Below are 57,671 nucleotides of genomic sequence, written 5' to 3' on the forward strand. Positions count from 1 at the left end.
CCCAGGTAAGTATTTCAACGTTGTCGTCTTCATCAGCGCCTTCTGGTACTGATTCGTCTGGCAAGTTTGGAATTGCTAATGCAATGTCGTTAATGGCGTTTAATACTTCGTCTTGCGCTTTTTTAGTGGCGTCTAATTCGCTGCCTAAATTTGCCACTGCGTCTAGTAGTGGTTGTGCGTCTTCGCCTTTTGCTTTTGCTTGGCCAATGGCTTTAGCACTGGCGTTACGTTGACTTTGAAGCTCTTGCGTTTTTACTTGTAATGTTTTGCGTTGCTCTTCAAGTTCTGTCACTTTTGCAACATCAAGCTCGTAGCCACGAGCCGCTAAGCGTGCTGCAGTTTGCTCAACGTCTTGTCGTAAATATTTAGAATCTAACATGTTAGTTTTTTAACCTTTTTGCATTACCAGCTGAAGGCCCAGCCAAGCCATAAAAATACAGATCATCACATTTAAGATGATATTGAGGGCCATTTTAATAAAGTGACCTTGTTGTAACAACAACAACGAGTCCATTGAGAATGTTGAAAAGGTGGTTAACGCACCTAAAAAGCCAATACCAATAAGGGTTTTAGCGGGGCTTGCGGTGATAATTTCTTTATCTATCAAACCGTACAAAATGCCCATTAACAATGAACCCAGAATATTAACCGTCAACGTGCCAAAAGGGAATCCCCTACCGAGGAGTTTTAGCATGGTTTCGCTAATAAAAAACCGTAAACAGGCTCCTGAGGCGCCGCCAAGGGCAATCATCACATAAAGTTTAATCATTTTCGTACCGTTTAAGTGAGCTTTGCGCATCGCGCTCTTTTAGGTAATCGAGTTTTTGTTTAATTTTTTGCTCAAGGCCGCGATCGCTCGGTAAGTAATATTCCTTAGTGTCCATTTCTGGCGGTAAGTACTTTTCACCTGCAGCAAATGCGCCTTCTTCGTTATGCGCATAGCGGTACTCGGCGCCATAACCTAAGTCTTTCATTAAGTTGGTTGGTGCATTGCGTAAATGCTCTGGCACGGGGTAACTTGGCTCGTTTTTGGCATCAGCCTTTGCTTGGTTAAATGCCATATAAACCGCATTACTTTTGGGTGCGCTGGCTAAATATAAAGTGGCCTGTGCAATGGCGCGTTCGCCCTCGCTTGGGCCTACACGCTGAAAAATATCCCATGCGTTTAAGGCCACTTCCATCGCACGCGGATCGGCATTACCTATGTCTTCTGTGGCAATGGCAAGTAAGCGCCTTGCTACATAAAGTGGGTCGCCACCGCCGGCTAAAATACGGCAATACCAATAAAGCGCACCATCGGGTGAGCTGCCTCGTACTGACTTATGAAAAGCCGATATTAAATCGTAAAATTCATCGCCGCCTTTATCGTATTTAGCTAAATGGGTGGGAAGTACTTGGCTTAATACGTGCTCGTCTACGTTGTATGTGCCATTTTGCTCGGTGGTTAAATCAACCGCTTGTTCAAGCAGGTTTAACACTTTTCGTGCATCACCACCGCTTGCTTGGCACAGTGCCTGTTTGGCGTTATTAGCAATAACTATATTTTTTTGGTTTAGTTGCTCATCTTGCAAAAGTGCGCGCTCTATAACTGTGTATAAGTCGCTCTCTTGTAATGACTTTAAAACATAAACGCGTGCGCGCGATAAAATAGCGTTATTAAGTGCAAACGAGGGGTTCTCGGTTGTTGCGCCTACAAATATAAAGGTGCCATCTTCTATGTGAGGTAAAAATGCATCTTGCTGCGATTTGTTAAATCGGTGTACTTCATCCACAAACATTAAAGTGCGTTGCCCACGGCTTTGCAAGTTATCTTGGGCTTGCGTTACGCTGTCGCGAATATCTTTTACGCCTGCGGTAACAGCCGACATTTGAATAAGCTCGGCATCGGCATGATTTGCAATAATTTGCGCAAGGGTTGTTTTACCCACCCCTGGCGGGCCCCACAAAATTAAGCTGTGGCAACGCCCAGCAACAATGGCTTGATGCAGGGGTTTATCGTCACTTAATAAATGTTGCTGACCTATATATTCGTCAAGCGTTGTTGGGCGCATTCGCGCAGCAAGCGGGCGTACATCGGGCCCAAAGTTAAAGCCTAAACTATTCACCGTTACTCTGATCGTCTATTTCAACACCCTCTGGCGGGGTAAATTCAAAGGTACTTGTATCAAGCTCGGTATTTACTTGTGCATCACTAAAACTAAATGATGAAAGCTGACCAGAGTTATCCGTCACGATTAATTTAGCAAGGCCTTGCTCGTTACCTGCAAAGGTAATATCAAGCTGCTCGACTTGGCTCTCTACGCCTTTATTTGGCGTAACACTAAAGCCAGAGCTAGTAGCTTGTACGCTGTACTTTTCCCATTGAGCGGGATCTTTTGAAGTAAGCAATACAAACGGTGTTGAGTCTATCAGGCTGTGGGTATCCATTATGGTTACTTGCTCAGCAAAGCTGTCGAAGTAATAGGTTTTATCGCCATTTGATACAAATAAAGTATCGTCTGGGTTTGTTTGTTGCCAGCGGATCATCATAGGTTGTTTAAGGGCAATTGTGCCCTCGCCTTGCATAACAGCTTGGCCTTGCGAATCGGTTACGTTTTGTGAAAACTGCGCTTTAAAGCTTCTAAGTGTGGCGAGTTTGTCTTGCAGTGCTTGGCTGTCATCAGCAAAGCTAGGCGTGGCAACTAAGCTGCCAAGCACTAATAATAAACTGTTTAATTTTTTCATCAATTTGCTCCATTAGGTACTAATACATCGCGAGCACCATTATGACCTGGTGAACTTACGATACCTGATGTTTCCATTTGTTCTACTAGTCGTGCTGCGCGGTTATAGCCAACACGCAATTTACGCTGTACTGACGATACCGATACTTTACCGGTTTCTATTACAAATGCGACTGCTTCGTCGTATAAAGGGTCTGACTCTTCGTCGGCGTTTTCGCTGGCTTCACCGGGTAATAAAATATCTTCTGTTGCATCACCATTTAAAATTTCATCTACGTAGTTTGGTTTACCACGTGCTTTCCAATCATTTACAACGGCGTGCACTTCATGGTCGTCTACAAACGCGCCATGCACACGCTCTGGTACACTTGTGCCTGGCGGTAAATAAAGCATGTCACCCATGCCTAATAGGTTTTCGGCGCCTTGCTGGTCAAGTATGGTACGCGAGTCTATTTTACTTGATACCTGAAACGCCATTCGTGTAGGTATATTGGCTTTAATTAAGCCAGTAATTACATCTACCGATGGGCGCTGTGTTGCAAGTACTAAGTGTATGCCTGCTGCACGTGCTTTTTGCGCAATACGGGCTATTAGCTCTTCAACTTTTTTACCTACAATCATCATCATGTCGGCAAATTCGTCAATAACTACCACTATACTTGGTAGTTTATCTAGCTCATCGGGACCTTCTTTCATGCCGTCGGTGTCTTTAAATAATGGGTCAAGAATTGGGTAACCCGCCTCTTTGGCCTCAAGTACTTTTTGGTTATAACCTTTTAGGTTACGCACACCTAGCGCCGACATTAACTTATAGCGGCGCTCCATTTCACCTACACACCAACGCAGCGCATTAGCCGCTTCTTTCATATCGGTAACTACTTCACACAATAAATGCGGTATACCTTCGTAAACTGAAAGCTCTAGCATTTTAGGATCAATCATGATCATACGTACATCGTCAGGGCCCGATTTATACAGCAAGCTTACTATCATGACATTAACGCCCACTGATTTACCCGAACCAGTTGTACCAGCAACGAGTAAGTGTGGCATTTTACCTAAATCAGCACACACAGGTTGCCCTGCAATATCTTTACCTAACACCATGGTCAATGGCGATGGGTTTTGCTCAAATTTAGGCGCGTTTATTACTTCTGACAAACGGACTATTTCGCGGTGTTTATTAGGCAGCTCAATACCGATATATGTTTTACCCGGTATAACTTCAACTACGCGTACGCTAATAGCTGAAAGCGAACGGGCTAAATCTTTAGATAAGCCAGTAATTTTAGACACTTTTATACCTGGTGCTAAATCAAGCTCAAAACGCGTTACTACGGGCCCTGGGTAAACCCCTACTACAGTGGCTTGCACGTTAAAGTCGAGTAGTTTTGTTTCAACAAGACGCGATACACTATCGAGCTCTTCTTGCGAAATTGGGTTTTTAGCTTTGTCTGGTCTATCGAGTAAATCGAGTGAAGGTAAAGGCCCCGGCGGTGGCTCTTTATCAAGTAACTCTTCAAATTTTTCTTTTGCTGTTGGCGGTGGCTGATACGCAGGTTTTGGCTTAGGCATGGGTCTAGCTGGCGATACAACCGTAGTAACTGGTTTTTCACTCTCAACGACTTGGCTTTGATCAAGCGCGTTAAGTGCAGCCTCTGTATCCATTGGCTCGTCATCTATGGCACTAAAGCCAATTTCTTGATCGAGTATATCGTCAAGCTCATCAAATGGGCTGTAGTCATCACTAATTTGTGGTTCACTAAACGTTGGTTGCTCTTTAGTAATGGCTTTTTGTTTGTCTTGTTTTTTATTGTTAGTCGGTGCTTGTTCAAATTCGGGGGAATCGTTTAGCTCATTGTTTGTATCAAACGCGATTTCATCAAAACTTTCATCGTTAAACTGAGCATCAGCTTGTACTGCACTACCCGCAATACGTTCTCGATGCATCCAACCTTGTGCATAGTCTTTAGCATAACGATAAAACCTAACAACTAAATCGCCCAACCAGTCTACAAACTCAACCCATGACACACCTGTTAATAGGGTTAAGCCGGCAAAAAAGAAGCACAATAATAAAATAGTGGTACCGGTAAAATTAAACGCAGGCATCATTGCTGATGCAATAACATCGCCCACTACCCCACCAGACGAAAAGTTATAAATATCGTCAAAATTAATACTGCTAATTGCGGTAGCTGACGTTATAAATAACGAAAAGCCAATAACACGAAGTGCAAGCGTTGTGTAATCAAGCTGTAAAATTCGGTGAGGTTGCTTAAACAATAAATAGCCAACCAACTGAATTGCCGCAGGTACAAAGTACGCGAGCCAACCAAAGGTAAGTAATAATATATCAGCAATCCACGCACCAGCAGCGCCTGTAATATTACTTACTTCGCTAAAGCTTGTTTGTGACCAAGCAGCATCTGCTGGATCAAAGCTGATCAAGGCACATAAAATGAAAATTGCCGCAAAGGTACTGATTATCAGCCCTGTTTCTAATAGTCTTTGCACACCGTTTAGGCGCATAGCTTCCTATCCCTCTTTATTATTCTATTTGCACTTGCTTAGCAGTCAAATACCTTAGCAGGAAATGCAATTTGATGCACTTTATCTTAGTTTGTATGGCCTGATTATGAACAAGTTTTTATTATTTAAGCGTAAAAATAAATATACCAACGCGCAAGTAAAGCTCTTAAGCAATATAAGGGCGAATAATTACACCTTGCTCACCTTTTACCTCTTCCATTACTACATAAGTTCGGCTTTCGCTTACGTTAGGAAGTTTCAAAAGTATATCGCCTAAAACACCTCGGTATTCCGACATATCGTTAACTCGCGTTTTTAATAAAAAATCGAAATTACCCGACACTAAATGGCATTCTATTATTTCTTCGTGCTTTTTAACGGCTGCACTAAATTCGTCAAATACATCAGGAGATGTTTTAGTAATTGTCACTTCTACATAAACAGATAACCCCTGCCCAAGCTTGGCAGGATCGACCACAGCTTTGTAACCTAATATATAGCCTTCTCGTTCTAGCTTTTTTACTCGTTCTAGACAGGGCGTAGCGCTCAGGCCAACTCGTCGGGCCAGTTCTACATTAGAAAGTCGCCCATCGTGTTGTAATTCCATTAAAATTTTACGGTCAATTCTATCTAATAACTGATGCATACACCCAACTAGTTTTTTATTCTGTTTATTCTTATTATTTAGATAATAACACTAGTCTGACATTTAAAAAAGGTGAGACACACTGCCTCATCATGAATATAATAGTGGAAAATATAAATCCGTTCTTAATAAGGCAAATTTTATGATTATTGGTGTACCTAAAGAAATTAAAAACCATGAATACCGTGTAGGTATGGTTCCTGCGAGTGTTCGTGAATTAGTAAATCACGGCCACCAAGTGATTGTTGAAACAGATGCAGGTATGGGCATTGGTTTTACAAACGAAGACTACACTCAAGCTGGCGCTGAAATTTTAGCAACTGCTGCTGATGTTTTTGCTAAAGCAGATATGATCGTAAAAGTAAAAGAGCCACAAGCTGTTGAGCGTGCAATGCTACGTGAAGACCAAATTTTATTTACTTATCTTCACCTTGCACCAGATCTTCCACAAACTGAAGACCTTGTTAAAAGCAAAGCGATTTGTATCGCATACGAAACAGTAACAGATGCGCGTGGCGGTTTACCGCTTCTTGCACCTATGAGTGAAGTTGCTGGTCGTATGTCTATTCAAGCTGGTGCACAAGCACTTGAAAAATCTAACCACGGTCGTGGCATGCTACTTGGTGGCGTACCAGGTGTCGAAGCTGCTAAGGTTGTTGTAATTGGCGGCGGCATGGTTGGTCGCAGCGCAGCGCAAATGGCTGTTGGCATGGGCGCAGACGTTGTTGTTCTTGATCGTAACATTGATGTACTTCGTGCATTAGACGCGCAATTTGGTAATAAAGTAAAAGCTATTTACTCTACTGCTGACGCTCTTGAAAAACATGTACTAGAAGCAGACCTAGTAATTGGTGGCGTACTAATTCCTGGTGCAGCGGCACCTAAGCTAGTAACAGCTGATCACATCAAAGCAATGAAGCCTGGCTCTGCAATTGTTGATGTTGCCATTGACCAAGGTGGCTGTATTGCTACTTCTAAAGCAACTACACATGCTGATCCTACTTTCATCGTTGATGAAGTTGTTCACTACTGTGTTGCTAACATGCCTGGCGCTGTTCCACGTACATCTACTTTTGCACTTAACAATGCAACATTGCCTTTCATTATTAACCTTGCAAACAAAGGTTACAAAAAGGCACTACTTGATGACGCTCACTTCTTAAAAGGCTTAAACGTAATTAAAGGCCAAGTTACATACAAAGAAGTGGCAGAAGCGTTCAACATGGAATATGTTGACCCACGCACTGCAGTAGAAAACGCATAAGTATGTGTTTTATAGTTAGGTGTTATTGAATAAAATAATTTCCTAACTACAAGCAATAAAAAAGCAGCTAATTAGCTGCTTTTTTTTTGTCTAAATTTTATGGGTTAATTTATATAAAACGCTTAATTATAAAATCTACTTTTACACGTTTAGCCTGGCCGAGTAATTTTTTAACCGGTTGCGGGTAATCGTCCATTGTCTCTAAGTCATCGGGCCCAGTTAAACGGCGGCAATGTTTTATTATTTCCTGCTTTTCGGTTTCTATTGCTGGCATGATTGTTTGCTCAGCATCATCAATTAAAATACCGTTTTCTATATCCAGCCCCCACGCACGTGGGTTTAAGTTATGCCCGCTTAATAAATGCTTAGTGCGGTCAGAGCAAATGCCCTTTAAATGAAAAGAGTTGCTTTCATCTTTCCACAAGTACACATTTAAATTACCGTTATCAATATGACGTTTTTGCGATTTTACAAATTTGTGCAAAATAGTTTCGTATAAATACGGCAGTGCACCAATTTTACTAAATGGCTCACTTGGCGGTAAATAAAAGTCATTTGCTGTTTTATCGCCTACAACAATAGTAACTTGCTTACCTTGTTTTAATAACCGGCGCAGAGAGCGCATTAGCGGTGCCGGAAAGTTAAAATACGGAGTATAAAGAACAAGCTCTTGTTCTGTAGTATCAAACAAAGCTTTTATAATACGGTTTAGCTCATTATTACGTCGCCCTAGCCCTAAAAACAAACGTACACCTAACGGCTGTGTATTTTTTTGCTCGGCCGATTTATAACTTGCTGATTTTAGATCGCGCATTAATTGCTTTTGTTCAAGCTTAAAGTCGATTAAACGCTTAAGTGGACGAGAATCAATTCTTGGAACAGCAATAGAGCTAAGCAGTTGAGACTCTATAAAGTCGACTACAGAATCACACAGCTCGTTTTGCGTCACTAAAAAGTAGCGGTCGAGCCTGTAGCGCTCGTTATATTGCAAATACACATTATTTAAGCTTGCACCGCTGTAAAGTAAGGTATCGTCAATTACAAAACCTTTTAAGTGTAATACGCCAAAGAGCTCTTTAGCTTTTACGGGTACACCGTAAACCTGAACGTTAGATTTAAATTTTTCTAAAAAGTCACAATATAAACTTGCGTTACCGTCTGATTTTTCGGCGCCGATAAGGCCGCGTTGCGCGCGATGAAAATCCACCAGCACTTTTACTTCAAGTGCAGGGTTTGCTAATGACACGCGATGAAGCGCTTCTAAAATTTCGCGCCCTGCTTCGTCGTCTTGTAAATACAACGCTGTAATGTAAATTCGCTTTTTTGCGTTAGCAATTAAACGTAGTAATTGCGTGCGGTAATCTTGCGCATTGGTTAAGACGTTAACGTCTTTTGAAGTCAACCCAAATGCGGGTTTTTCCTGCCAAAATAACATAGTTGCCTATTCGCTTAGGTCACATAATCTATCAGTGACAAATAAAATTAGGTAAAACATAACAAAAAAATTCAAGGTGGTCATGAATTAACGTTGTTTTGTTGCCTGTTAGTCTATTTATTGAGCTACTTTAACGTATTAACTGTAAAAGCACATAGTACTAGTACACAATACTGCACAGCTTTTCGATTTGCTGAAAAAAATAATCACGGAATTTGTTTACTTGTGCCTTGTTTTTCTTAGAATCGAAGCCATTAAGTTCAGAATTAAACGTTTAGGAAAAGATCATGACTGAAGCAAAACATTGTAAGTTACTTATTTTAGGCTCAGGCCCCGCTGGTTACACAGCCGCAGTATACGCAGCCCGTGCAAATTTAAACCCTGTTTTAATTACAGGTATTCAACAAGGTGGTCAATTAACAACGACTACCGAAGTTGAAAACTGGCCTGGCGATGCACACGGCTTAACAGGTCCTGCGTTAATGGACCGTATGAAAGAGCACGCTGAACGCTTTGAAACTGAAATTGTTTTTGATCACATTAATAAAGTTGATGTATCTAAACGCCCTTTCACATTAACTGGCGATCAAGGCACTTACACATGTGACGCATTAATTATTGCAACAGGCGCATCTGCTAAGTACTTAGGTTTAGAGTCTGAAACTAATTTTCAAGGTCGTGGTGTTTCAGCTTGTGCTACGTGTGATGGCTTCTTCTATAAAGGTCAAAAAGTTGCTGTAGTAGGCGGTGGTAATACAGCGGTTGAAGAAGCGCTTTACTTATCTAACATTGCTGATGAAGTACATGTTATTCACCGTCGTGATAGTTTCCGCAGTGAAAAAATTCTTGCTGATCGTTTAGCTGAAAAAGCACAAAATGGTAATGTAGTACTACACTACAATCGTACTTTAGATGAAGTACTTGGCGATCAAATGGGCGTAACTGGTGTGCGTATTAAAGACGCAAACTCTGATGCTACTGAAGAGCTTGATTTAGCGGGTGTATTTATTGCTATTGGCCATAAACCAAATACAGATATGTTTGAAGGCCAACTAGAAATGAAAGACGGCTATTTAGTTGTTGAGTCAGGCCTTAACGGTAACGCCACTCAAACAAGCGTAGCTGGCGTTTTTGCTGCAGGTGATGTATCTGATCATATTTATCGTCAAGCAATCACATCAGCGGGTACAGGTTGTATGGCAGCCCTTGATGCAGAACGTTTCCTAGATAATCTGTAATCACGCTAAATAATTTAGAAAGGGCTGATAATTCAGCCTTTTTTTATGCCTAAAATATAGTTACACTTTTAAGATAATTAATAAATTAAGCAATGTATGAGAAACCAGCTATACCAATTAAGTGAAAACGATATAGCATTTCCACACCCTGAATATGCACTCACCTCTCCTGATGGGTTACTGGCAATAGGCGGTGATTTATCAGTTGCTCGTTTAAGTAATGCTTACAAAAATGGTATTTTTCCGTGGTTTAGTGAAGACGAGCCCATTATGTGGTGGTCGCCAAGCGAGCGTGGCATTGTAGAGCTTAATGAGTTTCATATAAGTAAGAGTCTGCGAAAGCATTTAAAAAAGCACCCCGTAAAAGTCACGCTTAATAATGCATTTGCTGAAGTGATTGAAGCGTGCTGTGAGCAACGCATTGATACCGAGGGCACTTGGATCACTCAAGATATGATTGACGCTTACAAAGATGCACACGAGGTTGGTATTGCACACAGTGTTGAAGTTTGGCGTGATGGTGAACTAGCAGGTGGCCTTTATGGCATTATGCAAAATGGTGTATTTTGTGGCGAATCGATGTTTCATCATCAAACCAACTGCTCGAAGCTTGCAATGTGGGCGTTGGTTAATTGGCTAAAACGTAATAATGCACATTTTATAGATTGCCAACTAGAAAACCCTTATTTAACTTCTTTAGGTGCAAAAGTAATCCCCCGCTCAGAATTTTTGACTAGACTCAAAAAAGCACACAGTTATTGTGTTGACCAAACAATGTGGGAACCGCAGGAGCTAAACGCAATTTATGAATGAACATCTTCCGGCACGCGTTGGCTTAAGCCAAGAGTTTGCTTGTAGCTATCTACCCGATCGACAAGAACAGCTTTTGGTGATTTTAGATCCAAGCTGTTATACAACTGATAAATTTGAACAACTATTAGCGTTAGGCTTTCGTCGCAGCGGTAACCAAATTTATCGCCCGCACTGCCCTATTTGTAGCGAGTGCAACTCAGTACGTGTATTAGCGCAACAATTTATTCCATCAAAATCGCAAAAACGTAAACAAAACAAAGCAAAATCAGCATTTGAGGTTAAATATTCAAGTGTTGAGCGTGAGCAATACTATCCGCTCTACAGTAAATATATAAGCTTACGCCATAGCGATGGCTCTATGTACCCTCCTGATAAAACGCAGTTCCAGAGCTTTTTATTATGCAGCTGGCTAGAGATAACATTTATAGAGTTATGGCATCAAGATACGTTAGTGGCGGTTGCGGTAACTGATTGTATGAACAACGCTATATCGGCTATTTATACGTTTTTTGACCCCGACTTTGAGCACTATAGCTTAGGCTCGGTAATGATTTTACAGCAGCTTAAATTTGCTAAAGAACAAAATAAGGAATTTGTGTATTTGGGCTACCAAATAGACGAATGCGACAAAATGAAGTACAAAACTCAGTTTTTGCCCGCACAAAAACAGGTTAATGATGAGTGGTTGGCTATTTAATTTGCAAAAATGCCCCCTGCGCCTTTACTTATTGGCGTATTTTGGGCAAAATCTGCAGCGTTTAACTATTAAAGAGGTGTTACGCTAAACATGGCGAAAGAAGACGTAATCGAAATGCAAGGGACAGTCCTTGATACTTTACCAAATACAATGTTCCGAGTTGAGCTAGAAAATGGTCACGTAGTTGTGGCTCATATTTCAGGTAAAATGCGCAAAAACTATATCCGTATTTTAACCGGCGATAAAGTAACGGTAGAAATGACTCCTTACGATTTATCGAAAGGTCGTATCGTATTCCGTGCTCGCTAAGTAAGTGCGTAAACGAGATTTAGTTTTTGGCTAGTGCATAACTAGCTTTAAGCGTTTATTAAATGTAATTGATGGTACTTACTAGCAATTACATTTAATAAACAAAAAACCCAGCTTTTGCTGGGTTTTTTGTTGCCTGTAAAAAGCAAAAAAATAGCTCGCTATAAGCGAGCTATAAGCGAGCTATAAGCGAGCTATAAGCGAGCTATAAGCGAGCTATTTTATTTTTACAAAGCTAGTTACGCTGGTGTTAAATTACTTTCATAATCAAAGCGTATTTTTTTATCTTTAACAGACACTTTAACAGTGCCGCCATCAATAAGTTGACCAAATAAAATTTCGTTGGCCAGTGGTTTCTTAAGCTCTTCTTGAAGAACACGCGCCATAGGACGCGCTCCCATTGCTTTATCGTAGCCTTTGTCTGCAAGCCATTCGCGCGCCTTAGATGTAAGTTCTAAATTAACAGACTTCTTATCTAATTGCGTTTGCAGCTCAACAACAAATTTATCAACAACTTGTAAAATAACGTCTTTTTCAAGGTGGTTAAACCAAATAATGTTATCTAAGCGGTTTCTAAATTCTGGCGAGAATACTTTATTAATTTCGCCCATTGCATCGTGCGTATGGTCTTGCTCACTAAAGCCAATAGATTTGCGCGTTGTTTCTTGCACACCTGCATTGGTAGTCATTACTACAACCACATTTCTAAAGTCGGCTTTGCGGCCGTTGTTGTCGGTTAACGTACCGTGATCCATTACTTGCAGCAAAATATTGTAAATATCTGGATGTGCTTTTTCAATTTCATCCAAAAGTACAACCGCATGTGGATTTTTAATTACAGCTTCGGTTAATAATCCGCCTTGCTCAAACCCTACGTAGCCTGGTGGCGCACCAATTAAACGACTCACCGCATGACGCTCAACGTACTCAGACATATCAAAACGAATAAACTCAACACCCATACATTTAGCTAGCTGTTTAGTGACTTCTGTTTTACCTACACCCGTTGGGCCTGCAAATAAGAAAGAACCCACTGGTTTATCTTCGTTCGCAAGTCCTGAACGAGATAATCTAATAGCTGATGTAAGAGCGTCAATAGATTGGTCTTGCCCAAATACCAACATTTTAAGATTACGATCAAGGTTTTTAAGCGTTTCTTTATCTGTTGATGACACATTTTGCGGTGGAATACGTGCCATTTTAGATATGATCAACTCAATATCTGATACACCAATGGTTTTTTTACGCTTAGAGCTAGGTTGCAAGCGCTGGTTTGCACCGGCTTCGTCTATTACATCAATGGCTTTGTCAGGTAAGTGACGCTCATTAATGTACTTAGCGCTTAGCTCAGCGGCTGCTTTAAGGGCTTTTTGGGTATAACGAATACCATGATGCTCTTCGTAACGCTCTTTTAAGCCATTTAATATTTTAGTGGTATCGGCAACACTTGGTTCAAGTACATCAATTTTTTGAAAGCGGCGAACCAATGCGCGGTCTTTCTCAAAGATATTTTTATATTCATTGTATGTAGTTGAGCCCATACAACGTAATTGCCCACTAGAAAGTAGTGGTTTTAATAAGTTTGATGCATCCATTACGCCGCCCGAAGCTGCACCTGCACCAATAATTGTGTGTATTTCATCAATAAATAAAATCGAGCCTGGTTTTGCTTGCAGCTCTTTTAATAAACTTTTAAAGCGTTTTTCAAAATCCCCACGGTATTTAGTGCCCGCCAGCAATGCGCCCATATCAAGAGAGTAAACAACTGCATCAGCAATTACCTCAGGTACTTGCTCGTTAACAATTCGATACGCAAGGCCTTCTGCAATGGCTGTTTTACCAACCCCTGCTTCACCTACAAGTAACGGGTTATTCTTTTTACGGCGACACAATACTTGTACTGTGCGCTCTACTTCGCTATCCCGACCAATTAATGGGTCAATATGACCATCACGAGCTTGAACGTTTAAATTAGTAGTAAAGCTATCTAGTTTGCTTGCTTCTTCGTTTTGTACTTCTTGCACTTCTTCATGAATGTCGTCGGTGTCGTCACCTAACTCATCATCTGCCTTTGAAATACCATGAGAAATAAAGTTAACAATATCTAAGCGAGAAATATCGCTCTTTTTAAGTAAATATACGGCTTGGCTTTCTTGCTCTGAAAAAATAGCAACCAAAACGTTTACGCCTGTTACTTCATTTTTTCCTGATGATTGAACATGAAAAACTGCACGCTGAAGGACTCGTTGAAAGCCAAGTGTAGGCTGAGTTTCGCGCTCTTCTTCTAAATCTGGAATTACCGGCGTGGTTTCGTCGATAAACTCTAATAGTTCAGTTTTTAGGCCTGAAATATCAACACCGCACGCGTTTAATGCTTCCCCCGATGACGGGTTATCTAAAAGCGCAAGTAAAAGGTGCTCTACGGTCATAAACTCATGACGGCGAGTGCGCGCTTCACGAAACGCGGCATTTAAGGTTAGTTCTAAGTCTTTGTTTAGCATTGGCAACCCCTTACTGAGATAATAATTTATACCACATCAATTGGATGTTTGATCACCCTAATTGGTATTTATACCAATTGCATTAAATTAGTGGCTATTATAGCGATGAGTAAATAGCTTAGTTACAAGGCAAAAATTACAAATATAGTTGTTCTATATGAATAATTTTTAACGAAGTTAATAAGTTATTTAATCCGCTTAAATGATCACTTTTTAATAAAATTGGTATTTATTCCTGCTCACAACTACAAAGCAGTGGATGCTCGTTATCCCGCGAGTAGCGGTTAACTTGTTCAGCTTTGGTATGGGCTACGTCGAGGCTGTAAACCCCGCATATACCTTTACCTTTTTCATGAATTTGAAGCATCACGTCGGTTGCTCTATCGCTATCCATATTAAAAAACGTCATCAGAACTTCTATTACAAAGTCCATTGGCGTGTAGTCGTCGTTATTTAAAACAACTTTGTATTTCCGCGGTGGCTGTAGCTTTTGCTTTTCACTATCGCGAACTGTGTCTATAACACCTGAATCTTTCATACCACTCATAATTAAATATAGTCTTGTCTTTGGAACTCAAGCAAACTTGAATAAAAAATAAATAAAATGTTAAAAAATAACTTAAAACACTTGACTGGTTGGCTAAATAAACTACAGTCAAATATAGATTGATTAAACCTTAGTCAGTCTAGCAAATTATACGGTTTAGAATAACTAAATTAGTCAACTTATAGAAGGATGTAGAAGTATGGCTTGTGGTAAAGTCAAATGGTTCAACAACGCCAAAGGTTTTGGTTTCATCGTAGAAGACGGCTGCGAGAATGATATTTTCGCTCATTACTCAACGATTGTAATGGACGGTTATAAGACACTTAAAGCTGGTCAAGATGTAACATTCGAATTAGAACAAGATCCTAAAGGCCTTCATGCTAAAAACATTGCCCCTAACGGTGACATTTTAGAGTGATTGCAACTTTGTTCCACTAAAAGCGAGTGACCTAATTTAGATCCTCGCTTAATCCTTCAAAACACACTTCTTTGCTTCTACTGTCATTTATTGCCTCATTTTACGTAATTTCAACCCTTTTCCTTGAATTTATTTTATATACCCCAATGTTCTAACACAGAGCTATTTATATACTTGTTGGCAAGTTCAAAACCTAGCCCTTTTTAGCCAAGCTTGTTACACTCTTGGTGCTAAAAACAACGTATTAACATCGCAATTACCTAAGTGTTTTTGTATTAGGAACTTCCTATGCTAAAGGCTAATACCACTAAAACCAATTTAGTGGTTAAGTGTAGCGTTTTATTCGTTGAATTATAAACAGGAACCCAGTTCGTCAGGTGTGGTTATTCTGCTTTATTAAAAGGCAATAATGAGTACCAACACCTAACAAACTATTCATTATTTGAGAGTTGATACGGCTTCTCAAGCTTAATGAGTTCCTTTGCATTGTTGAATAAGGCCTTTGGCCTACTATCTAGGAATGATGATGACATCAAAAATTATCTATACAAAAACGGACGAAGCTCCGGCACTAGCAACTTACTCGTTGTTACCAATTATCCAAGCCTATACTAATGCGGCAGGTGTTGAAGTTGAAACTCGCGATATCTCATTAGCAGGTCGTGTAATTGCAAACTTCCCTGATTACTTAACACCAGAGCAACGCATTAATGATGCACTTGCAGAGCTTGGCGAATTAGCAAAAACACCAGAAGCTAACATCATCAAACTACCAAATATCAGTGCATCTGTTCCACAGCTTCGCGCAGTAATTAAAGAGCTACAAACTAAAGGTTACGCGTTACCTGAATACCCTTCTGAGCCTAAAAACGATGAAGAAAAAGCAATCCAAGCGACTTACGATAAAATTAAAGGTAGTGCGGTAAACCCTGTATTACGTGAAGGTAACTCTGATCGTCGCGCGCCAGGTTCTGTTAAAGAATATGCACGTAACAATCCTCATTCAATGGGTGCATGGAGCAAAGATTCACAGTCATATGTTGCAAGCATGAACGAAGGCGATTTCTTTGGTTCTGAGCAATCAGTTACTGTAGATACTGCAACTGATGTTCGTATTGAACATGTAGCTACTAACGGCGACGTAACTGTACTTAAGCAAAGCACACCACTTTTAGCTGGTGAAGTTATTGATGCATCACGCATCAGCGCTTCTAAGCTTCAAGCGTTTTTAGCAGCAGAAATTGATGCAGCTAAAGAAAAAGGCGTTTTATTCTCGCTTCATATGAAAGCGACAATGATGAAAGTGTCTGATCCAATTATTTTTGGTCACGCTGTTAAAGTATTCTACAAAGATGTATTTGCTAAACACGGTGAGCTTTTTGAAGAGCTAGGTGTTGATGTAAATAATGGTTTAGGCGACGTATACTCTAAAATTCAAACATTAGACGACGCTAAGCGCGAAGAAATTGAAGCAGATATTCAAGCTGTTTACGCAAACCGTCCTGCAATTGCTATGGTTGATTCTGACCGTGGCATTACAAACTTACACGTGCCAAGTGATGTGATCATTGATGCGTCTATGCCTGCTGCAATCCGTTCAAGCGGTCAAATGTGGAATAACGATGGTAAATTACAAGACACAAGCTTTGTAATTCCAGATCGTTGTTACTCAGGTGTTTACCAAGCAACTATTGATTTTTGTAAAGAAAACGGCGCCTTTGATCCAACAACTATGGGTAGCGTTCCAAACGTTGGCCTTATGGCTCAAAAAGCTGAAGAGTATGGTTCGCACGATAAAACGTTTGAAGCAAAAGCTGACGGTTCTATCCGTGTTGTTGATGCAAATGGCGCTACTTTACTTGAGCACACTGTTGAGCAAGGCGATATTTGGAGAATGTGTCAGGTTAAAGATGCACCAATCCAAGACTGGGTTAAACTTGCAGTAAACCGTGCACGTGCAACTGGCGTTCCTGCAATTTTTTGGTTAGACGAAAACCGTGCTCACGATGCACAACTAATCAAAAAAGTGAACAAATACCTACCAGATCACGACACTGCTGGCCTAGATATTCAAATTTTAGCACCGCTTGAAGCAACACTTTTCTCTTTAACGCGTATTAAAGAAGGTAAAGACACTATTTCTGTAACAGGTAACGTACTACGTGATTACCTAACAGATTTATTCCCAATTTTAGAGTTGGGTACAAGTGCTAAAATGCTTTCAATTGTTCCACTTATGAATGGTGGTGGCTTATTTGAAACTGGCGCGGGTGGTTCTGCACCTAAGCACGTTCAGCAATTCGAAAAAGAAAATCACTTACGTTGGGATTCTCTAGGTGAATTTTTAGCACTTGCTGCATCACTTGAACACTTAAGTGTGACTGCTGGTAACAAAAAAGCACAAGTACTTGCTGATACACTAGATAAAGCAACAGGTACTTTCCTTGCACAAAACAAGTCGCCTTCACGTAAAGTAAAAGAAATTGATAACCGTGGTTCTCATTTCTTCTTATCTTTATTTTGGGCTCAAGAGCTTGCTAAGCAAGACGAAGACAGTGAGCTTAAAGCGCAGTTCACTCAAATTGCTAACGATTTAGAGACACAAAAAGATCAAATCGTAAGCGAGCTTAATGAAGCTCAAGGCCCTGCTGTAGACTTATCTGGTTACTTCCAACCAAATGATGATGCTGCATTTAAAGCAATGCGCCCAAGTGCTACATTTAACGAAATTTTATCTAAATTAGTATAATTTTAGATTAAATTAAAAAACCGCTTACTTTTAAAGTAAGCGGTTTTTTTGTGTCTTCATTTTATATAAAAAGGCCGCTACTTTAACTTTAAAGTAGCGGCCTTTAATAATTAACCTGAATTTTGGATAATTAAAGCTATATTAATTATTTTGTATAAGCACGCGGCATTGTTGAATCTGTAGTGTAACGCTCACGTAGTTTATCTTGGCGCGACTGTGTAGAAACCTCTTCACCGTTAATAATCATTTTACTTACATGGCTACTTAGCTCAAATGGGTCGTTACTCCATACAACCACATCGGCAGCTTTACCTACTTCAAGGCTACCTGCATTTATGCCAAATACGTCGGCTACATTGGATGTAACAGCATTAAGTGCACCTTGCTGGCTCATGCCATACGAAACTGCATTACCGGCATCAAAACGAAGCTGGTAAATATTATGGCTGGCATCCCCGCCTACCGTTAAAATAACCTTTACTCCGGCTTTTTCAAGCACGGCTGCGTTATCTAAACTTGCATGAAGTGAGTCAAAGCTTGAAGGTAAGCTGTCCATTGCACTAATAATTACTGGCACTTGTGCTTGAGCTAGCTTTTCTTTTACTACTACAGCATCTTGCGCACCATTTAGCACTAGATTAATACCAAACTGCTTTTTAACCTTAAGAAGCTCAATAATATCTGCCGCTCGCGATACACCTACTACAAGTGGCATATCGCCGCTAAGTACTTTAGCCATTACTTTATCTTCAGTACTTGGCTTGCTGTCGTCATCTTTTTTAGGCTTTTTAGCCGCTTTAGTTTGGTGCTCTTCAAGCTTATTAATAAGCGTTTGCAATGTAAATGCACGGGAACCTTTGCTGCGTTCTCCTAAATAAACAATTAAAGCGGCTTGTTTTTGAATGTCGCTATCAAAACTACCACTTAAATCAACAACACTCGCAAGGCCCGAAAAAATACTGTCGCCACCGTGAGGAGTTATTACATCGCGTGTAACCCCGCCCTTACGCGCATAAGGTATTAAGCTAGAATGGGCGTTATAAGCAAGGCTTACATCAAAATCAATACCCGCTTTTTCTTCGCCTGCATCGCGAGAGCCTGCAACTGCACTCACTTCAACAAGGCCAAGCTGATTAATACTTGCAATAAAGCCAGGTGTTACAATTTGACCTTTTACATCAATAACTTTATCTGCTTGCACTTGTGTTGGGTTAATGGCGGTAATTTTTCCGTTATCCATTACTATACTAGCGTTTTCTAAAACGCCTTGCTCTGATGAGGTATGAAGTGTTGCATTAACAATAGCAAGCGATTGGGCACTTGCCGCACCTGAGGCTAATAATCCAGCAGCAACCAAAGATAGCGAAAACGAACGTGATAAATTTTTCATTCTGGGCTCCTTATTGTTGGCCTAACATAAAATCACTTTGTGCTTGGAATGCGCTATCGTTTCTATCATAAACTTTTGCACCATCTACAAACACTTGCTCTGCTTTTGCGTAAACACTAAATGGGCTTTGATTCCAAATAACCACATCGCCTTGTTTACCTGCTTCAAGCGATCCTGTTTTATCTTCAATACCTAAAGATTTAGCTGCATTAGAGGTGATCCATTTAATGGCATGCTGCTCAGAAATATCAAAACCATTTTCGTTTGCGCGGAACATTACTTTACCGGCTTCTTGGTTTAAGCGTTGAATGGTTGTATCAGAATCTGAGTGCACAACCGCACATGAGTTTTTAACCGCATCTACAATAGCTACGTTTTCTTGAACCATGTCGTACGCTTCCATTTTAAAGCCCCACCAATCAGGCCAAAGTGCAGCACATGAACCGTTATCAGCGAGAAGATCGGCAATTTTGTAAGCCTCTACACCGTGATGAAATGTACCAGCGTGGTAGTTAAATTCTTTAGAAAGGTCAATCATCATGGCCATTTCTTCAGCTTTATAACAATGGTTGTGAATTAATACTTCACCTTCAAGTACCGCTCGAAGAGTGTCGTGCTTAATGTCGCGAACGGGTGCTTCTGGGTTTAAGCCTGCTTCGTAATCAGCGTCGTACTTGTCCCATGCGCGCTTATATTCTTGTGCTTCTGCCCATGCCATACGGTAACCTGCCATGTTACCCATACGGGTTGAAGGTAATGTACCTTGACGACCATAAACACGTTTAGGGTTTTCACCACACGCCATTTTTAAACCATTTGGCGCTTCAGGGAATTTCATTGCTTGCATGGTATGCGCTGGTACGTTTTTAAGCGTAACGCCTCGGCCGCCAAATAAGTTAGCTGAGCCTGGTAAAATTTGTAATGAGGTAATACCGCCTTCACGAGCGCGGTTAAAGCCAGGGTCTTGTGGCCACACAGAATGCTCTACCCATACCTCAGCAGTATTCGGGCTCGTCATTTCGTTACCATCTTGATGCGACTCAACCGATGGGCTTGGGTAGGCGCCTAGATGAGAGTGGACATCAATAATTCCTGGGGTTACCCATTTGCCCATTGCGTCAATTGTAGTATCTGCATTAGCAGATAAGTCTTTGCCTACTTGCTGTACTTTACCATCAACAAGTAAAACATCCGTTTCATCTAAACGCTCACCCGTACCGGTAAGTACAGTGGCGTTTGTAATTAATGTGCTACTAGTCGCTACTGGTTTGTAAGTACTTGGGTAAGGGTTTTTATTGATTGTTATTTTTGGATCTTGTGGGCCATTTTCTTGGCAACCAACAAGTGCAGCAGCTAAACCAACTGCTAACAATGAGGGAGCAAATTTTTGCATGTTGTTAGGTTCTCCTGTTTTTTTGCTACTTTAGCTAAAGCTAAGTAATAAAGCTAAAAAAACAGGTAAAAAAGCGATTAATTGAGTTAAATGACTGTAATTATTTTTTTATATAATTGTTATACAATTTTTCAAGCGCACCTTCAGTCGTAAGTGACGGATCTTTGCTCATAAAGTGTTTAACGGTACGTGTTACAAAATCTGAGTTTTGCTTATGCTGCTTGGAAAAATCTTTAATTAAAGTATTACCGTCTTTCGCTGCGGTTACTTTATCGTGACGATGACGATATTGGCTTAACGCTTTGTTAAAGTCGCCGTTGTAGTCTTCAACTAAAATTTTATAAAAGTCACTTTTTTGTACTTTAAGACTATTAATGCAGTAGTTTAACGCTTCTTTAAAGTCAGTAAAAATCACGCCTTCTACATCAAACTCTTTAGTTTTTTCGCGCACGGTTACACGCGCTTCTTCTGTGGCATAACTGAAGCCTGTAAAAGCTAAGCGCTCTGATGCTTCTTTTCCTAGCTTCATACCCGCTTGAATGCTGTGTGCAAATTCGTCGCTCATTTCGCCAAGTTCGCTTTCTTCCCACATATTATAAACGCGCAGCGCTTTTGCATATTTGCTTGAGAGCTTTTTTTTAAGCTTAGTGAAGCGCTCATCTATGCTCATGAGCCTTTCGTTATGTAATAGTGCATGGCACTCATAACATGCAGCAATTGATACAAAATCGGCTTCTTCGCCCAAATCTATAATGCTTTGTAGCATATGCAGCGGCGGGCAATGGTCTCGCTCTGTTGCTTCGCAGCCACAATAAAAACATTGATTAAAATGCTTGTGCTCACATGCATACGCTTGCTGATAATAGCTTGCTAACGTTTTGCTCACTGGTGCTCCTAATAAATACGCGCTAATTAATAAAACATCACAAATAATGGAGGCGATAATAACAGCCTGAAAAAATAAGTTATACCAATTACATTAAATTAGTGGCCTATTATTTCGTTAATAAAATAGCGCAATAACAAGGAAAAATTATGACGTGTAGTTATTCTACACGAAACATTTTTAACGCAGTGAATGCGCTATTTAATACTGTAGAATGATTATGTTATTTATAAAATTGGTCGCTATAAAATAATTTTACTTAAGTGTGTCAAAAAACACATTTTAAAAAGCATATATTCAAGCATCTACGTAAAGTGTGTATTTTTCACATACATGCTTACACCTTGTTGCGTTTGGTTAACAGCTTTTTAGATTAAATAGCTCAATAATAAAGCTGAACCACAAACAATGAGGAATAATTATGAATACATTAAAAGCTAGTTTATGTACAACGTTGGTAGTTGCCGCAACACTATTAGTAACTCCTGCTTCGGCAGTTCAATTTGAAGCTGCTGATTCATCAGCTGGTACACAAGCATGTATGGCTGTAGCGGCTAATAAAGCGCATGTACTTCGTAAAACATCACGTAATTTAAATATTAGTAAAGCGGTTATAAGCAAAAAGCTTGAATGCAATAACTTATCAATGGGTGACTTTGTCACATTATATAATTTAGATAAAAGCGCTAACTATTTAAATATTGATACCAGTACTCGTACGTCAATTAAAGATATAGCAAAAACATTTAACCCTGAAAAAGTAATTATTACAGGGCCAAAATAGTATGGCGTTAATGTAAAACTAAGCCTGTTTATAATCAGGCTTAGTTTTATTATATAACAGCTGCGATTAAACCAAATAAGCCACCAAATACACCGCCCCACACCACTAACCAACCTAAGTGCTCACGGATCATAGTTTGAATAATTTCTTTCACCATTTTAGGTGTTAACTCATCTAAACGCTCATCCACTAATTTAAGTACCGTAACGTGTAAGCTTTGTGCGCTATTACCTTGTGAGAGTGTTTGGTTTACTAATGCTTTAAAGTTGTCAGTTTGAGAAATCTCACTAAGCGACAATTGCATTTTTTCTATAAATTTTTCACGCATTGGCTCAATGGCGGCTGTGCCACCAAACATACCTAGCATGCTGCCAAACTGAGACTGCTCTATGACCTCTAATAAATTGTCAAATGCAGGATTTAAATCAACGTTACTAATAATGGGTGTAAAGTCGATATTTGGCTGTGCTTTATTGAGCAGATTATTGATTTTTTGCTCTGAAAAAAACTCAGTCAATATTAAATCACGAATTGCTACTTTAAAGCTCTCAAACTTTAGCGCTATAACACCAGAGCCGTATAAAAAAGGGACTTTTTCAAATAGCATATGAATAGCTAATAAATTTGTAAACGCACCAGAGAGGGCAAATAAGCCAACCGACAACACAATTGCTTGGTCAAAAAAGTAACCTGCCACTACACACGCGCCAGCTAGCAAATTAGTGATAAAACTCTTATTCATTAGTGCTCCATTAGTATTTTTTATATCGTTAATTTTACAACGATTAGTTTGTTAAATTAATACTTTTTTGCCATAGTTTAAATACCTGTTTAAAAGGCGAGCAACAGATATGTGGAAAACTGTAAACGAGCACATTAGCCAAGCCATTCATTATGACTTTAAACACACTTATAAACGCCAATTGCAAAGTACAAATACCGATAAACTCTTTCATTTAACCAATGGTACTCATAATTATTTAGTTAAAATAGCGCTTAAAAGCGAGCTTGAACGCCTTGAAAGCGAAGCTGTAGGCCTTAAGCTTCTTACACAAAACAGTATATTTATGGTACCTGATTGTATTGTAACAGGTGCTAACATTGAGTTTTCGTTTATTGTGCTCGAATGGCTCGTACTCGATAAGCAGCCACATACGCGCTGGGATGATATGGGAAAGCACCTTGCAATGCTGCATCAAAAGCACCCTCAAGCTATGTATGGCTTTGATGTAGATAACTATTTAGCCACCACTGTGCAACCAAATAGATGGCATAAAAAGTGGGATGTATTTTACGCAGAAGAGCGCATTGGCTGGCAATTACAACTCCTCGCTGAAAAAAACATAAACCTAGTTGAACCTGAGCGCATAATAAATTTAGTTAAAGAGCAGCTGCATAATCATCATATAGAGCCCTCTCTTTTACATGGTGATTTTTGGCGCGGGAATATGGGTTTTATTAAAAATATACCCACTTTATTTAATCCTGCTTGCTATTACGGTGACCGCGAGGTTGATATGGCAATGAGCGAATTATTTGCGCCATTACCTAACGACTTCTATAACGCCTATAACAAGCACTACCCGCTCTCTCCAAACTACGAAAAACGCAAACTCATATACCAGTTATACCCTATTTTAAATCACGCTAATATATTCGCAGGGCACTATCTTACTGAAGCAAAACAACATATCGATAGGCTGCTTAGTTAAGCATTTTAAAGCTGTAAAATAAGTGTCATAAGCTACATTTCAGCGCTATATTTAATGAGTAAGTAGAGGTTCATCTGTCAGCGATTAAGTTGGACCTAACTTTATTATTTATAGCGGGAGTGATTATGAAAGACTTTTTATCACAACGTATCACCTGCCCACATTGCGGCAACCATATACATTTAGATATAGACGCAAGTATGGGCGATCAAGACTACATTGAAGAGTGCAGCGCTTGCTGTAACCCTATCCATTTAAACATGCACATTGACCATGCGAATAAAAAGCTAGAGTTACATATAGACAGCGATAATGAACAAATATTCTAGCCTTGGTGGCGTAAGTAGTTTTCGACCGTATTAATTATGGTGTAGGTTTGCTGATCTACCTCAATGTTTAGCTTATCGCCTACTTGCGCTGCCCCTAAATTAGTAATGGCCAGTGTTTCGGGGATCAGGTGTAACCAAAAACCGTGTTCATCTACCTCGCCAACCGTAAGGCTTGCGCCATTAATGGCTACAAATCCTTTATAGATCACATATTTTTGCCATTTCTTAGGTAAGCTAAGCTGAATTTTACAGTTATTTTGCACTTTATTTATTTGGCTTATTTGTGCCGCACAGTGGATATGCCCCGACACTATATGCCCACCAAGCTCAGTACCAAACGTTACAGAACGCTCATAATTAACTAAGCTCCCTAACTCTAACTCGCCTAAGTTTGTAAGCGCCAGCGTTTCGTCAATCACATCAAAGTGAACTTGTGCCACTACATCGTGGTTACTTAGTTCAACTTTAACAACGGTTAAACAGCAGCCATTAATTGCAATACTCGCCCCTAAATCAAGGTGCTTAACATACTCATCACCTACCGAAACGACTAAGCGAATAACGCCTTCATTTAGCATTTTAGATACAACGGTCGCTTGTGTTTGCACAATTCCTGTAAACATAAAATCACTTTAAATTATTACAAAGTGATAGTTTAACGTATCAACTCGCAAAATCATTCACTACTGTGATTTTTATTTGAAACACAATAGATTACAATTGCCGCCTGTTTAATCTAATAGCTGTTTTTATGACCTTTTGTAATTGGGAAGCTAAGCGTTTACTTTCCCTTGCTTTACCTGTTTTTTTAGCGCAAGTCACACTTATTTTAATGTCGGTGGTCGACACTATTATGGCCGGACAAGTAAGCCCAACCGACTTGGCCGCGCTTTCTATTGCTACGGGTATTTGGAACCCTTTATTACTGGCTTTACAAGGGATTTTATTAGCCCTTACCGGTATTATTGCGCAGTTTTCAGGTGCGGATGACAGAAAAGGCATTAGCCACTATTTTCAACAAGCGCTGTATTTAACCGCTATTTTAAGTTTTACCGGCTTTGCGATAAGCTATTTAGCCGATACCATTATTTTTAAACTCGATACCAGCCCAGCGATTGCTAATTTAGCTTACGATTACATTCACTTTGTAAAATGGGGAGTATTTGGCTTTTTAATATTTACAGTATATAGAAACGTGACCGAAGGCATGGGTATGACCAAGCCCGCGTTTTATATCAGCCTACTGGGGCTTGCTGTAAATATTCCGGTTAATTACATATTTATAAATGGCTTATTTGGCTTACCTGCTTACGGCGGTGCGGGTTGCGGTATTGCTACCGCCATAGTATTAACTATTATGGCCATAGCCCAAGTAACCTATTGCCAAATGAGTAAAAAAATAGACGCTAAAGGGCTACTTTCATCATTCGAAAAGCCTAACTTTAGTACTATTAGTATTATAACGAAGCTAGGTATACCTATATCGTTAGCCACTTTTTTTGAGGTGACTTTATTCGCATGTATCCCTTTGTTTATTGCACATTTAGGTGCCGTTGCGGTATCAGGGCATCAAATAGCTGCAAGTGTTACTACATTACTTTTCATGATGCCCCTGAGCCTATCAATCGCTATTAGTATTCGCATTGGTAACTTGTTTGGCCAAAATAATATGACGCAATTAAAAGTAGCGGTTTCTACCAGCTATATTTTAGCTATTGCTATTGCGTTATTTTTGGCACTCATTACATTTACAGGCAGAGACTATATAAGCCAAATGTATAGCGACAGCCCTGCGGTATTAGCATTGGCCTCATCAATCATGATTTTGGCGTGTATTTATCAATTACCTGATGCGCTACAAGTTGCGGCTAATGGCATATTAAGAGGATTAAAATACACAACACCAATATCGTACATTACGTTTATATCATATTGGTTAATCGGCTTTTGCTTAGGTTTCGTATTGGCGAGAACAGATATAATTGTACCAGCCATGGGGCCTCATGGCTTTTGGGTAGGAATAATAGTTGGCCTAAGTGTTGCAGCTATATTCTTAATGCTCACAGTACATAAACGCCTTAAGTATGAGTTTAGTAATTATGAAGCACTCAGTAAAAGCTAGCATGCTCTCAAACTGCACAGTATTAGTTACTTTACTAATACTGTGCAGTTTTTTGCTGGTTGGCTGTATTAAAGCCCCAAGCGAGACTAATAAAACCTATGTTGAACGCTTAAGCAGTACACTTGATGTGGCTGCTGTTGAGCCTACCCCACTTAAGCAACTGTCGTTATTGCCCCCTGCACCACTTGAAAAAAATAATATCACTTTAGGTATTGTGGAACTTGCAGGTATCAGCCACTGCAAATTAAACGTACTAATCAGTGAGCACAATAACCAATTAGGTAAAACGGCTGGTGCTGCTAGTCAACTTAAGTATCAGATAAATTTTATACAAAGCGCACAGGTTTGCTTAAACTCGATTGATAAAAACAGCTCTATTTTCAGTAAAATACAAAAAGCTAAAACCTACAAACAAACGCATCTAATGCACTATTTTAATACCATGCTTTTTAAAGAACGAGAGCTTAACCAAACATGGCAATTAACATCAACCGAGCTAAGTAAAGAGCCTGCAGGTTACAGCGATACTTTACATGCCCTTAAACAGCTGGTTGCCATAAAACAAAAAATAAGCAGTCAAGAGTTTTATAGTATAAATGCGAATGCTATTCTTAGTGCTCTTGAGCAGTTAAACAAGTATCAATTTAATCAAGCGCTAATTCAATCAGCTCGCACGCAAGTGGTGTTAAATAACAGTGCTACAAAGTTTGTAAAAACACTAAACTTAAATGACCTTTGCCCAGTGGGCAAAAACAATAAAAAAGCCAAAATAATAAGTAATGTATTTCAAAAGTTTTATTTAAAAGATATTCAGCCTTATCAAGCACAACTCACAGGTTATTTAGAAGAGCTACAACCGCTTTACAAAGAACTGTGGTTTAAACAAAGCATTACAAGCGAGCCGATTAATAACTTAATAAAACTTAAATCAAGCAATAACTTACTGAACTTACTAAAAAGCTCTGCTAAAAATCATGTAATTTGGTGGCAAGGTTTTTATAAAACGTGTGAAATAAGCCCAATATGAATAAAAAAACGACAAATAAACTTAAAAATAACAAACTTGCTTGATTCACCAACCGCCACGCTATATATTAGCCGCCGTTGTTAAGCAATTAACACCTACTTAAATAAAGTAATACGACTGTAGCTCAGTTGGTTAGAGCACTACCTTGACATGGTAGGGGTCGGTGGTTCGAATCCACTCAGTCGTACCAACACTTAAGAAAAAAGTATCACTGAAGGAAAAAGCACTACCTACTCTTGTTCACCCGGTCCAAAGGTCAGTAGTTAAAATCCACTCAGTCGTACCAATATTTATTCTAAAATCAGAGAATAAATTTATTTAAGAATTCAAAAATTGTACGACTGTAGCTCAGTTGGTTAGAGCACTACCTTGACATGGTAGGGGTCGGTGGTTCGAATCCACTCAGTCGTACCACTTCAAAGCAATAATAAATCCAAAGAAAAAGCACTACCTACTCTTGATCACCCGGTCCAAAGGTCAGTAGTTCGAATCCACTCAGTCGTACCACTTCAAAGCAATAATAAATCCAAAGAAAAAGCACTACCTACTCTTGATCACCCGGTCCAAAGGTCAGTAGTTCGAATCCACTCAGTCGTACCACTTCAAAGTAATAATAAATCCAAAGAAAAAGCACTACCTACTCTTGTTCACCCGGTCCAAAGGTCAGTAGTTCGAATCCACTCAGTCGTACTACTTTAAGTAATACAAATAAAATAACCTATACGTTTTAATTTTACGCCTTCACCTTAAATAGTTATTTTGATTGATTTATATGCTATTTATTTACAAATTGCATATAATCACTTTGTGGGATTGGAAAGTGGGTATTCATATGGATCGGGTTGTTGTTTTAGCACTATTATTTTTATGTACTTTGTTTAGTACTTATACCGGTGCACTCCCTCTGAATACTGATACAACGACTCTCAGCGATGATAACTTATGGCGGCCCACTACATCATCAGGTACTGCTCCATCTGCAGAGCAAGTAGTTTCATTATACAGAAACAGTACTGAAACAAATAACTTACTTGGAAAAAGCGACGCTGTTGTGACTAAAATAGCGCTTCAAAGTAATACCCCCTCAGATTGGTACATACTCCCACAAGCTAATTTTATCGACGTTGGTGTGGCCTATTGGCAAAGTGATAACGGGGATTTAATTAAGCTTGCTGATTTTTCGCAATCTCACATTAACCAACCCGCTATTATAATGCATGGCCAAGCTTTTAAGTTGTCTTTTGCGAGCGCTGGTAAAGGCTACTTATGGATATATTTAGATGCTAAGCACTATCCAACCCCAGTTGATTTAAAAATATTAAGCGAACCTGCATTTTTGCATCACCAATTTTATGTAAACTCATTAACTCTTATCGCTATTTCGGTCATGCTTACACTTGCTGTTATGGCCTTTGTAATGTTTTTAAGAGTAAAGCAAAAAGTCGCATTGTTTTGTGCAGGTTATGTAGGCTTGCATGGTCTAGGTTGGGCTTTTGCGTCGGGTGCTTTAAACGCAATATATGCTAGCCCTACTTTTAATAAACACTATTTAGGCATGTACTTATTTGCTTTTGCAATCAGTTGCGCCTCCACCTATACCTACTACTTGTTTAATTTTGATAAAGAAAAAACAAATAAACTAGGTAGTGCGTTAAAATATTTTACTTATGCATCGCTTGTATGTGGTGTGTGCAGTGTGTTTATGCCGTTTTACATTGTGTTTTATGTTGCGCATTTTTTAGCTGCAACATGGGTGATGCTTAGCATAACAACAGGCTTTGCAATGTTAAGCTTAAACGACTTTAGAGCTAAGTACTTTTTATTTGGTAACTTACTTTATAGCCTATCTTTGGTTGTTTATGTCGCGTTTCATTTTAATATGATAAACGCTTCATCATCCGAAATCTTTGTACTTAGTGCCTTGGCTATAGATTGTGTATGCATACTATTGTCTTTATCTGAGTGGCTAAAATTAAAGCAGCACGAATTTAACACCATACTTTATCAATCGCGCTTTGACCCGCTAACTCAAGTAGGAAATCGCTTATTATTAGATGATGAGTTAACCAAGCTCTCGATTTTTTCTTACGTAATTGTGTTTATAGATTGCGATGGCATCAAAAAAATAAATGATGCATTAGGGCATACAAAAGGCGATGAATTTTTAGTAAATGCAGCAAATTTAATGAAAAATCATGTACCACATAACACAGCTGTGTTTAGAACCGGAGGAGATGAGTTTATTTGGCTATGTAAAGTAGCGAATAAAGCTGAGCTTAGCCAAATAAAAATAGCGCTCAAAGAAAAGCTAAATTCGCTCCATCACACTATTAAACAACAGTGGCCACAATCAGGCATTAGTTATGGAATAGCTTCAAGCGATGAATGCCAAAATTATACTGAATGCTTAACCTTAGCCGATGAACGCATGTACAGTTTAAAGTCTGCCCACAAACTTAAAGCGGGCTAACGTTATAAATTACAAAGTTATAAAACGTAATCAACAAGTCATATCACTACATTCAATATAAAAAACTAAAAGAATTTGGTTTTAGTTTATGTTATTTTCAAGATATTACAGTTAACACAAACTAATAGGAGCTTTTTCTTGAAACTTACGCCGCCCTAGGCAACCACCCCCCCTTTTTAATCCGCACATTACGTGCAACCTTAATCGCCTCTGCGCGAGAATCCCTGATATTTAAATAAAATATTCCCCTATACTTTGGGAAACTAACTAATTAGGTTACTTACATGTTTGATCACGTAAAAAGAGATTGGCTCTCTAATGTTCGTGGCGATGTGCTTGCTGGTATTGTTGTAGCGCTTGCGCTAATACCTGAAGCTATTGCCTTTTCTATTATTGCAGGTGTTGATCCTAAGGTGGGTTTGTACGCCTCATTTTGTATTGCGGTTATTATTGCCTTTGTAGGCGGTCGTCCAGGTATGATATCTGCAGCCACCGGTGCAATGGCACTACTAATGGTCACGCTGGTTAAAGATCATGGTCTGGAATACTTACTTGTTGCTACCTTACTTACCGGCTTACTACAAATATTTGCAGGCTTTTTAAAGCTTGGTGAATTAATGCGATTTGTATCGCGCTCTGTTGTTACTGGGTTTGTAAACGCACTGGCTATTTTAATATTTATGGCGCAGTTACCTGAACTTACCAATGTGACTTGGCATGTTTACGCCATGACCGCAGCGGGCTTAGGTATTATTTACTTATTCCCGTACATTCCAACTATTGGCAAAATACTTCCCTCCCCTTTGGTGTGTATTGTTGTTATTACGCTGGTTTCACTGTTTTTAGGGCTTGATATAAGAACCGTTGGCGACATGGGTGAACTACCTGACACTCTGCCTATATTTTTATGGCCCGATGTACCGCTAACACTCGAAACGCTGCAAATTGTTTTGCCGTATTCGATTGGTCTTGCGGTTGTGGGCTTACTTGAGTCAATGATGACCGCCACTATTGTTGATGACTTAACCGATACCACAAGCGATCGTAATAAAGAGTGTAAAGGTCAAGGTATTGCCAATATTGGCGCAGGTTTATTTGGTGGTATGGCAGGTTGCGCCATGATTGGACAATCAATTATTAACGTTAAATCGGGTGGTCGCGGCAGACTTTCTACCTTTATTGCCGGTTCATTTTTAATCATCATGGTGGTGTTTTTAGATGAATGGCTGCGGTTAATTCCTATGGCGGCATTAGTTGCAGTAATGATTATGGTGTCGATAGGTACATTCTCTTGGACATCAGTTAAAGATTTAAAAAAGAACCCGCTTTCATCAAACGTAGTGATGATTTCCACCGTTATTGTGGTAGTTGCCACGCATAACCTAGCCATTGGCGTTTTAGTTGGTGTATTGCTAGCTACATTATTTTTTGCCAATAAAATTGGTCGCTTTATGGTGGTTAAAGCTAACCATGATGAAAGCAACGATAAAATAACTTACGAAGTAGTTGGCCAAGTGTTTTTTGCCTCAGCGGAGCAATTTATTGCATCGTTCGATTTCAAAAATGCGGTTTCTAACGTAGTAATTGATTTAACCCATGCTCACTTTTGGGATATCACAGGTGTATCGTCACTCGATAAGGTGGTTATTAAGTTTAGGCGTGAAGGCGCAACAGTTAATATTATTGGTATGAATAGCGCAACCGAAACCGTAATTGATAAATTTGGTGTGCATAACAACCCTGAAGAAGTCGATAAACTACTTGGCGGACATTAAGGAGAATGTAATGACTAAAATAATTACTTATGTAGATGGCTCAGCCATTACTAAAAATGTAACCGATGCTGCTATTTGGGCTTCAAAAAAGCTCAATAAACCAATTAGTTTTGTGCATACAATTGAAAAAACGCAGCAAACAAATGTTGGCGACTACTCCGGCAGTATTGGGCTTGGTGCACAGTCAACATTGCTTGATGAAATGACTAAGCTTGACGAACAACGCTGCAAAGTAAGTTTAAAAATGGCTGACGAATTATTAAACTCAGTAAGCGAGCACGCGAAATCGGCAGGTATTACTAACTTTGAATTAATTAAGCGCCACGGTGATTTGCTAGATACCGTTATAGACTTAAAAGACGACACACGCCTTATTGTTATTGGGCAAAATGGTGCGGGACATAGTAATAGCTTTGCAGTGCTGGGCTCACACATTGAAACCTTAGTACGTAATGCAACACAACCTATTTTGCTTATTCCTGAAACATTTAAACAACCTAAATCATTTATGATTGCGTACGATGGCCGCGAAACAGCCGACAAAGCACTGCAACAAGTGATTGATGGCGGATTGCTACATGGCTTGCATTGTCATTTGGTGAGTATTAAAAATAACGAAAAAGACCTCGAAGAAAAGTTTATTAATGCGCAGAATAAACTTCTCAGTATGGGGTTTGAAGTATCAGCAAGCTTTTTAGAAGGCAATATTTTTGACTCGCTAATGCAATACCAAGAGCAAAATAATATTGATTTAATTGTAATGGGTGCGTTTGGGCACTCTAAACTAAGGCAGTTTTTTGTAGGTAGTAACACCATTAAAATGCTCGAAAATAGTAATGTTCCCGTGGTAGTCCTTAAATAGTTTTGAAGCCTTTGATGATTAGTAAAGCCTAAAGTGAGCATGCTTTAGGCTTTATTCGTACCAGCTAAGAGCTACCCAAAACGCGGGTTAAAATACTTATTAACGTATTTAAAAAGAGAAATTACGCTTCAAAAGCCCACTATTACAAGTATATACAACGCCAAAAACCTGCTTGCTATAAATTATTGGTCAATAACGCTTACTACATCACTTAATTTAGTTTTCATAATCGTGCGGATATATTGGCTTAGCTCTCTAAAAAACACACGGCTCGACGATGTATTTCGCCAAATAAGGTTATGCTGGCGAATTATGCGCATATTTCTTAGCTCACATACTTGCAGCTCATTTGGACGATGTATTTCTGAGTGAATATATAAGCCTGGTAAAAAGGCAGACCCCATACCCATGACCACCATTTGCCTGAGTGTATCTAGGCTAGTGCCTTCATAGTCTCGGTGTAAAACCGCCCCCACCTCATGGCAAAGCTCTTGCACCTGATCGTGAAAATGATGCGTTCCTTCAAGTGTTAACACGACTTCACCTTTAATATTAACAGGATCAATAATAGCGTTTCCGGCTAACTCGTGATCACTTGCCATCACAAATTTAAGGGGCTCTATAAATAAAGGAGCTTCGACTAATTGGGTTGATTCTTGTACTTTGTCTGTAAGTATTAAATCGTAATCGCCATTATAAAGCCCTTGTAGTAAATTTGCAGAGGTGTCTTCGCGAACATAAAATTTCAATTGAGCGTACTTTTTATGCAACTCTGGTAAAATATGTGGCAATAAATAAGGCCCTACCGAAGGTGGCACGCCTAATCGGTACGTTGTTTGTGAGTCATCATTTAAGTCTCTGGCTAGTTCGTCAAAACTCATGCTTGCTTGGAGTAAAACCTCAGCCTGAGAAAGTAACGCTCGCCCTTGGGGTGTTAAAACCGTCCCGCTTCGTGATCGTTCAAACAGCTGTAACTTAAGGATTTTTTCAAGTGCCGCTATTTGATTGGTTAACGTAGGCTGGCTAATTTTTAACGCTTGCGCTGCACGTCTAAAACTCAGCGTTTTTGCAACTTTGGCAAAATATTTTATTTGTGAAATTGAAGGAGACTTTAGCGAACCTTGATTCATTTATCATTTACTTAAAACTCGTCTGATAGCATAAAACTATCACGAACATACCTATACTGCTATAAATTTATCAGGCAAGAATAACTATGCAAAAAATTAAATATTAAATTATATCAAGCCGCTTAATTAAGTGATCTATTTTGAGGGTTGAAAAACGAGTTGATAGCTAGGCAAAAAATTGGCTATTTAGTTGTTCTCGGCAATTGCTCCTGCATTGCTCTACCTTCTGCATCCATGCAGTCGTAAATAAGAATATTTTAATGCAGGTAGCAACACGTTTAACCCCATAAAATGGTTAAGTATTATTTCAAATTGGTATTACACAAAATAGGAGCTGTTCATGGAACATATTATTTCGGGCGTAGCTAAATTTCAGAAAGACGTTTTTCCAGCTAAAAAAGAAGCTTTTCAAAAGCTAGCAAATGGCCAAAACCCAGAAGTGTTGTTTATTACCTGTGCCGACTCTCGCATCGATCCTAACTTAGTAACCCAAACTGAGCCTGGTGAATTATTTATTTGTCGTAATGCGGGTAATATCGTCCCTCCTCATAGTAATCAAACTGGCGGTATGACCGCATCAATCGAATTTGCAGTGGCAGCATTAGGTGTTACCCACATTATTATTTGTGGTCACTCTGATTGTGGCGCTATGAAAGGTGCAATTAACACTGAAGGCCTAGCAAGTTTGCCCCATGTTAAAGAATGGTTAGGCCACAGCCGTGTAGCAACAGAAGTTGTTAAAGAAAAATGCGGATGTAGTTCACTTACTCACGAAGAGCATTTAGGCCTTGTAACCGAAGAAAACGTAATTCAGCAATTGCAGCATATTAAAACTCACCCTGCGGTTGCGGCAAAAATAGCAACTGACCAAATTAAATTACACGGTTGGGTGTACGACTTTGAATCGGCTGAAATTAAAACCTACGACGAAGCAACAAGGGAATTTAAACCCGTAAAAGACACCTACGAAGAAACTATCGCTAAAGAAGAGCAATAATGAAGAGTTTATTCTCAAATGTTCGAGGCGACATAACCGGCGGTATTACCGCAGGGGTTGTTGCTCTACCTCTTGCCCTCGCTTTAGGTGTTGCCTCGGGGCTTGGCCCCATGGCTGGTTTATACGGTGCTATGGCCGTTGGTTTTTTTGCTGCCCTTTTTGGTGGTACACCTTCTCAAATATCGGGCCCTACGGGGCCAATGGTTGTGGTACTTGCGGGTTTATTTGCGAGCTTATCGGGTAATGCTGAACTTATATTTACAGCGGTTATTTTAGCGGGCTTAATACAAATTGCCTTTGGCTTTTTAGGTATTGGGCAATATATTCGCTTAGTTCCCTACCCTGTTATTTCTGGATTTATGACCGGCATTGGCGCAATTATTATTATTTTACAATTGGGTCGAGTGTTTGGCCATGAGCCGCCAAGTGGCACTATTGGTGCCCTATCTTACTTACCAACAGCACTGGCTGATATTAACTTTGCTACTTTAGCACTGAGTATTGGTACATTATTTATTGCCTATAAATGGCCTGCAAAATTAGGTAAATACATACCTGGTGCGCTAGCGGCTTTAGTTATTGGGACTTTAGCAAGCTTATTTATTAGCGTACCAATTTTAGGCGAAATCCCTACTGGCTTACCGAGCTTACACTTACCCGCTTACGACACACAAAGCATATTTTTAGTTCTCGAAGCCGCAGTGATCTTAGCTATTTTAGGCTCTATAGATAGCTTATTAACCTCACTTGTTGCCGATAACATGACCCGAACTCGCCATAATTCAAATAAAGAATTAGTAGGCCAAGGTATTGGTAATACGGTAGCAGGTTTGATTGGTGGTATTGCCGGCGCAGGTGCAACCATGCGTACCGTAGTTAATATAAGAAGTGGTGGTAAAGAGCGTCTTTCAGGCATGATCCATTCACTTGTATTATTAGCTGTAATTTTAGGTTTAAGCCCACTTGCAAGCCAAATACCTCATGCAGTACTGGCGGGTATTTTAGTAAAAGTAGGTCTAGATATTGTTGATTGGAGTTACTTAAAACGTGCTCATAAAGGTCCGCGTTGGGACTTTGCTCTAATGCTTTTAGTGTTAGGTTTAACCGTATTTGTAGATTTAATAACAGCTGTAGGCGTTGGTGTTGTTTTAGCAGCGCTCGCATTTGTACGTCAAATTGCACAAATTCAGCTAGAGCAGCTTAATAACCTACCTGAAAATTTAGAAGACGAAGCCGAAAACGAGCTACTTAAGCAAACTAAAGGCAAAGTTTTACTATTTAGCTTTGGTGGACCACTTAGTTTTGGCGCCGCTGCCGATGTAGGACACCATGTTCGCGAAAGCGTAAAACCAGGCTCTAAAGTGCTAATACTCGACTTTACGCGCGTCCCAACTATGGATGTATCGGCTGCTATGGCGGTAGAAACAGTGACCACCGATGCGCTTTCATCAGGTCGTAGTTTATATATTTGTGGTGCAAACCAAGCCGTACAACATGTATTAAATAGTATTAATGCTAAGCACAGCGAAACCATTATATTTAAAACCCGACTTGAAGCACTGGAGCAAGCGCTCAAGAGCACTATTAAAAATGCAAATGAGTAAGCTATTAGTTTAAACGTTTTTAAACTAATAGCACTTAAGGGCCACTGACCCTTAAGTGCTATTAGTTACTTTGACGTTTAGATTATGCCAATAATATTTTTTGCACGCCCACCGTAATTTAACCCAATACACTATGAATGATAATGCGCCTTTTATTGACTGATAATGCACATAATAAAGACAATACTTGCACTGCCGTAGTGCTAGTTACGCACCAAAGTAAAACAAAATAGTAAAATTAAAACACATAAAAACAAAGCTACCTTTTTAAAAACAGCCACTTAAAAACATGGCCGTGTTTTTGCAAACAATTAGTTAACAAGCCCGTTATTTTAACGGCATACATTTAGGTTGTTATGACCACAGGCAAAGAAGCCCGCTCGCAGTTACATGAATTTGTATCTGTGGCGGGCTTTTTTGTTTTTAAAATTTAAACCGTCACATTAAGGAATGCCTAATGCAAACCTCGCAAAAAATACTCATTATCGGCAATGGTATGGTCGGACATCATTTTGTTGAGAAAATGCGCCAAAGCGATGACAAAGCAAATATTACAGTACTTTGTGGAGAAGCAAATCTTGCATACGACCGCGTTTATTTATCAAGCGTGTTTGATGGCAAAACAGCCGCCGATTTAGCACTTACAACTTTAGACAACTATCAACAACTTAATATCAATGTGCATACTAAACAGTGGGTTGAAGGCATTGATAGAGTAAATAAAGTAGTAACTACTCAAACTGGCGATCAATACCCGTACGATAAGCTTGTACTTGCTACGGGCTCGTTCCCGTTTGTGCCGCCAATTAAGGGGAACGATCAACCCCATTGTTTAGTTTATCGCACCCTAGAGGATTTAGAGCAAATAAAAGCCAGTGCCGCAGCCAGTAAAAGTGGTGTAGTAATTGGTGGTGGTTTATTAGGACTTGAAGCAGCAAACGCCATTAAACAATTAGGGCTTGATACGCATGTTGTTGAGTTTGCACCGCAGCTTATGGCTGTACAACTAGACGGGCAAGGCGGCACGCTATTAAAAAATAAAATAGAAAAACTAGGTGTTACTGTTCATACCTCAAAAGCAACCAGCGAAATAGTAAAAGGTGAAACTAGCCGCTTTAGATTAAACTTTTCAGACGGTACGTTTTTAGAAACCGACTTAATTTTGTTCTCTGCCGGTATTCGCCCTTATGATCAACTGGGCAAAGTGGCTGAGCTAGAACTTGGCGAGCGTGGCGGCATTATTATTAATAACCAGTGCCAAACCTCAGACCCTGATATTTTAGCTATTGGCGAATGTGCCTTGTGGGACAAAAAACTATTTGGTTTAGTGGCACCTGGCTACAACATGGCCCGCGTTGCAGCAAGCCAGCTAAGTGGCGGCGAACTTGAATTTTCAGGTGCCGATATGAGCACTAAATTAAAACTACTCGGTGTTGAAGTAGGCTCTATTGGCGACGCTCATGCAAAAACACCCAACTGCAAAGAGCTTATTTACCAAGATCCAATTAGAGACTGCTATAAAAAAATCATTCTAAATGAAACCGGCGATAAGCTGCTTGGTGCAGTACTTGTTGGCGATACCAGTGATTACGATACGCTACTGCAGTACATGTTAAACGACATGGACTTACCAGAGCATCCTGAGTGTTTAATTTTACCAGACAGCGCTGGAGCACCTTCATTAGCGGGCAGCGCCCTACCCGATACCGCCACCATTTGTTCGTGTCATAACGTGAGTAAAGGCGACATTGTGGGTGCTATTGATGGTGGCTCATGCGATTTAGCTGCTGTTAAATCGTGTACAAAAGCAGCCAGTGGTTGTGGTGGCTGTGCCGCTTTACTTAAATCGGTAGTAGATGATGAGCTAGCGAGTCGTGGTGTTGAAGTAAACAACCATGTGTGCGAGCACTTCGCGTATTCGCGCCAAGAGCTAATGCATATGGTTAAAGTAGAAAGTATTAAAACCTTTGATTATTTATTAGCTAAACACGGTAGTGGGCATCATGGTTGTGAAATATGTAAGCCTGCAATCGCTTCTATTTTAGCCTCAACGTGGAATGACTTTATTTTAGAACCTGCTCATGTTGGCCTGCAAGATACTAACGACACCTACCTTGCTAATATGCAAAAAGACGGTTCGTACTCTGTAGTACCTCGTATTGCTGGCGGCGAAATAACACCCGACAAACTCATTGTAATTGGCCAGGTAGCAAAAGACTTTAACCTTTATTGTAAAGTTACCGGCGGACAACGTATCGATCTATTTGGCGCACGTTTAGAAGAGCTGCCCGTTATTTGGGGAAGACTCATTGAAGCTGGCTTTGAGACAGGTCACGCTTATGGTAAGCCTCTTAGAACGGTTAAATCCTGTGTGGGAAGTACTTGGTGTCGTTATGGTGTACAAGACAGTGTTGGCCACGCAATAGAAATTGAAAATCGCTATAAAGGGTTACGCTCACCGCATAAATTTAAAATGGCCGTGTCGGGTTGTACCCGCGAATGCGCCGAAGCACAAAGTAAAGATATAGGTATTATTGCCACCGAAAATGGTTGGAACTTATATGTGTGTGGTAATGGCGGAATGCGCCCTCGTCACGCCGATTTATTTGCTACCGATTTAGATACAGCCACTCTTATTAAATACATAGACCGCGTTTTAATGTTTTACATAAAAACCGCCGACAAATTACAGCGTACGTCTGTATGGATGGAAAACCTTGAAGGCGGTCTAGACTACCTTAAAAGTGTGGTAATAGACGACAGCTTAGGTATTTGCCAAGAGCTTGAAGAACAAATGGAACTTATTACTCAAACATACGCGTGTGAGTGGAAAAAAGCAGTAGAAAGCCCTGAAGCTTCTAAGCGTTTTCGTCAGTTTGTTAATAGCCCTAATCCCGATGACAATATTTTATTTGTACAAGAACGTAATCAAATTCGCCCAGCTACAGACGCTGAAAAACGCGAACAACTAATTACTCAAAACCGTATTCCAGTAATGGAACTTGAAGAGGAGAAAGCTGATGTCTTGGCATAATATTGGAACAATCGACGACCTAGTTGCTAACAGTGGTGTATGCGCATTAGTTAATAATCAGCAAGTGGCCATTTTTTATGTACCACAAAACAAAGAAGGCGTGTTTGCCATTAGTAACTACGACCCAATTGGAAAAGCGAACGTATTATCTCGCGGTATTATTGGCTCTATAGAGGGAAAACTAGTTGTGGCTTCGCCGTTATATAAACAGCATTTTTGTTTAGCAACAGGCGAGTGCCTAGAGGCCGAAGCAATACATTTACCGGTTTTTGATGCAAAAATTGAAGATGGGAACGTACTTATAAGCGCCGAGCCGAAAGTAATTAAAGCGGTTGCTTAAGGAGATTATTATGAGCGTGCTTTCTTATTTTTCGGGTATTGAAAATGTATGGCTAAACAAATTTGTAAACAAACTTACCAATGGCGTAAAGCTTAATCGCAAAGGGGGCAAAAACGGCCATGTTTATATTATTGGAGCAGGCCCGGGCGATGCTGAGCTAATTACCGTAAAAGCGCAGCGTTTAATACAAACAGCCGACGTCGTTTTATATGACTGGCTTGTAAGCGAAGATTTACTAAAAACATTACCTAAAACAGCGCAGCGTGTATTTGTAGGCAAACGAGCCGGTATGCATTCAATGACACAGGCCAATATTTGCGCCCTACTCGTTAAATATGCTCAACAAGGGTTAAACGTAGTACGTTTAAAAGGGGGCGATCCGAGTATCTTTGCTCGCATAAACGAAGAAGCTGATGCGCTTACAAAGCATAATATTAGCTTTGCGATTGTACCTGGTGTTACCACTGCATGTGCGACCTCTGCCTATACAGGCATTCCGCTTACAGCACGTGATGTAGCGCGAAGCGTCACGTTTTTAACTGCTCAATTTGCAGATCCTAAAAAACTGCCTAATTGGAGCAATTACGCCTTTGTGCAAGGTAACAATAATCCAACTTTAGTGGTTTATATGGGCTTAGGACGATTAAAAGAGCTAAGTAGCGGCCTTCAATCGGTAAATTGGCCAAGTACTACACCAATCTCACTTATCGAAAACGCCACAACGAGTAAGCAAAAAGTAATTACCAGTACATTAGAAAATATAGTAAATGATCACCTTAGTCATAACCTGCAAGGCCCTACTCTTATAATTGTTGGAGAAGTAATAAACCATAAAATGGCTATTACCCCTGAGCTTTTAGTTCAAACGGTCAATACTTAATGCAGATTTAATACATAATGCACTTTTCGCGCTTATTTCCTCCCCAGGGGTAAGCGTGCTTTTTTATATACAATGTTAGCAGTGCAACATTCTCTTTTTATGCACCAAAAAGGGTAAATTTGCGTGCTTAAAATAAAGTGATTAATACTTTCAAAATAAAAATATAACCACAAGCGGCTGTTTTAGATTGATTTTAAATTCAATAGTTAATTTTTTTCATGATTGGAACAAGGGTTGCACTTTAAAAACAAAAAAGTGCGGAACAAAACCTATGCAGACAAGCAATCCTCTCACAAAACAGTTTTTACTAGCGGCGAAGTACCAAGAAATTCACGCTTTAAAGCAACTGCAAAATAGCTGTGCCTCGCTCACCAAGCTAGGTGATTTTGTGCACCAGTTACAAAAAGAACGTGCTATGAGCAACATCTTTTTGGCCTCAAAAAGCTTACGTTTTAGCAATGAGCTCACACAGCAAATACCCATTACACAAAGCGCTCAAGATACCTTTTATGATTCTCTTAAAACAACCTTTATATCGGATAATGCCGACCCGGGTCATTCAAGGTTATATAATTTAATTACTTACAGCTTACAGGCACTAGACGTGCTACCCGCTTTGCGCCACCAAATAGGCAGACAAAACGTAACGCCTATACATGCAACTCAATCATTTACGCAACTTATAGCTAGCTTATTAAATATTATTTTAGAAGCTGCTGATGGTGCAAGCGATCCACATGTTACTCGCCTATTAGTTGCTTATTTTAATTTTATGCAAGGTAAAGAATACGCTGGCCAAGAGCGCGCTTGCGGAGCACAAGCTTTTGCTGCGAGTAAATTTACAGAAGATCAAAAAACGCAACTCGCTCATTTTGTTCAAGAGCAAAGCCATAGTTTTTCGTTTTTTAATGAGTACGCAGACGATCATTTACTTAAATGCTATACCTCATTGATAGAGCACCCTGTAAATAAACAAGTAGATCAGCTAAGAAGTTTGCTACAAAAACTTGATGACGAAAATGCACAGCCTTTATCGCAGCTTAGCGAAGTGTGGTACGAAGTAACCACAACGCGTATTGATATTATGCATAAAATAGAGCAAAACATTAGCGATCATTTAATCGACTCTGCTGCAATGCAAATTGCATGTGCACAACGAAAATTAAATTCCAACAAACAAATACTCAATACCTTAGAGCAACAATATATGCCTGCAACCGACGGGCAGCTAGCGCTTAAAAACAATGAACCTACTAATACAGCGGCAAGCAAGCTCAATAGTAATAAAACCATGTACGACTTAATTTTAGAGCAAAGCCAACATATTAAACAAATTAACCAAGCACTGGTTGATGCAAAACGAGTGATCACCGAGCAAAAAGTGATTCACCAAGCAAAATATATATTAATAGAGCAATTAAAATTAACCGAAGAGCAAGCCCATAAACAATTGCAAAAACAAGCTATGGACTCCCACAGCTCGCTGTACAATGTCGCTCAAAAAATTGTTGAATTGAGTGATGATTAACACTAAATGTTATACGTTAACTGCATGCGCTGATTTTTTTGATCGTAAAATGTAAGCGCGTGTATGGTCGTACACTAAATTAAAAGTAAAAGCGTAAAGGGTTATAAAAAAAGTAACCCCAATATCCATTATAAATGCTTGCCAAAAATTAACGTTCAATATGTACGCTATTACCGGAATGGTAAATATAAGCAAGCCACCTTGAAATAAAATTACGTGAAAAACTCTAAACAATAACGAGCGCTTTTCTTTAGCGCCTGTGGCCACTCGGTCAAAAAACCAGTTAAAAATAAAGTTCCAACACATAGCAATTGTCGCAACAATAATCATAGTGCCCGATAAAGCCCCAATTGCATGATCTGTAAATAGCGCTAAACCTAAAATTGATAACGACACGGCTAAAACCTCAAACAAAACTGCCTGGAATACTCGCTCTGTTGCCTCCATTTTCTCTGTCATAGTGTCCTCTTTTATATCTTAATATTCAAGTGTAGTAATAATGACAGATTTATAGTGATACAAAAGTTAGCAACCATCACCTATAGTGATAGGATGAATATATCGTGCTAAATAAAGTAGAATCAAATGTACAGCTTAGAGCAACTAAAAATATTTGTAACCGTAGTAGAAACTGGCTCTTTTTCAGCAACAGGGCGAAAGTTAAATCGAGCGCAGTCGGGTATTAGCCAAGCTATTTCTAATCTTGAAATTGCAATAGATCAACCATTGTTTGACCGTAACAAAAACACTCCCACGTTAACAAAAAGTGGAAAAACCTTGCTCCCTGTGGCTTATTCAATACTGCACCAACAAACTTATTTCGATCAAAAAGTTGAGTCTCTTGCTAAAAACTACGAGCAAGACGTAGTAATAGCTATTGACGAAAGTATAAGTAATCACGGAATATTAAAAATAATAGCCCCCCTTGCACAGCAGTACCCTATTACAAACTTTGAGCTAATATCGGTCACTACGTTTGATGTAGAAGAGTTTGTAAAAACAGGTAAAGCGCAAATAGGTATCATATATAGTGATGGTGAATTAAAGGTAGATATGGACTTTTTTTTGCTAGGCCAGGCTCGTTTTTTAACGATTGCGTCACCGCAACATGCGCTTGCTAAACTTAATAAAGTAAATAGCAGTGACTTAAAAGCATATAGGCAATGTGCTCACCGTAGCCTTAATCAATCAGAGTTATGGTTTAGCTATGCTATAAGCGCTAAGGTTTGGTACACCAATACTCATCAAACACTCATAGATTTGGTAATACAAAATGTGGGCTGGGCACTGGTGCCTGAGTTGGCTATAAAACAACAACTTAAACAAGGTGACGTTGTTGCTCTACCTGTAGTCCATGAGCAAGGCGGTTGGCTAACGCCTGTAGGCTGTGTGGTATCAAGAAGTAAACCTACAGGCCCAGTAACCGAAAGTTTACTCACCCTTTTACAGCAACATTTTTTAAAAGAAGATGGTTGGCAAGCAAAAGCTTAATAGCACTTATATAGCGTTATATACCGAGTTTCTTTTTAATCTTAGCTTGCCACTCAAGCGCAAGTTCTGGGAGCTCAAGTGCTGCGAGTAATACGCTTTCATAATCTGGGTATTGTTTATCAAAAAACGCCTGAAACAACGTTTTAACCGAAATTTTGTGTTTGGCTTTATGTTCAATAGTCACGGCATCGCCCCTTTTAGCAACACCTTGCTCAAGCACTCTAAAATAAACACCCGTGTGGTAATACTGGGTAAACAGTTTTAGGCTTTGTTTATTATTAAGTGCAATGGCAAGCTTAAAGCACGGCACTCGCGGCTGGCTTACTTCAAGTAGTGCTGTACCTACACGAATACGATCGCCTATATGAATATTTTGCTCATCAAGGTCTGAAATTGTGAAGTTTTCGCCAAAGGCACCAACAGCTAAATCATCATTTTTAAGGGTGCGCTTCCAATAATCGTAATGATTGTGCGAAAACGCATAAACCGCTTTATCCACCCCGCCATGATTAACTAAATCGGCTTGCTCATCACCTATTATATTTAGCTTTTCAATAACAACCGGCTCTTTGGTTGGCGTTTTAAATATACCGGTTTTGACCTCTTTGCCGTTATGCACAACCGTTTTTATTTTAGAGATGTTGGTAGAGATTATTTTCATATAAAACCTTTAATTAATACTTTAACAGCCCAGAGCTAATTTATATTATTATCAATAACCTATATTAACAGGCATTAACTAGAGCTAAGCGCTAAATAAAGCAGGCCAGAAAGAGGCAAACTCATAATAAAAACATAGCCATAAAAAAAAGCAATACCACCCGCAGACGTTTTATCTACATCTGAGCTTATAATAGCGCCACCTATTGGAATGAGTAAAAATATATTAATACAGGTACATAATAAAAATGCATCCCCGAATGCAGAAATAACTGATGCTGCAACGCATAAAGCAAGCACAAGCATATTGCTCAGTCCGTCTTCAATTTGTCGCTTCTTTTCAATAATTTTTATTACAAACACACAACAAAGTAGCCCTAGAAAATAAAGTGTGGGCCAATATGTTTCATACCAGTTTTCAACTATAAGGTGGCCAATTAACCAATAAAAGAACCCACCTACCAAAAGAAATGAAATAATTGAAGTAAGGATAGTGCTCGTATTTACTTTTCTTGTCATCACGTATCTCAAATTTAGCAATAACGATAAAAGAAGAGACCCAGCAGTAACTATAAAAAGTAAAACGAATGAACCCCAAAAATCGTCGGCCGATAGATATGCAAGACTCGGCGTTACACCTAATACAAGTTGGTTAATTGGCTTATTTTCTGATGAATATTTGGCTTTTGCGTACAACGCAAAGTAAATACAGAACGGTTGTAAAAAAATAGCCAATAGTAAGAGAGTGTAAATTTTCATCATTCATCCTTGATGATCAACAAAGTAAGATTATAAGTCAAAAATATATAACAAAGTTAAAATAAGAAACACTACAAATACAGGGGTAAGTACATAGAAAAGGATATTTGCTATGGTTTTGTGTTTTTCTCTAAAGCGAAGTATGCCATTGTAAGTCGCTCTAAAAAGTGGGAATGTAATAAAAGCTCTAAAAATTGCCCATGAAACAAAACCGCATTGAAGTTTTATTTCCAGCCAAAACTGCTCCGGATTAATATTTAAAGATTGACTCGGAGAGCTTTTGGACCCAATTGACCAGCCAGTTAATAGCTCTAACATAATTATAAAAATAAGTAGAGCCGCTATCCAAAGGTAAGCTGACTCTATTGATTCTCTTTTTGAGATAAATTTTTTCATTAATATTATATAAACGCATTTATATAGGCTTACACAGACCTACTTTTCCCATTTGTTTAACGCTTGCTTGTCGCTTTGTTTAAACTCAACCCAGTTTGATGAATCTTTAAAATGTTCTTTTTTCCAAAACGTGGCGTGGTTTTTTAAGTAATCCATTATAAATTGTGCGCCTTCAAACGCGGCTTGGCGGTGGCGGGAGGTGACCCCTACAAATACAATTTGCTCACCAAGGGCTAAATAACCTACTCGATGAATAATGCTTATGCGAGCAAGTTGCCAGCGTGTTTGCGCTTGCTCGGCTATCGATTGCAGTAGTTGCTCAGTCATACCTGGGTAGTGCTCAAGCTCAAGCGCGATTACGTTATCGCCGCTACTAAATTCTCGCACAAGCCCTGTAAAAGTAACTACGGCACCATCACTTTTGTTATTACTGCAAAGTGCATTGTATTGCTCACCTACTGAAAAATCGTGCGTTTGTACGTTAATGCTTATACTCATTAGCCACCTGTCACTGGTGGGAAAAAAGCAAGTTCATCCCCTGCTTTTACAAGCTCATCGCTTGATGACATAGTCTGATTAAGCGCACACAATACATCACGCTCTTCAAGCCATGCCTGCCAATGTGGGTTTTGCTCAACCAGCAAGTGTTTAAACGCTGTAATGCTAAGGGTATGCGCTATATCAACGGTTAACTTATCGCACTTTAGGCGCTCTTTAAGTTGGCCAAAAAATAGTACGTTTACATGCCCTGCAGCTGCATCAGTATCATTTAAATTAGTCTCGCTGCCAGCTGCCATGCTTGCCTCCTGCTTTTTGCGTTACACGCATACCGTGTATTTCCATAAGCGGGTCGGCGGCTTTACACATATCAAATAATGTTAGGGTCGCCACGGATACAGCGGTGAGCGCTTCCATTTCAACGCCTGTTTTACCTGCTAATTTACAGTAGCTGGTGACTTTAATTTGGCTATTTGCTTCATCAAGTTCAAAATCAACGGCTACTTTACTCAGTGCCAGCGGGTGACAAAGCGGAATTAAATCAGCGCACTTTTTAGCGCCCTGAATACCCGCAATTCGGGCTACGCCTAGCACGTCACCTTTTTTATTTTGATTAAGCAACACTTGCTCAAAAGCCTGTTTGCTCATTTTAATGTAGGCCTCGGCAGATGCATCGCGCAGAGTGACCTCTTTTAGCGATACATCAACCATGTTTGCTTGGCCATTTTCGTCTACGTGGCTCAGCATATTATTGCTCTCGCGATTCGCATTTTTTACCAATAGTAATATGCGGTGCAAAGTTACATGGCTTGTGCATTGAGTCTAACTGATCTTTTATAATACCTGTCCAGGCTGTTTTACATGCGCCCGTAGAGCCAGGCATACAAAAAATAACGGTGTTATTGGCAAGGCCCGCCAACGCACGCGATTGAATAGTTGAGTTACCAATTTCGCCGTACGAAATATGTCTAAATAGCTCTCCAAATCCATCTACACTTTTATCAAACAGCGGTGAAAATGCCTCCGGTGTAGAGTCGCGCTCGGTAAAACCCGTACCACCGGTTACTAAAATGGCGTGAATAGTGTCATCGGCAATCCACTGCGATGCAACTGCTCGCATTTGGTAAACATCATCTTTAACTATGTCTTTATCCGCTAAGTGATGGCCTGCTTCAGTAAGGGCTTTAATTAAATAATGGCCTGAAGTATCCGTAATTTCATCGCGTGTATCGCTTACTGTCATTACGGCAATGTTTAATGCAATTTGTGACTCAGTTGTGTGGCTCATAGGGTTCTTCTCAATAAATTAGGTTTGTGTTGGTCAAATTGCTCGTTAACAGCTTTAAATTGCGCCGGTGTATTGGTATTAACAAGTGCGTGCGCTTTATTACATTTTAGCGTTTGCACACCAATACTACGGGTAAACTGTTTAATTGATTTATGACTATTTGCGTTTATGAGTAATTGTTTTAAATGACGTTTAACGCTTTGGGTGTTACGAATATACAGGGGTAACGGTTCATTTTCAAAGTGCCACGCATGTATTTGTGGCTGATTTGTTTGAAAGTGGGAATTATCGCTTCCTGCAGATGCAATTTGCGATAATAACGTGCAAGTAAGCAATGGCATATCAACAGCGGTTATAAGTATATCTTGCTCTGTTGCCATTAAGCTTGAATAAATCCCGCCAAGCGGGCCAGAGCCTGGGTATATGTCAGGTATATATTGCGCAGTAGCACTTTTTACATTACGACTTATAAGTACATTACTTGCTCCTGCTGCTGTTAATAACTCACATGCATTTTGCAGTAAGGTTTTATTTTTTAAAATGAGGTTGGCTTTATCGCTGCCCATTCTTGATGATTGACCACCAGCGAGTACAACTCCCGTAAACACGGCTTTATTGCTCATTTTAGCCGCCCAACATAGCTAAATGGGTTGTGGCGCCCGTTAAGCGCTTATCAAGCTCATGACTAATAGTTTTATTGCCCATTGCTGCTTGAATAGCGTTTACAGTGGCTGGCGTATCTTGCGAATTTAAATGCGGGCGTAAGTCTATTCCATGCTCAGCAAATAAACATAAATGTAGCTTGCCTAATGACGATACTCTTAATCGGTTACAGCTTTTACAAAAATCTTTACTGTAGGGCATAATTAAGCCAATGCGGCCCTCAAAATCGGGGTGACAAAACTCCTCTGCAGGGCCATTTAATTTACCTCTCACTACCTGTAACCAACCTTGTGCTAAAAGCTGCGTTTTAACACTTAGCCCGCTTAAATGATTTTGCTCAAAAAAGGCGGCACCGTTGCCTGTTTCCATTAATTCGATAAAGCGTACCGTTACTTTTTTTAGCTTCACCCAGTCTAAAAAATCCTTCAATTGGTTTTTATTAAACTGCTTAGCCAGCACTGCATTTATTTTTATATCTTTTATGCCCAGCTCAATTGCCCGGTCTATACCTTTTAGAATATGGGTTAGCTTGTCGTGTCCTGTAATTAATTTAAACATACTTGGGTTTAAGCTATCAATACTAATGTTTAGCGCATCTAAGCCAGCATTGTAAAACTCATCAATTTTATTAAATAAGTTAAAACCATTCGTGGTTATGGCTACTTTTTCTATGCCTGGCGTGTTTTTACATTGCTTTATAATATCGGTTACGTCGTTTCGTAAGCATGGTTCGCCACCTGTAATACGCACTTTTTTTGTGCCAAGTTGCGCAAACGCATTTACTAAGGTGTTTATTTCGCTTTTATTTAAAAAGTTACGCGGGGTATCGCACTGATACCCGTTTGGTAAACAATAGGTGCAACTAAAATTACACACATCGGTAATTGAGAGGCGCAAATAGTTAAACTGCCGACCAAATTGATCATTAAGCATATGCTTCCTTGGTATTTATATTATTTTTTCTAAATAGCACTTTAAATGACAACCGCAACATCAATACTGTTAGCGTTTTTTGTACCATGTTGCTTTATTAATTGGCTTAACTGCGTTTTACACGAACCACAGTTAGTGCCGCATTTTAATTTAGCCCCCAACTGATCCACTGTATTTGCATCACTTTTAATGGCATTTATAATGGGCTGCTCACGTACTTTAAAGCAGCTACATACTTGTGCGCCTTGGGTGAACTCTTCATCGGGCGTGGCATACAGCAATGACTGTAATTGGATAAAGGTTATTAAAGGCTCTGCAAATAAATGATTTATCCACTCAAGTGATATGTCTTTTTGAGCTAACGAAATAACCGCAACAAACACTAACTGCTCGTTTTGAATACATTGAACATGCATTGCTTTTGCACTGCCCATTGCCGACCACTGCCCTTGTAACCCTGTCAGTGTTTGGCAATAATAAAGCAAATCAATTTGCGGCTCATTGAGCGCTAACTGGTAGTTGACACAATTACTTGCGTTAACTTTAAGCCAAAAATCACTGGTTATTTTAAGCTCTGTTTTGCTAAAAATTTGCATGTACTGAGCAAACTGCGCTTTAACTAAATCAACGGCACCATGTTTGCATTCAGCTTGGCCCGAAATAGGGTCAACAACCGATTGATAAAGCCCACTTACCGTAGCGGATGAGGCAAATTGCTTGTTCCAGTGAATAGGCATAAAACACTCACCTTTACGCACGGCATCCGTTACTTTTGCATGAGCTGTAACCTGCCCAGTTTTAGCATTGGCAGTTATTAAATCGTTTGCTTTTATATTTAGTCTGCTGGCATCAATGGGGTTTATTTCAATGTATGGGCGGGTTATATGAGTAGAAAGCGCTGTACTTTTTCCGGTGCGGCTCATTGTATGCCATTGGTCGCGTATTCGCCCTGAGTTCATTACAAAAGGGTAATCGCTTGATGTTTGCTGCACAGGAAGTTTGGGCGTTATAGGTATAAAGCGGGCTTTTTTATCTGCGGTGCTAAATTGTTTATTAACAAAAACCTGCCCGTTTTTATATGGCTCATTTTTTAGTACCGGCCACATAACGGGTTTTAAGTTATCGTACTGCTGCTGCGAAAGCCCTACTAAGGCTGATAAATTTAATAACCTATCACCATTATTTTCGAAATCAGTAAGTTGTGCCCATTCTTCAAAAATGCCACTTGGGTCTGTAAAATCAAATCCTTCAAAGCCCATTTTTTGGGCAACTAAACACATTATTTGCCAATCGTTTTTAGCTCCTGAGAAAGGCTCAACTAGCGGGCGTTGCCTTGATATTCTGCGCTCTGAGTTAGTTACTGTGCCGTTTTTTTCGCCCCATCCGGTTGATGGAAACGCCACATTAGCAAATTTTAGCGTATCACTTTTGGCTATACAGTCAGACACAACCACCAGCTCACATTGCTCAAGTGCATGTTGTATTGCTGCGTTATTAGGTAAGCTTACCATTGGATTGGTTGCCATTACCCAAATAGCTTTTATTTTTCCTTTGGCGATTTCATCAAACATATCAATAGCATTACACCCTGCTTTTTGAGCTATTGTTGGTGATTGCCAAAAACGCTGCACTAACTGTTGATGCGCTTCGTTTTCAATGTCTAAATGTGCTGCTAATTGATTTGCCAAGCCACCTACTTCACGCCCACCCATTGCATTAGGTTGCCCCGTTATTGAAAACGGGCCACAGCCAGGTTTTAACAATTTGCCCGACGCTAAATGCGCATTTATAATAGCATTACACTTATCAACCCCTGAGCTTGATTGGTTAATACCCATTGAATAAAAACTAATGGCGGTTGGACTTTTTGCAAATAAGGCGTAAAAGTCACTCACTAGCTGCGCGTCAATATCACAAAAGTCACTTACCGCTTTTACACTCCACTTTTTCGCCTCTACAAGAGCTGTTTCAAAGCCATTAGTATGCTCGTTAATAAATTGCGTATCTAAATAGTTATGTTCACTTAAATAATTAAGTAAGCCGTTATAAAGTGCTCCGTCGCTGCCTGGTTTTATATTTAAAAAGGTATCGGCAAGCTCGGCTGTATCGGTTTTTCGCGGGTCGATAACCACTACTTTCATGTTTGGATTAAGCTTTTTTGCGCGCTCCATACGCTGGTATAGTACCGGGTGAGTCCAAGCTGCATTTGAGCCAATTAAAATAAGTAGCTCAGTTTGCTCTAAATCTTCGTAGGTACATGGTACTACGTCCTCACCAAACGCACGTTTATAACCGGCAACCGCCGATGACATACACAGCCTTGAGTTTGTATCTATATTGCCTGAGCCTATGTAGCCTTTCATTAATTTATTGGCAACGTAGTAATCCTCAGTGAGTAACTGCCCCGATACATAAAACGCAACCGATTCCGGCCCATGCTCTTTAATAATGGCGTTAAATCTATTAGCAACGTATTTTGTTGCAGCATCCCAGCTGGCAGGCTCGTTATCAATAAGGGGTGATGTTAAGCGATTATCACTGCCGGTGGTGTCAAGCAAATGCGTGCCTTTAACACACAAGCGGCCAAAATTAGCGGGGTGCTCGCGCGTGCCTTCAAGTTTTGTTGGGGTATTATTTAATAATGAAATATCAACCCCGCACCCTACACCACAATAAGCGCAGGTAGTTTGTTTAAGCAAAGGCGTGTTTGAACAAGTGTTTAAAGTTTCCATACTGATCTCTTATTGTGAGTGTTAAGCGCTCTGTGATACAGGTTCATCTGCAGGGATAAGGGTGGCTATTTTATTATTGAGTGCACGACTAATAACGCTTTGCACTAATTTTTCACACCCTCCACAGCCAGTACTTGCTTTAGTGGCTTGCTGCACATCACTTAAATCGCTGCAGCCTTGCATAACAGCGTGTTCAATGGTGTGTTTTGTAACCTTGTGGCACGCACAAATAATGGCATCACTTGGTAAATCATCAGCACTTAGCTCACCAGTATCTCCTGCAAGCGGCATTATTAAAGACTCTGCGGGCACACTAAGCTCTATACTATTTAAGTGATATTGCAATAAGTTATCGTATTCGCTGGTATCGCCAACCAGTACAGCACCTATGAGTTTATTGCCTTGCTCATTAGTGACTACTTTTTTGTAAATACCGTTTGGCTGATCTTCAAAGTAATAGCTAATTGCGCCTTCACTGCGTGCATGGGCATCACCAATTGAGCCCACTTCAACACCCATTAATTTAAGCTTGGTGCTCATATCGGCGCCGCTAAATTCATCAGTATTGTTTGAATAGTTGCTTAAAGGTGTGTTTGAAGCTGTACTTGAAGCAAGCTGCTTTAAAACATGCCCCGCCGCTACTTTTGCCATAGCGTAGCCCGGTGCTACAAGGCCAAAAATAAAGTTATTCCAAAGGGCGCATTCGCCTATTGCGTATATGTTTTTATCACTCGTTTGGCAATGGTTGTTTATTACAATGCCGCCGCGCTCACCTAATTCTAAATTAAACTCGCGAGCTAAATTGTCGTATGGGCGAATACCGGCTGAAAATACAATCATGTCAGTTTCTAGGGTTTGACCACCCTTAAAGCACATTTTATAACGGCTGTTTTCACCTTCAGTAATTTGCTCTGTAGCCACTGAGGTATGCACTGTAACGCCGAGCTCGGTAATTTTATTTTTTAGTAACCGCCCACCAGCACCATCTATTTGTACGCCCATAAGTTGTGGCGCAAATTCTATTACATGGGTTTGCAAGCCAAGCTGCTTTAACGCATTTGCAGCTTCTAGTCCTAATAAACCGCCACCAATAACCACGCCGACTTTACTGCCTTGTGCTGATTTTTTTATAGCGTGTAAATCGTTAATGGTTCTGTAAACTAGGCAATGCTCACGATCTTTACCTGGAATGGGTGGCACAAATGCAAATGAGCCTGTTGCCAGTATTAACTTGTCGTACGCAAATGATTCGCCTTTTGAGGTAGTAACCGTTTTTGCATCACGGTTTATATCAACCACTTTAGAATGAGTATGAAAACCAACTTGCCAATCTTGATAGGTTTTACTGCAGGTAAGTGCTAAATCGTCTTCGGTTTTACCTTTAAAAAATGACGAAAGTTGTACGCGGTCATAAGCGAGGCGGTCTTCACCACTGAGTACTGTAATATCAACATTTTTGCTATCACCTTGTTGCGATACTAGCTGCTGTACAAAATGATGCCCGACCATTCCGTTTCCTACGACTACAACACGCTGCTTGCTTGGCATTAAAATCACCTGTTTGATTTAAAGTACTAAATGCATAAATTAATACTTCAAACGTATAATTTGTTATGTAGTTGTTATAGCAATATGCAAGCCAGATATATAAATAATATATTTCAGTTACTTAACCAAATTGGTGCAGTAAAAAAGAAGTGAAAGCACCACAAGCTGGCGCTATTGCACCAACTTGTAACGCTTTAGATTACAAGGGCTAAAATTTAGCGCTTACCCACACCCATAGCTTTTGGGTATCGACTTTGCCCGCCGCGCTATCGCCTGCTGAATAATCGGCATATTTAGCGCCTACGGCATAGGTTTTATTAATAGGCTTAACGTATTGCACATTAAGCTCCGAGCCTAAATCATCAACCCCATTGACGCTGTCGTTTGCATCAAAGTTGTGATACGCCACTAACCATTTACCGTCAAAGGCTTTACCATTTAAACTTACATAAGTGTCATCAAGCCCTTGTGTTGGTGTTGCTAAAAACGTATCAGCCCAACCATTAAATTTATGCATTGTGGCAAGCGGCGTAGCAAAACCATAATCGCCATTATCAGAACCCAGTGACTCAATACCGGCTTTTAATGTAACGGTTTCAATGCCTAAACCGCCTAAATCAATACCGCCTTCAAACGCATAATAATCTGCGTCAAAATCACTTATGCTAGTTGATGCAGATTGCGTGGCGTACTCTGCTTTGTAGTAAAATTTAATATCGCTGAGCGTTTTATTACCATTAAAAGAAACACCATAGGTATCTAAGCTGTCATCATCTACTGCGTCGTTACTTAATAAATAACTGTATAAAACCACCTTACCTACGCTTGTTTTAAAACTTGCATTGATTAGGTGATCTGATGAATCAATATCTTTGCTATCAGCAAATATACGGTTGCGCTTGCTTATGTAGCTATAGTGCAAGTTAATATCATTAAACGTGTAATTTACTGTTGCAGCATCAAAAGTCTGTCTGTCTTGCCTAAAGCCAACGTGGCCCACAAACCGCTGCCCATCAAGCGCTATTACTTGCCTACCCACTTTAATTGATAAAGCATCTTTTGCGTATTTTATAAAACCTTGATCTACTTCTGTGGTTTCTGGGTCGGCTATTACTGAGTAATTAGTATTTTTACCCAGTGTATTGTTGTAATCGTCTACACCTAACAAGCTTCGGCTGTCTTCAACTTCAATAAGTGCAGAAAAACCATTCACTTCATCTGTTTTATGAGTAAGGCGTGTACGCAGCGTTAAGCTACTTGCATCTTTTAACGCGTTATCTTGCTCTGCGCTTTCAAAACGCAGTCTAAAGTTAAGATCGGTTTGCGCCGCTTGACTTATTGAAGGCGCAGTTAAGCTACCCAGTATAAAAATAATAGGTAAGTTTTTTTTATGATTGAACATGTTTATCTCTTAATTTTTAATTATGAGTACACACACCAAGGCTATAAACAAACACAACGAAATACTTTTCCAGACTAAAACCGGATCGCGTTTCATTATTGAGTCTTTCGGGGCGGTACTTTTTAAATGTGGATTAGGTTTATTGATATCACTTATAAATTCAGAAAATGCGTGGTATCTGAATTCAGGTTTGGGAGCCAATGCTTTCATTAAAGCCTGATCTAACCAAAACGGGATATCTGCTCTGTGTTTACGAATACTTGTGTATTGCCAGTGAGTGTAATCTTTTAGTACGTGATTATGAGCGAGTGGTTGATACGGCAATTTTGAACATAATAATTCATACGCAACAACGCCTAGCGAAAATAAATCACTCTTAAAATCGGCGTGCATAGTAATAAGCGTCTCTGGTGCGGTATAATCTACCGTACCTTGCGGGCAATCATCAGCAATTTGCTTTACCGACTCATCCATAGCCGCAACACTTACAGTGCCGTAATCGATTAATGTTACTTTGCCGTGAGCGTCTATCATCACGTTATCGAGTTTTAAATCGCGATGCACCATATCCAAACGCTGAAACGCTCTAAGTGCTTGTACTATTTGTTCAATAATACTACGCACTTGGGTAATTTCTGGATGCGGCACATCATGCTTCCAATCACTCAATGTTTGCCCGTCCATGTATTCGCAAATATGATATAAAAATCGGCTTTGCGATTGCGTATTTAAAACCTTCATTACATTGGGATGATTAATACGCTGCCCTACCCAGCCTTCTCTTATAAAGCCTTGGAGGTAATGCACATCGTCTTCAAAATTTACCGAAGGCGCTTTTAATACAACAGGAGGCGTATCGGGTGTTTGTTGCACTAAATAAATATGCGAGCGGCTACTAGCGTGTAATTCACGGATAACAGTAAAGTCATCAATTTTTTGGCCAACCTTTAACGGTGGCGGAATTTTTCGCCTAGTTAAAGAGTGATATAACTCGTCTAAATTTTGTTTTGCAATACTATTCACTTTTACAAGTAAGCAGCTTACGTTGTCGTCACTGCCTCTTGCTATGGCAAGCTCTGTCACTGCTTTAGCTGCGTGTTCTAAATTAGTATGCTCATCAATTAGCTTTTGTATATCACTGTTTGGCAACACATCGTGTACACCATCGCAGGTAAGTATATAAATATCATCAGCTTTTAAATCAACTTCGTATACATCAATTTCTTGATGAAGCTGCGCGCCTAAAGCTCGCGTTAGGGTATCGTTTACTTTATGGTCGCGTGTTATCGCCTCCATACTTTTTGCACGTAAACGCGTAATTCGGGTATCACCTAAATGAAAAATATAACCCGTGGCCGATTTTAAAATAAGCGCTGTAAACGTGGTCATCCAATCTGCTTGGCGTTGGCCGAGGTGATTATAGTTAACCGATTGCGAATACAGCCACTGATTTAAACTGGCCAATACCTTAGATACCGACTTTTTAACGGCCCAACTTGGCGGTGTATTTAAATACTCATTTATAAAGTGCGTTACCGATAACTGTGAAGCTTGTTTAGCATTTTTTGCTGATGAACACCCATCGGCCAAGCAGGCAATAACCCCTTTTGACTCTTTTTCTTGCGCTTGAGTATTAAGAGCAGCAAACGCATCTTGGTTTTCGGTTTTTATACCTTTGCTACTGTGCCCACCAAACTCAACGTTAAGTTCGTTTGTAAGTGCGCTGGCTTTTTGGGTTTCATCAAACATAAGTATGCCTTAAGTCACAGAAATAAGTTCAACGGTGCCATCTTCGTTTACTTCAGTGATGTGGCCATCAGGTTCTTTCATGAAAAATAATGCACCTAAACCTAACAATGCACTGGCAGCGATAATCATAAAGAATGTTTGGTAATCAACTAATGAGAGCGCCGTTAAATATACAACAGCCCCTACATTACCGTAAGCTCCCGTCATACCTGCAATTTGCCCAGTTAAACGGCGTTTAATAAGTGGCACAGCGGCAAATACAGCCCCTTCCCCTGCTTGCACAAAAAACGAACACGCCATGGCAGCTGCAACTGCAAGCCAAAGCGGCCAGCTAGCGTCAACTAAGCCCATAACAAAATAACCTACAGCTAAGCCTGTGGTAAGTACAATAAGCGTTTTACGACGACCCATTCTATCTGAGATCCAACCACCACCAGGGCGAGAGGCTAAGTTCATAAATGCATAGGCTGAGGCAAGTAAGCCTGCGTACACCATATCAAGGCCAAATACTTCCATAAAAAATAATGGCAGCATAGATACAACGGCAAGCTCTGAGCCAAATGTTGTAAAATAAAGAATATTTAAAACAGCAACTTGCTTAAAGTCGTAACGGTGTGATTCTGGAACAGGTTGCTTAAAAATATGACCGTTAATATCAAACGTTTTATACACTTCGTAAATATAAAGCAGCACTAAAAACGCGTATGTACCAACTACAAAATTTTCAGAAAGTAAATTTGCGCCAGTAGGAGAAAGCTTCCAGGTAAGTAGCGCTAATGCACCGTACATAGGTAGTTTCATTATAAGCAGTAGTACAAAGTCGCCTTTACTGGTTACTTCCATTGCCCCTACTTTTTTAGGCTTAAAGTATGTACCGCCTTTAGGCGTATCAGTTACGTTTATGTACCAAATAATACCAAATATTACACTTAGTACGCCTGTTACACCGACCGCATAACGCCAGCCATCTTCGCCACCAAACATAAGCGCTAATATTGGTAGTAGCATAGCGGCGGCTGCAGAGCCAAAGTTACCCCAGCCTCCGTAAATACCTTCGGCTGTACCTAACTCGTTTGCCGGGAACCACTCGCTCACCATACGAATACCAACAACAAAACCCGCACCAATAAAGCCAAGTGCAAAGCGGGCGATAGCTGCTTGCTCAAACGTTGTTGCAAGGGCAAACATAAAACACGGAATACTACACACAATAAGTAGTGCTGCGTACACAATACGTGGACCAAATTTATCGGTAAGCATACCAACCACGACACGAGCAGGAATAGTTAAGGCAACATTTAATATAAGCAGTGTTTTAACTTGAGCCATAGTAATGCCAAGCGAACCTGCAATAGCACCCAATAATGGCGCATGGTTAAACCATACAAAAAATGAGATAAAAAACACCATCCAGCTT

52 protein-coding genes and 2 tRNA genes (2 of these 54 cut by a window edge) are annotated in these 57,671 nt (G+C 39.8%); 24 read left to right on the forward strand and 30 right to left on the reverse strand.

Annotated elements, in window-relative coordinates; translation table 11 throughout:
• The 6 genes from serS to lrp all read right to left on the reverse strand — a co-directional run.
• Positions 1–379 carry the 5' end (the start) of a serine--tRNA ligase gene (gene serS / locus ALFOR1_RS09185; RefSeq protein WP_104642772.1) on the reverse strand. It extends 926 nt beyond the left edge of the window, so 379 of the gene's 1,305 nt are visible here — the first part of the coding sequence; the start codon lies at positions 377–379; its stop codon lies beyond the left edge, outside the window.
• Between the two features lie 9 nt (positions 380–388).
• Entirely contained in the window at positions 389–769 is a 381-nt protein-coding gene (crcB, locus tag ALFOR1_RS09190; protein WP_058549793.1) for a fluoride efflux transporter CrcB, read from the reverse strand.
• A complete protein-coding gene (locus tag ALFOR1_RS09195; RefSeq protein ID WP_104642773.1) occupies positions 762–2,105 on the reverse strand; it encodes a replication-associated recombination protein A in 1,344 nt (447 codons plus the stop codon). Before ALFOR1_RS09195 ends, crcB begins: the two co-directional genes overlap by 8 nt.
• Entirely contained in the window at positions 2,098–2,724 is a 627-nt protein-coding gene (gene lolA / locus ALFOR1_RS09200; RefSeq protein ID WP_104642774.1) for an outer membrane lipoprotein chaperone LolA, read from the reverse strand. The genes ALFOR1_RS09195 and lolA overlap by 8 nt, the downstream gene beginning before the upstream one ends.
• The gene (locus tag ALFOR1_RS09205) at positions 2,724–5,255 is read right to left on the reverse strand and encodes a DNA translocase FtsK (protein WP_104642775.1); all 2,532 of its coding nucleotides are present in this window, start codon (positions 5,253–5,255) and stop codon (positions 2,724–2,726) included. Before ALFOR1_RS09205 ends, lolA begins: the two co-directional genes overlap by 1 nt.
• A 166-nt stretch (positions 5,256–5,421) precedes the next feature.
• Positions 5,422–5,901: a leucine-responsive transcriptional regulator Lrp gene (gene lrp / locus ALFOR1_RS09210; protein ID WP_104642776.1), complete on the reverse strand. Its 480-nt coding sequence runs from the start codon at positions 5,899–5,901 to the stop codon at positions 5,422–5,424.
• Positions 5,902–6,043: 142 nt separating this feature from the next.
• On the opposite strand from lrp, the gene ald reads away from it, so the two are divergent.
• A complete protein-coding gene (gene ald / locus ALFOR1_RS09215; RefSeq protein WP_104642777.1) occupies positions 6,044–7,165 on the forward strand; it encodes an alanine dehydrogenase in 1,122 nt (373 codons plus the stop codon).
• 109 nt (positions 7,166–7,274) lie between these two features.
• Here the strand turns inward: ald and pssA are convergent, their stop codons facing one another.
• On the reverse strand, positions 7,275–8,600 hold the full coding sequence (pssA, locus tag ALFOR1_RS09220; RefSeq protein ID WP_104642778.1) for a CDP-diacylglycerol--serine O-phosphatidyltransferase: 1,326 nt from the start codon (positions 8,598–8,600) through the stop codon (positions 7,275–7,277).
• Positions 8,601–8,887: 287 nt separating this feature from the next.
• Here pssA and trxB point away from each other — a divergent pair, with 287 nt between their 5' ends.
• The 4 genes from trxB (at position 8,888) to infA (ending at position 11,657) form a co-directional block, all read left to right on the forward strand.
• On the forward strand, positions 8,888–9,838 hold the full coding sequence (gene trxB / locus ALFOR1_RS09225; protein ID WP_104642779.1) for a thioredoxin-disulfide reductase: 951 nt from the start codon (positions 8,888–8,890) through the stop codon (positions 9,836–9,838).
• A gap of 96 nt (positions 9,839–9,934) precedes the next feature.
• Positions 9,935–10,651, forward strand: coding sequence for a leucyl/phenylalanyl-tRNA--protein transferase (gene aat, locus ALFOR1_RS09230; RefSeq protein WP_104642780.1), 717 nt, complete (start codon positions 9,935–9,937; stop codon positions 10,649–10,651).
• Positions 10,644–11,348: an arginyltransferase gene (locus ALFOR1_RS09235; protein ID WP_104642781.1), complete on the forward strand. Its 705-nt coding sequence runs from the start codon at positions 10,644–10,646 to the stop codon at positions 11,346–11,348. The genes aat and ALFOR1_RS09235 overlap by 8 nt, the downstream gene beginning before the upstream one ends.
• Positions 11,349–11,438: 90 nt before the next feature.
• Positions 11,439–11,657, forward strand: a complete 219-nt coding sequence (gene infA, locus ALFOR1_RS09240) for a translation initiation factor IF-1 (RefSeq protein ID WP_002962494.1) — start codon at positions 11,439–11,441, stop codon at positions 11,655–11,657.
• A gap of 239 nt (positions 11,658–11,896) precedes the next feature.
• Here infA and clpA read toward each other — a convergent pair whose 3' ends face one another.
• Together clpA and clpS are read right to left on the reverse strand one after the other, a co-directional pair.
• On the reverse strand, positions 11,897–14,158 hold the full coding sequence (clpA, locus tag ALFOR1_RS09245; RefSeq protein ID WP_104642782.1) for an ATP-dependent Clp protease ATP-binding subunit ClpA: 2,262 nt from the start codon (positions 14,156–14,158) through the stop codon (positions 11,897–11,899).
• 229 nt (positions 14,159–14,387) lie between these two features.
• Entirely contained in the window at positions 14,388–14,696 is a 309-nt protein-coding gene (clpS, locus tag ALFOR1_RS09250) for an ATP-dependent Clp protease adapter ClpS (protein WP_082660643.1), read from the reverse strand.
• A gap of 208 nt (positions 14,697–14,904) precedes the next feature.
• Here clpS and cspD point away from each other — a divergent pair, with 208 nt between their 5' ends.
• Complete coding sequence (cspD, locus tag ALFOR1_RS09255; RefSeq protein WP_104642783.1) at positions 14,905–15,123, forward strand: cold shock domain-containing protein CspD; 219 nt, start codon at positions 14,905–14,907, stop codon at positions 15,121–15,123.
• Positions 15,124–15,649: 526 nt separating this feature from the next.
• The gene (locus tag ALFOR1_RS09260) at positions 15,650–17,872 is read left to right on the forward strand and encodes an NADP-dependent isocitrate dehydrogenase (protein ID WP_104642784.1); all 2,223 of its coding nucleotides are present in this window, start codon (positions 15,650–15,652) and stop codon (positions 17,870–17,872) included.
• 145 nt (positions 17,873–18,017) lie between these two features.
• On the opposite strand, the gene ALFOR1_RS09265 is transcribed toward ALFOR1_RS09260, so the two are convergent.
• From ALFOR1_RS09265 to ALFOR1_RS09275, 3 genes are all read right to left on the reverse strand, one after another.
• Positions 18,018–19,262 (reverse strand): amidohydrolase family protein, encoded by a 1,245-nt coding sequence (locus ALFOR1_RS09265; protein ID WP_104642785.1) that lies wholly within the window; start codon positions 19,260–19,262, stop codon positions 18,018–18,020.
• A gap of 10 nt (positions 19,263–19,272) precedes the next feature.
• Positions 19,273–20,655, reverse strand: a complete 1,383-nt coding sequence (locus ALFOR1_RS09270) for an amidohydrolase (RefSeq protein ID WP_058549779.1) — start codon at positions 20,653–20,655, stop codon at positions 19,273–19,275.
• Positions 20,656–20,755: 100 nt separating this feature from the next.
• The gene (locus tag ALFOR1_RS09275) at positions 20,756–21,541 is read right to left on the reverse strand and encodes a hypothetical protein (protein WP_104642786.1); all 786 of its coding nucleotides are present in this window, start codon (positions 21,539–21,541) and stop codon (positions 20,756–20,758) included.
• 421 nt (positions 21,542–21,962) lie between these two features.
• Here ALFOR1_RS09275 and ALFOR1_RS09280 point away from each other — a divergent pair, with 421 nt between their 5' ends.
• A complete protein-coding gene (locus ALFOR1_RS09280; RefSeq protein WP_104642787.1) occupies positions 21,963–22,325 on the forward strand; it encodes a DUF3718 domain-containing protein in 363 nt (120 codons plus the stop codon).
• Positions 22,326–22,374: 49 nt separating this feature from the next.
• On the opposite strand, the gene ALFOR1_RS09285 is transcribed toward ALFOR1_RS09280, so the two are convergent.
• Positions 22,375–23,067, reverse strand: coding sequence for a DUF445 domain-containing protein (locus ALFOR1_RS09285; RefSeq protein ID WP_104642788.1), 693 nt, complete (start codon positions 23,065–23,067; stop codon positions 22,375–22,377).
• A 109-nt stretch (positions 23,068–23,176) separates the two neighbouring features.
• Here ALFOR1_RS09285 and ALFOR1_RS09290 point away from each other — a divergent pair, with 109 nt between their 5' ends.
• Both ALFOR1_RS09290 and ALFOR1_RS09295 read left to right on the forward strand, forming a co-directional pair.
• Positions 23,177–24,037: a fructosamine kinase family protein gene (locus ALFOR1_RS09290; RefSeq protein ID WP_104642789.1), complete on the forward strand. Its 861-nt coding sequence runs from the start codon at positions 23,177–23,179 to the stop codon at positions 24,035–24,037.
• A 125-nt stretch (positions 24,038–24,162) separates the two neighbouring features.
• Positions 24,163–24,366 (forward strand): CPXCG motif-containing cysteine-rich protein, encoded by a 204-nt coding sequence (locus tag ALFOR1_RS09295; RefSeq protein WP_058549774.1) that lies wholly within the window; start codon positions 24,163–24,165, stop codon positions 24,364–24,366.
• Here ALFOR1_RS09295 and ALFOR1_RS09300 read toward each other — a convergent pair.
• The gene (locus ALFOR1_RS09300; RefSeq protein ID WP_104642790.1) at positions 24,363–24,989 is read right to left on the reverse strand and encodes a riboflavin synthase subunit alpha; all 627 of its coding nucleotides are present in this window, start codon (positions 24,987–24,989) and stop codon (positions 24,363–24,365) included. The genes ALFOR1_RS09295 and ALFOR1_RS09300 overlap by 4 nt on opposite strands.
• A gap of 128 nt (positions 24,990–25,117) precedes the next feature.
• Here ALFOR1_RS09300 and ALFOR1_RS09305 point away from each other — a divergent pair, with 128 nt between their 5' ends.
• The 7 genes from ALFOR1_RS09305 (at position 25,118) to ALFOR1_RS09335 (ending at position 32,622) form a co-directional block, all read left to right on the forward strand.
• On the forward strand, positions 25,118–26,488 hold the full coding sequence (locus ALFOR1_RS09305) for an MATE family efflux transporter (RefSeq protein ID WP_104642791.1): 1,371 nt from the start codon (positions 25,118–25,120) through the stop codon (positions 26,486–26,488).
• Positions 26,466–27,515: a DUF3080 family protein gene (locus ALFOR1_RS09310; protein WP_104643650.1), complete on the forward strand. Its 1,050-nt coding sequence runs from the start codon at positions 26,466–26,468 to the stop codon at positions 27,513–27,515. The genes ALFOR1_RS09305 and ALFOR1_RS09310 overlap by 23 nt, the downstream gene beginning before the upstream one ends.
• 113 nt (positions 27,516–27,628) lie before the next feature.
• Positions 27,629–27,705: transfer RNA gene (locus tag ALFOR1_RS09315), tRNA-Val, on the forward strand.
• Positions 27,706–27,852: 147 nt separating this feature from the next.
• Positions 27,853–27,929, forward strand: a tRNA-Val gene (locus tag ALFOR1_RS09320).
• A 418-nt stretch (positions 27,930–28,347) separates the two neighbouring features.
• Positions 28,348–29,985 carry a sensor domain-containing diguanylate cyclase gene (locus ALFOR1_RS09325; protein ID WP_158657436.1) on the forward strand — a complete coding sequence of 546 codons (1,638 nt, stop codon included), beginning with the start codon at positions 28,348–28,350 and terminating at the stop codon, positions 29,983–29,985.
• A gap of 284 nt (positions 29,986–30,269) precedes the next feature.
• A complete protein-coding gene (locus tag ALFOR1_RS09330) occupies positions 30,270–31,760 on the forward strand; it encodes a SulP family inorganic anion transporter (RefSeq protein WP_104642793.1) in 1,491 nt (496 codons plus the stop codon).
• 10 nt (positions 31,761–31,770) lie between these two features.
• Positions 31,771–32,622, forward strand: coding sequence for a universal stress protein (locus ALFOR1_RS09335; protein ID WP_104642794.1), 852 nt, complete (start codon positions 31,771–31,773; stop codon positions 32,620–32,622).
• A 182-nt stretch (positions 32,623–32,804) separates the two neighbouring features.
• Here the strand turns inward: ALFOR1_RS09335 and ALFOR1_RS09340 are convergent, their stop codons facing one another.
• A complete protein-coding gene (locus ALFOR1_RS09340) occupies positions 32,805–33,752 on the reverse strand; it encodes a hydrogen peroxide-inducible genes activator (RefSeq protein WP_104642795.1) in 948 nt (315 codons plus the stop codon).
• Between the two features lie 340 nt (positions 33,753–34,092).
• Here ALFOR1_RS09340 and ALFOR1_RS09345 point away from each other — a divergent pair, with 340 nt between their 5' ends.
• From ALFOR1_RS09345 to ALFOR1_RS09370, 6 genes are all read left to right on the forward strand, one after another.
• Positions 34,093–34,749, forward strand: a complete 657-nt coding sequence (locus ALFOR1_RS09345) for a carbonic anhydrase (RefSeq protein WP_058549767.1) — start codon at positions 34,093–34,095, stop codon at positions 34,747–34,749.
• A complete protein-coding gene (locus tag ALFOR1_RS09350; RefSeq protein WP_104642796.1) occupies positions 34,749–36,353 on the forward strand; it encodes a SulP family inorganic anion transporter in 1,605 nt (534 codons plus the stop codon). The genes ALFOR1_RS09345 and ALFOR1_RS09350 overlap by 1 nt, the downstream gene beginning before the upstream one ends.
• Positions 36,354–36,810: 457 nt before the next feature.
• The gene (gene nirB, locus ALFOR1_RS09355) at positions 36,811–39,387 is read left to right on the forward strand and encodes a nitrite reductase large subunit NirB (RefSeq protein WP_104642797.1); all 2,577 of its coding nucleotides are present in this window, start codon (positions 36,811–36,813) and stop codon (positions 39,385–39,387) included.
• The gene (gene nirD / locus ALFOR1_RS09360; protein WP_058549764.1) at positions 39,374–39,727 is read left to right on the forward strand and encodes a nitrite reductase small subunit NirD; all 354 of its coding nucleotides are present in this window, start codon (positions 39,374–39,376) and stop codon (positions 39,725–39,727) included. Before nirB ends, nirD begins: the two co-directional genes overlap by 14 nt.
• 10 nt (positions 39,728–39,737) lie before the next feature.
• Positions 39,738–40,607 carry a uroporphyrinogen-III C-methyltransferase gene (gene cobA, locus ALFOR1_RS09365; protein ID WP_104642798.1) on the forward strand — a complete coding sequence of 290 codons (870 nt, stop codon included), beginning with the start codon at positions 39,738–39,740 and terminating at the stop codon, positions 40,605–40,607.
• Positions 40,608–40,878: 271 nt separating this feature from the next.
• Entirely contained in the window at positions 40,879–42,135 is a 1,257-nt protein-coding gene (locus ALFOR1_RS09370; protein ID WP_104642799.1) for a nitrate- and nitrite sensing domain-containing protein, read from the forward strand.
• Positions 42,136–42,144: 9 nt separating this feature from the next.
• Here the strand turns inward: ALFOR1_RS09370 and ALFOR1_RS09375 are convergent, their stop codons facing one another.
• Positions 42,145–42,594: a PACE efflux transporter gene (locus ALFOR1_RS09375; RefSeq protein WP_197709260.1), complete on the reverse strand. Its 450-nt coding sequence runs from the start codon at positions 42,592–42,594 to the stop codon at positions 42,145–42,147.
• A 126-nt stretch (positions 42,595–42,720) separates the two neighbouring features.
• On the opposite strand from ALFOR1_RS09375, the gene ALFOR1_RS09380 reads away from it, so the two are divergent.
• Complete coding sequence (locus ALFOR1_RS09380) at positions 42,721–43,626, forward strand: LysR family transcriptional regulator (protein WP_104642800.1); 906 nt, start codon at positions 42,721–42,723, stop codon at positions 43,624–43,626.
• Between the two features lie 16 nt (positions 43,627–43,642).
• On the opposite strand, the gene ALFOR1_RS09385 is transcribed toward ALFOR1_RS09380, so the two are convergent.
• The 14 genes from ALFOR1_RS09385 to ALFOR1_RS09450 all read right to left on the reverse strand — a co-directional run.
• Positions 43,643–44,287: an MOSC domain-containing protein gene (locus ALFOR1_RS09385; RefSeq protein WP_104642801.1), complete on the reverse strand. Its 645-nt coding sequence runs from the start codon at positions 44,285–44,287 to the stop codon at positions 43,643–43,645.
• Between the two features lie 74 nt (positions 44,288–44,361).
• Complete coding sequence (locus ALFOR1_RS09390; protein ID WP_104642802.1) at positions 44,362–45,045, reverse strand: hypothetical protein; 684 nt, start codon at positions 45,043–45,045, stop codon at positions 44,362–44,364.
• Positions 45,046–45,075: 30 nt separating this feature from the next.
• Positions 45,076–45,441: a hypothetical protein gene (locus tag ALFOR1_RS09395; RefSeq protein ID WP_104642803.1), complete on the reverse strand. Its 366-nt coding sequence runs from the start codon at positions 45,439–45,441 to the stop codon at positions 45,076–45,078.
• Positions 45,442–45,480: 39 nt separating this feature from the next.
• Positions 45,481–45,939 (reverse strand): molybdopterin synthase catalytic subunit MoaE, encoded by a 459-nt coding sequence (moaE, locus tag ALFOR1_RS09400; RefSeq protein WP_104642804.1) that lies wholly within the window; start codon positions 45,937–45,939, stop codon positions 45,481–45,483.
• Entirely contained in the window at positions 45,939–46,238 is a 300-nt protein-coding gene (locus ALFOR1_RS09405) for a MoaD/ThiS family protein (protein WP_104642805.1), read from the reverse strand. The genes moaE and ALFOR1_RS09405 overlap by 1 nt, the downstream gene beginning before the upstream one ends.
• Positions 46,216–46,686 carry a cyclic pyranopterin monophosphate synthase MoaC gene (gene moaC / locus ALFOR1_RS09410; RefSeq protein WP_004587754.1) on the reverse strand — a complete coding sequence of 157 codons (471 nt, stop codon included), beginning with the start codon at positions 46,684–46,686 and terminating at the stop codon, positions 46,216–46,218. Before moaC ends, ALFOR1_RS09405 begins: the two co-directional genes overlap by 23 nt.
• Before the next feature lies 1 nt (position 46,687).
• Entirely contained in the window at positions 46,688–47,227 is a 540-nt protein-coding gene (gene moaB / locus ALFOR1_RS09415; RefSeq protein ID WP_058405471.1) for a molybdenum cofactor biosynthesis protein B, read from the reverse strand.
• Positions 47,224–47,850 carry a molybdenum cofactor guanylyltransferase gene (locus tag ALFOR1_RS09420; protein WP_104642806.1) on the reverse strand — a complete coding sequence of 209 codons (627 nt, stop codon included), beginning with the start codon at positions 47,848–47,850 and terminating at the stop codon, positions 47,224–47,226. The genes moaB and ALFOR1_RS09420 overlap by 4 nt, the downstream gene beginning before the upstream one ends.
• 1 nt (position 47,851) lies before the next feature.
• On the reverse strand, positions 47,852–48,823 hold the full coding sequence (gene moaA / locus ALFOR1_RS09425; protein ID WP_104642807.1) for a GTP 3',8-cyclase MoaA: 972 nt from the start codon (positions 48,821–48,823) through the stop codon (positions 47,852–47,854).
• Between the two features lie 41 nt (positions 48,824–48,864).
• Entirely contained in the window at positions 48,865–51,555 is a 2,691-nt protein-coding gene (locus ALFOR1_RS09430) for a nitrate reductase (RefSeq protein WP_104642808.1), read from the reverse strand.
• Positions 51,556–51,576: 21 nt separating this feature from the next.
• The gene (locus ALFOR1_RS09435; protein ID WP_104642809.1) at positions 51,577–53,103 is read right to left on the reverse strand and encodes an FAD-dependent oxidoreductase; all 1,527 of its coding nucleotides are present in this window, start codon (positions 53,101–53,103) and stop codon (positions 51,577–51,579) included.
• Positions 53,104–53,311: 208 nt separating this feature from the next.
• Positions 53,312–54,505: an alginate export family protein gene (locus ALFOR1_RS09440; RefSeq protein WP_104642810.1), complete on the reverse strand. Its 1,194-nt coding sequence runs from the start codon at positions 54,503–54,505 to the stop codon at positions 53,312–53,314.
• A 9-nt stretch (positions 54,506–54,514) separates the two neighbouring features.
• Positions 54,515–56,254 carry a bifunctional protein-serine/threonine kinase/phosphatase gene (locus ALFOR1_RS09445; protein ID WP_104642811.1) on the reverse strand — a complete coding sequence of 580 codons (1,740 nt, stop codon included), beginning with the start codon at positions 56,252–56,254 and terminating at the stop codon, positions 54,515–54,517.
• A 9-nt stretch (positions 56,255–56,263) separates the two neighbouring features.
• Positions 56,264–57,671, reverse strand: the 3' portion of a protein-coding gene (locus ALFOR1_RS09450) for a NarK family nitrate/nitrite MFS transporter (protein ID WP_104642812.1). Its footprint extends 62 nt past the window's final position; only the last 1,408 of its 1,470 coding nucleotides appear in the window; its start codon lies beyond the right edge, outside the window; its stop codon occupies positions 56,264–56,266.

It is taken from the genome of Pseudoalteromonas carrageenovora IAM 12662 (genome assembly GCF_900239935.1).
In the GTDB taxonomy this organism is placed as follows: domain Bacteria; phylum Pseudomonadota; class Gammaproteobacteria; order Enterobacterales; family Alteromonadaceae; genus Pseudoalteromonas; species Pseudoalteromonas carrageenovora.

Bases quoted from the DNA above. Each gene is read 5' to 3' on its own strand.
- ALFOR1_RS09300 (WP_104642790.1), bottom strand. From the start codon at position 24,989: ATGTTTACAGGAATTGTGCAAACACAAGCGACCGTTGTATCTAAAATG.
- nirD (WP_058549764.1), top strand. From the start codon at position 39,374: ATGTCTTGGCATAATATTGGAACAATCGACGACCTAGTTGCTAACAGT.
- ALFOR1_RS09330 (WP_104642793.1), top strand. From the start codon at position 30,270: ATGTTTGATCACGTAAAAAGAGATTGGCTCTCTAATGTTCGTGGCGAT.
- ALFOR1_RS09395 (WP_104642803.1), bottom strand. From the start codon at position 45,441: ATGAAAAAATTTATCTCAAAAAGAGAATCAATAGAGTCAGCTTACCTT.
- ALFOR1_RS09260 (WP_104642784.1), top strand. From the start codon at position 15,650: ATGACATCAAAAATTATCTATACAAAAACGGACGAAGCTCCGGCACTA.
- clpS (WP_082660643.1), bottom strand. From the start codon at position 14,696: ATGAAAGATTCAGGTGTTATAGACACAGTTCGCGATAGTGAAAAGCAA.
- ALFOR1_RS09310 (WP_104643650.1), top strand. From the start codon at position 26,466: ATGAAGCACTCAGTAAAAGCTAGCATGCTCTCAAACTGCACAGTATTA.
- ALFOR1_RS09325 (WP_158657436.1), top strand. From the start codon at position 28,348: ATGGATCGGGTTGTTGTTTTAGCACTATTATTTTTATGTACTTTGTTT.
- ALFOR1_RS09350 (WP_104642796.1), top strand. From the start codon at position 34,749: ATGAAGAGTTTATTCTCAAATGTTCGAGGCGACATAACCGGCGGTATT.
- ALFOR1_RS09335 (WP_104642794.1), top strand. From the start codon at position 31,771: ATGACTAAAATAATTACTTATGTAGATGGCTCAGCCATTACTAAAAAT.
- ALFOR1_RS09430 (WP_104642808.1), bottom strand. From the start codon at position 51,555: ATGGAAACTTTAAACACTTGTTCAAACACGCCTTTGCTTAAACAAACT.
- crcB (WP_058549793.1), bottom strand. From the start codon at position 769: ATGATTAAACTTTATGTGATGATTGCCCTTGGCGGCGCCTCAGGAGCC.
- moaA (WP_104642807.1), bottom strand. From the start codon at position 48,823: ATGCTTAATGATCAATTTGGTCGGCAGTTTAACTATTTGCGCCTCTCA.
- lolA (WP_104642774.1), bottom strand. From the start codon at position 2,724: ATGAAAAAATTAAACAGTTTATTATTAGTGCTTGGCAGCTTAGTTGCC.
- cspD (WP_104642783.1), top strand. From the start codon at position 14,905: ATGGCTTGTGGTAAAGTCAAATGGTTCAACAACGCCAAAGGTTTTGGT.
- moaE (WP_104642804.1), bottom strand. From the start codon at position 45,939: ATGAGTATAAGCATTAACGTACAAACGCACGATTTTTCAGTAGGTGAG.
- aat (WP_104642780.1), top strand. From the start codon at position 9,935: ATGAGAAACCAGCTATACCAATTAAGTGAAAACGATATAGCATTTCCA.
- ALFOR1_RS09340 (WP_104642795.1), bottom strand. From the start codon at position 33,752: ATGAATCAAGGTTCGCTAAAGTCTCCTTCAATTTCACAAATAAAATAT.
- pssA (WP_104642778.1), bottom strand. From the start codon at position 8,600: ATGTTATTTTGGCAGGAAAAACCCGCATTTGGGTTGACTTCAAAAGAC.
- trxB (WP_104642779.1), top strand. From the start codon at position 8,888: ATGACTGAAGCAAAACATTGTAAGTTACTTATTTTAGGCTCAGGCCCC.
- ALFOR1_RS09375 (WP_197709260.1), bottom strand. From the start codon at position 42,594: ATGACAGAGAAAATGGAGGCAACAGAGCGAGTATTCCAGGCAGTTTTG.
- lrp (WP_104642776.1), bottom strand. From the start codon at position 5,901: ATGCATCAGTTATTAGATAGAATTGACCGTAAAATTTTAATGGAATTA.
- moaC (WP_004587754.1), bottom strand. From the start codon at position 46,686: ATGCTGAGCCACGTAGACGAAAATGGCCAAGCAAACATGGTTGATGTA.
- ald (WP_104642777.1), top strand. From the start codon at position 6,044: ATGATTATTGGTGTACCTAAAGAAATTAAAAACCATGAATACCGTGTA.
- ALFOR1_RS09405 (WP_104642805.1), bottom strand. From the start codon at position 46,238: ATGGCAGCTGGCAGCGAGACTAATTTAAATGATACTGATGCAGCTGCA.
- ALFOR1_RS09370 (WP_104642799.1), top strand. From the start codon at position 40,879: ATGCAGACAAGCAATCCTCTCACAAAACAGTTTTTACTAGCGGCGAAG.
- ALFOR1_RS09205 (WP_104642775.1), bottom strand. From the start codon at position 5,255: ATGCGCCTAAACGGTGTGCAAAGACTATTAGAAACAGGGCTGATAATC.
- ALFOR1_RS09385 (WP_104642801.1), bottom strand. From the start codon at position 44,287: ATGAAAATAATCTCTACCAACATCTCTAAAATAAAAACGGTTGTGCAT.
- clpA (WP_104642782.1), bottom strand. From the start codon at position 14,158: ATGCTAAACAAAGACTTAGAACTAACCTTAAATGCCGCGTTTCGTGAA.
- cobA (WP_104642798.1), top strand. From the start codon at position 39,738: ATGAGCGTGCTTTCTTATTTTTCGGGTATTGAAAATGTATGGCTAAAC.
- ALFOR1_RS09280 (WP_104642787.1), top strand. From the start codon at position 21,963: ATGAATACATTAAAAGCTAGTTTATGTACAACGTTGGTAGTTGCCGCA.
- ALFOR1_RS09435 (WP_104642809.1), bottom strand. From the start codon at position 53,103: ATGCCAAGCAAGCAGCGTGTTGTAGTCGTAGGAAACGGAATGGTCGGG.
- ALFOR1_RS09305 (WP_104642791.1), top strand. From the start codon at position 25,118: ATGACCTTTTGTAATTGGGAAGCTAAGCGTTTACTTTCCCTTGCTTTA.
- nirB (WP_104642797.1), top strand. From the start codon at position 36,811: ATGCAAACCTCGCAAAAAATACTCATTATCGGCAATGGTATGGTCGGA.
- ALFOR1_RS09290 (WP_104642789.1), top strand. From the start codon at position 23,177: ATGTGGAAAACTGTAAACGAGCACATTAGCCAAGCCATTCATTATGAC.
- ALFOR1_RS09235 (WP_104642781.1), top strand. From the start codon at position 10,644: ATGAATGAACATCTTCCGGCACGCGTTGGCTTAAGCCAAGAGTTTGCT.
- ALFOR1_RS09285 (WP_104642788.1), bottom strand. From the start codon at position 23,067: ATGAATAAGAGTTTTATCACTAATTTGCTAGCTGGCGCGTGTGTAGTG.
- moaB (WP_058405471.1), bottom strand. From the start codon at position 47,227: ATGAGCCACACAACTGAGTCACAAATTGCATTAAACATTGCCGTAATG.
- ALFOR1_RS09270 (WP_058549779.1), bottom strand. From the start codon at position 20,655: ATGCAAAAATTTGCTCCCTCATTGTTAGCAGTTGGTTTAGCTGCTGCA.
- ALFOR1_RS09390 (WP_104642802.1), bottom strand. From the start codon at position 45,045: ATGAAAATTTACACTCTCTTACTATTGGCTATTTTTTTACAACCGTTC.
- ALFOR1_RS09265 (WP_104642785.1), bottom strand. From the start codon at position 19,262: ATGAAAAATTTATCACGTTCGTTTTCGCTATCTTTGGTTGCTGCTGGA.
- ALFOR1_RS09445 (WP_104642811.1), bottom strand. From the start codon at position 56,254: ATGTTTGATGAAACCCAAAAAGCCAGCGCACTTACAAACGAACTTAAC.
- ALFOR1_RS09440 (WP_104642810.1), bottom strand. From the start codon at position 54,505: ATGTTCAATCATAAAAAAAACTTACCTATTATTTTTATACTGGGTAGC.
- ALFOR1_RS09345 (WP_058549767.1), top strand. From the start codon at position 34,093: ATGGAACATATTATTTCGGGCGTAGCTAAATTTCAGAAAGACGTTTTT.
- ALFOR1_RS09380 (WP_104642800.1), top strand. From the start codon at position 42,721: ATGTACAGCTTAGAGCAACTAAAAATATTTGTAACCGTAGTAGAAACT.
- ALFOR1_RS09295 (WP_058549774.1), top strand. From the start codon at position 24,163: ATGAAAGACTTTTTATCACAACGTATCACCTGCCCACATTGCGGCAAC.
- ALFOR1_RS09420 (WP_104642806.1), bottom strand. From the start codon at position 47,850: ATGAGCAATAAAGCCGTGTTTACGGGAGTTGTACTCGCTGGTGGTCAA.
- infA (WP_002962494.1), top strand. From the start codon at position 11,439: ATGGCGAAAGAAGACGTAATCGAAATGCAAGGGACAGTCCTTGATACT.